The following is a 54,440-nucleotide window of genomic DNA, read 5'->3' on the forward strand; positions in this document are numbered from 1 at the left end:
CACCAGCGAATTCAGCCGCTGATCGCGATAGGCCGTCCACCACTGGGCGGTCGCAACATCACCATTGCTCTTGACCCCGCCTTCACCGAACTTCGCGGGAAGCGGCATCTCCGGGGGGACATGATCCGGACCGCTCACACAGCCGGCCAGTGCGGAAGACATCAGCATGCATGCTGCAACCCGCGCGATTATCGTCTGATGCTTCAACGGCCCTCTCCGTGTTTATATCGACGATGCCTAATTATGGTTAATGGATGGTTGATTTTGCGCGATGCGGCCGAATGAGGCGTCACAGCGCCTTCTCCTCATGACGCCCGGTTCTGCCGTCGAGCTCGAGCGGCGGCTGTGGAGGAACGGCATGCATATCGGCCGACGGGAAGCGTGCTGCCAGCAGATCGGCAAGGCTTTCGGAGGATGCGTAGGCGGCGCATTCGGTCGGCGCCACGCAGCTTTGGCGGACGCGGAATGTCTTTGCTGTCGTCTTTGGAGCGAGGTTGACTGTGCCGGTTGCGGACAGTCTGGTTACCGGGTCGAGCGGCGGCGCGAAAAATGGATAGATGACGAACCCCGTTGCCAGGCTCACCGTTACGCACGCTACGATATAAATCAACACAAACCTCATGAGCCTATAACGTCAGCCGCACCCCACCATATCAACCTGCCAATTAGGATTAGAATCCACTGCCGGATGTAGGTCGCGCGCCTCCGCAGGTGCCAAGCGGGGTAGAAAAGCAGCCGGATTTCGCTGAAAAGCGGTGAGCGCCCGATCTTCGCGAAACTTTTCGCCTGTCCGGGAGTTTCGGTTTTCAGCAGCAATGCCTTGAGACCGGAAACGCAGGAGAGACAGATGCCAGATAGATCACGGCCCGGAGCAGAAGCAACCGAAGCGGACCTTCAGGCGCATCTGGCCGAGATGGAAGCGGAGGCGATGGCCGATGATTTCGTCCGGGACAATCCGGAAGAAGACGCGGCCCTTGAGGCTGATCTTCACCGGCTGCAGGCAGAGCTCGAAGCGCTGCGGGCGCGCCTTTCGGTGATCAAGGAACAGAGTGCGGCCGTGGTGCTCAACAATCTGGAATGGGCCGACAGAAGCGCCCATGACCAGCTCGGTGACTATCCTTGGCTGAAGCTCGCGGGCGCGATGGCCGGAACCTATGTGTTCGGCCGCATGCTGCGCAACGCACCGGTCGCCGCCATCCTGACGGCCGTCGTACCGTTCGTTCTCTCCAAAGCCGAGAAATAGCCGCCATCAGTCCTTGAAGTCGCGCAGGCATTTGACGATTTCGCGCAGGCCGTGGGTCAGGTGCTTGTCGCGGCGCATGACGATGCCGAGCTGGCGGACCAGACGCGGTTTCACCGGCGACGTTGCGAGATAGCCGGCGCGGTCGCGGCGCAGCGCCAGCGACGGCAGCACCGACCAGCCGAGACCGGCCGCCACCAGTTCCTTTATTGCCTCGACGCTGCCGAATTCCATGACCGGCTGGGCACGGATGCCTGCATCGGCAAACCATTTGTCCGTCGCCTGGCGGGTATTACCGCCGTCATAGAGCATCATCACCTTCTGCTGCAGGAAAGCAGCATCGGGGCCGCCTTCTGGCATGTCGCTGCCGCGCGGGGCGACGGCCAGAAGCTCATCCTCGTAGAAGATCTCGACCTCCAGTGATCGCGCCGCGGCGGGCAGGGTGACGACGGCGAGGTCGAGCGCGTTGGATTCCAGATCGCGAAGGATTTCGTCGGTATTGCCGATCTTCACGGTGATCTCGAGGCCCGGCATGCGCTTCTTGGCGGCGGCGATGGCGCGAGGCAGCAGATGGATCGAGGCGGTTCCGCCGCTGCCGATCCTCACACGCCCCGCAGCCCCTTCCTTATAGGGCGCCATGGCATCGAGCGCCGTATCGCATTGCTCTATGATTTTTCGCGCATGGGCGAGGAACTCGACGCCGGCGGCCGAAGGCTGGGCGCGGCGTCCCACACGTTCGATCAGCCGCACGCCCAATCGCTGTTCCAGCAGCTTGATCTGCAGGCTGACGGCCGGCTGCGTGACCCCGGCGCGGTCAGCGGCCGCCGTGAAGCTGCCGAGTTCGGCGACGCTGACGAAGGCGGCCAGCTGATCGAGATTGATCATCAAAGAAGTCCTTATGCATTGTATAACAACGATAAGCTTCTTTCACTGCTCCCGCCAGTCCATCCTCAAGCCTTCAAACGGCAGGAGACTGGCATGACGATCGAGACTGAAGAGAGCGGCGGGCGTTGGGCAGACGCGAGGAGATGGAGGCTGGCGTCCGGCGGGTTGATCGCGGCGTTGAAGCATTGGCTGGAAAAGCGCCGGACGCGCAGAAACCTGCTTGAGCTTTCGGCCAGTGAGCTTAGCGATATCGGCATGACCCGCGAGGCCGCCCGCGCCGAGGTGCGAAAGTCGTGGTTCTGGAACTGACACACTTGCCTCGCGCGAAAACATTCATCCATATGGTTGACTATTGATTCGAGTTTTGTATATTCAACCATACGGGTGAATAAATGGACGACGACGCTCTGTCACGTATTCTGAAGGCCGCGGGTGATACCACGCGGCGGCAGATCCTTACGCTTCTTGTTCAGGAAGGGGCGCTGAGAGTGACTTCGCTTGCCGCTCATTTCGACATGTCCCTGAATGCCGTCTCCAAGCATATCAAGGTCTTGGAGGAGGCGGGACTTGTGACCCGCAGGACTGTCGGCCGTGAGCATTTCATGGCCGCGGAGCTCGAACCGCTAAAGCTGACTGAGGGCTGGTTCGCGCAACTGAAGTCCATCTGGGAACTGCGCCTTTCGGCGCTGGAGACTATTCTCGTTTCGAAGGATGACGGACATGAGTGAACTGGAACTGACAATCAACCGCAGGATCGCTGCACCCCGCCAGACGGTCTTTAACGCCTGGCTCTCGCCGGAAATGCTGGCACGGTTCATGCGCACGCCGACCGGCGGCAGCGATATATCGAAGGTGTCGAACGACCCGGTGAAAGGCGGCCGCTTCTCGATTGTGATGAAGACCGCCGAGCGCGAAATCCCGCATGCCGGAACCTATCTGGAGATCGATCCGCACGCGCGCCTCGCCTTCACCTGGGAGTCGCCTTACTCGCTCGACGACAGCGTGGTGACGATCGATCTCGCCGAGGTCGATGCCAATACCACCGAAATCACCCTGAAGCAGGTGAAATTCCGCAGCGAAGAGGCCCGCGACGGCCACCGCGGCGGCTGGAATGCGATCATCGACAACCTGCAGGGCATTATCGCCTGATGTTCATGGCCGCCGTGCCATTCGGATGCGGCGGCCACCGTCTTTTAGCCTGAGCTCAATCGGCGTGACGCGGACGGCGGCGGACGAGGTCGTCGCCGGCCTGTGGCGGCAGGCGCCAGAAGGTGATGACGCTGGAGGCTGACACAAGGCCGACGACCACGAAGGCGATGTGGAAATCCGACAGCAGCAGGCCGCCGCCATGCAGGCTGCTTGATATATCCAGCGAAGCGCCCGCTACCGCCACGCCCATGGCCATCGAGACGCGCTGAGCCACCGCGTTGATGGCCGTTGCCTGGCCGGTATCGGCCTCGTCGACATCGCCGAAGGACATGGCGCTGATGCCGGAGAAGGCCATCGAGCGCAGGATGCCGCCGATCAGCAGGCAGCCCATGATTAGCCACATCGGCGTGCCCGGATGGAAGAGCGCGTTGATGCCGAGCAGAATGGCGGAGATGAAGGTGGTGACGATCAGGATGCGGCGGAAGCCGAAGAGCGCGAAGGTGCGGGCGGCGCCGAATTTCGAGCTCAGCGATCCCACCGCGGTGATGAAGGTCACCATGCCCGATTGGAAGGGCGTCAGCCCGAAGCCGAGCTGCAGCATCAGCGGCATCAGGAAGGGAAGGGCGCCAAGCCCCATGCGGAAATTCGAGGCGCCGATGATCGAGGCGCGGAAGATCGGATAGCGGAACATGCGCGGGTCGAGCAGCGGGTGCTCGGTGCGCCTGGCATGCCAGAGATAGGCAATGCCCATGAGGATGCCGACCGCGATCGTCGTGTAGCCATAGTACATCGGCAGCGCCGGCAGGCTGATGACGGAAATACCGAAGACGAAGGCGCTGAAGCCGATGCCGGAGAGGAAGAAGCCGGTGAAATCCAGCGGCTTCGGTTCCCGCGCTTCGACCGGCGGCAGCAACTTGGTGACGAGGATGATGCCGGCAATGCCGATCGGCACGTTGATCCAGAAGATCCAGTGCCAGCTGAGATAGGTGGTGAAGAAGCCGCCGACCGGTGGGCCGAGGATCGGACCGACAAGGGCGGGGATTGTGAGCCACGCCAGCGCATCGACCAGCTGATGCTTCGGCGTGCCGCGCACCAGAAGCAGGCGGCTGACGGGCGTCATCATCGAGCCGCCGGCGCCCTGCACCAGCCGCCAGAAGACGAAGGCGCCGATCGAACCCGAGAAGGCGCAGCCGATCGAGCCGATCATGAAGACGCCGATGGCGATGCGGAAGATGTTCAGCGCGCCGAAGCGATCGGCCATCCAGCCGCTGATCGGGATGAAGACGGCAAGGGCGACGAGATAGCTGGTGACGGCCAGCTTCAGGGCGATCGGCGAGGTGCCGATATCGGCGGCGATTGCCGGCAGGCTCGTCGCGATGATCGTCGAATCCATGCGCTCCATGAACAGGGCGATGGCGAGAATGATCGGCGTAAGGCGGGGCAAGGATATGTCCGGTCAATGATGCGCGGCCGTTATAGGACGCATTGCGGCCGCGCACCAGTTCAACTTCTCGCGGTTTATCTGCCCTTCAGCCCGAACAGGGCCTCGGCGTTGCGGAAGCAGATCTTTTCCATGTCTTCCTTGGGAAGATCGAGCGAATTCAGGATCTTCAGCGTGTCGCGGATATAGCCCGGACCCTTTTCCGGATCGAAGGGCGAATCCGAGGCGAAGAGGATGCGGTCGCTGCCGTAGAATTCCAGGCCGCAGATGGTGGCTGCCTTCGAGCCGAAGACGGCGGTGTCGGCGTAGAAATCCTTGAAATAATCGAGCGGGCGCTTCTTCAGTCGCTTCAGCACCAGCGTCAGGTCCTCATCGGTGGTGCGCTTGCCGAGCTGGTCCCAGCCAGGGCCAACGCGTCCCTCGAAATAGGGGACCATGGCGCCCATATGGTGAGCGAGAACCTTGAGATCCGGCAGGCGGTCCATGAAGCCGGAGAAAACAAGGCGGGCCATGGCGGCGCTGGTTTCATAGGGCCAGCCGAAGGTCCACCAGATCTCGTATTTCGACTTGTCCTCGGTGGCGTAGTCGGTCATCGAGGCATTGCGCGAGGGGTGCAGCAGCACCGGCTTGTTGTGCTTGGCGGCGACTTCGAAGATCGGGAAGAAGCGCTCCTCGTCAAGCGGCGCGCCGTTGACGTTGGTGTGGATCTGCAAGCCGTTGGCGCCGAGGTCGGTGAATGCGCGTTCGGCTTCGCGAACGGCAGCGTCGGGCGCATTCATCGGCAGGGCGGCGACGAAGCCGGCGAAGCGCTCCGGATATTTCTCGACGAGTTCGGCCTGGCCGTCATTGGCGATGCGGGCAAATTCGGTGGCGAGTTCCGGACCGCCCATGGCTTCCAGCGGCGGCATGCCGAGCGAGATGATCTGCCGGTAGTCAGGGAACTCGTCCATGACGCGGAAGCGGGTTTCGAGATCGTAGATGCAGGGTACGCCCTGCATGCGGCGGCCTATATCCTTGCCGGCGCCTTCGAGCTTCTGGATGCGCTCCCAGAGCGCCTTCGGGAAAAAATGGTTGAACGCGTCGATATAATACATGGGACTCCTCCTCAGTCGTCTATGTCTGGCCGCCTCAGCCGCGCTTCAGGCGGCGGACGAGATAGGCGAAGGTCGCCTTGAACATCTCGTCGCGGAACATGTGCTTGCGCTTGGCCTTGATATCCTCGGGCTTGCCGAGCGCCTTGGCGCCGCCGGCAGCCTCGACCCACAGCTGCATCATGCAGGCGTTTTCCAGCGATAGCGCCAGATAGATCGCCTGCTCGATGGTGGGGGCGGCGGTCACGATGCCGTGGTTCTGCAAGAGCATGGCGCCATGCTCGCCGAGGCAGGCGGCGACCGCCTTGCCGCGCTCGGCGGTGGTGATCAACTCCGTGGTCTCGGAGAAAACAGGCAGGCCCTCGGCGAAGATCGAGCCCGGGTGGCCGACCGGCTGCAGCGGCTTGGCGAGCGCCGAGAAGGCGGTGGCATAGGGCGCGTGGGTATGGACGATGGCGTTGAGATCCGGCCGGGCGCGCAGCACCTCGGAATGGATATAGACCTCGTTGTGACGGCCGAATTCGCCATCGACCTTCTCGCCGTCGAGATCGACGGTGATGATGTTGTCGAGGGTGATCTCTTCGAGGCCGAACTTGGACGGCTTCATGTAGAAGCGATCGGGCTGATCGGGAACGCGGATCGAGACGTGGCCGCGGGTCCAGTCGCCCTGGCCGGCGGCTTCCAGAATGCGGCCGGCCTCGATCATCCGCTGCTTCAGGTCTTCATGCATCGTCTTGTTCTCCGAGGAATTGTCGCAGCGGATTCCGCTGCCGGACCAGGCCGGTTCGAATGCGGCCCCGCTGTCGCAGGCGCTACACACGGTGCTTGTCGCCGCGTTTGCGGCCCTGCGAGATGTCGAGGAAAAGCTCCGAGGGGGCGACCTTGCGATCGATCAGCCCCTGCTGGTGGGCGTAGCCGATCACGGTTTCCAGCGTCCTGGCGTTCTGCCCTTCAAGGCCGTAGGCCCAGGGATCGTCGCCCATGATCGCCTGCTGTTCCTCCCAGGCCTCGCGATACCAGGCGAGCGGCACGATGCGTGGGTTTTCCATGCGCTTCATGGCGATCTGCTTGGCTTCCTCGAAGGCGATATAGAGATTGATCGGCACCCAGGGATGACGCGCAACGATCTCGGGGCGGATGCCCATCACATGCATGATCGGGAAGATGCCGGTGCGCTCGTAATAGGTGATCTCCTCGGACTTGTAGTCAGGGAACAGGCGCCCGACGCGCGGGTCGCGCTTCTTGATCGGGGCGATCAGGTCAGGATGCAGCAGGGCGTCGATCTCGCCATCGACCAGCATCTGCTCGATCGACTTGTCCTCGCCGATCTTGTGCAACTTCAGGCCTGAGGGAAGCTTGAAATCGACGTCTTCGTCGAGCTCGGAATACCACTCGATCGACTGGTGCGGCACGCCATATTCGCTTTCCAGCAGGCCGCGCAGCCAGAGCGATGCCGTCACCTGATAGCTCTTCACGCCGACCTTGCGGCCGATCAGATCCTTCGGTTCGCGGATGCCTGCGGCAGTATTGGTGAAGATGAAGCCGTGGCGGAAGCGGCGGTGCAGGAAGACCGGGATCGCGTCGAAAGGCAGGCCGCGCGTCTTGGCGGCCATATAGGACGACAGCGAGACCTCGGCGATATCGAATTCGCCGTTGCGCAGGAAGCGCCAGTGGCGGGTGGTGGAATCCATCTCGGTCAGGATCGTCAGCTCGATCCCGTCGGGTTTCACCACTCCTTCCTTCAGCGCGCGGATGATCTCGTAGTCACCGCAAGCGAGCGTCAGCTCCACCTTCTTCGTCACTGAACTCCTCCCAGAGCCGCCCGGCAAAGTCGCCGCGCCATCATTTAAGGCAAGCATGCGCAGAACAGCAATCGCCTGTCCAGTCATTTTTCAATTTTTCCTGCATTATGGGATTTTTTAAGAAATCAATTGACGCTCGTTTGGAACTCGACGTAAATGAAGGCGAATGCTGCCGGGTTGGAGGGCGGCGAAGGGATGGAGCGCATGGAACAGACGGATGTTCTCATTGTCGGTGCGGGCCCGGTCGGGCTGACGCTGGCTATCGACCTCGGGCAGAAGGGCGTGCGCTGCACGCTGATCGAGAAGAAGGAGGCGCCGGAATTCCTGCCGAAGATGGAGCGCTGCAACGCGCGCACCATGGAAATCTTCCGCCGCATGGGCCTTTCCGAGAAGATCCGCAAGGCCGGCCTCGATGCGTCGGTGCCGATGGATGTCTATGTCGTTCTCGCCATGAACGAGCCGCCGCTGCTGCGGCTGCCATATCCCTCCGTCAACGAGGCGCTGGCGGAAATCCGCAAGTCGGAGGATGCCAGCCAGCCGCTCGAAGCCTACCAGCTGATTTCGCAATATACGTTGGAGCCGCTGCTGAAATCGGTGGCCGATGCGCTGCCGACGGTGAACGTGCGCTACGGCACGGAATTCCTGTCGCTGGAGCAAGACGAGGGCGGCGTCACGGCGCGGACCACGACTGAGAACGGCGATGTCACCTATCGCGCCAAATATGTCGTCGGCTGCGATGGCGGGGCGAGCCCGGTGCGCAAGCAGCTGGGTATCAAGCTGCGCGGCGAGGGCAATCTCCTGCATTTGCGCCAGGCGCTCTATTATTCCGAAGAGCTCTATAACCGCATTCCGCTCGGCGACGGTCCCGGCCGCGGGCGGCACTATCATGTTGCCGATGGTCAGGCGACGTTTCTCATCATGCAGGATTCAACCAAGCACTGGACGCTTCATGCCGTCGTCGAGAAGGACGAGGACATGGCCGCCCAGTTCGAAAAGGCGGTCGCTGCGCCCGTCGATTACCAGATGCTCTATGTCGGGCAGTGGAAGCAGAACCTGCTGCTCGCCGACAATTACGGTTCAGGCCGTGTCTTCCTGGCCGGCGATGCCGCGCATCTGGTCATTCCGACCGGCGGTCTCGGCATGAACACGGGCGTCGGCGATGCCGTCGATCTCGGCTGGAAGCTGGCGGCAACGCTTGAGGGCTGGGGTGGGCCGAATCTGCTGCGCTCCTACGAAATCGAAAGGCGCCAGGTCGGCGACCGCAATGTCGGCGCCTCGCGCTACGCCTCGCTCGGCCGCCGCAAGTGGCGGTCTCAATATAGACCCGATATTCGCGACAACACGCCGGCAGGGCAGGCGACGCGCGACAATCTCGCCAGCGTTGCCGATACCGAACAGCGCAAGACCAACGAGATGATCGGCGCCGAGCTAGGCTACCGCTATGTCGGCTCGCCCGTGATCACCGACGAGCCCGGCGGCCCGGAGCATCTGTTCCGCGAATATCACCCGACGACCTGGCCGGGCGCGCGTCTGCCGCATCTCTGGCTCGGCGATAACGATCCGGTGCAGGACCGTATCGGCGCGGGCTACACCATGCTGCGGCTCGGTGGAACGCAGATCGATACGTCAGGGATCGAGGGCGCCTTCAAGGCGAGGGGCGTGCCCTATCAGACGCTCGACATCGCCTCTCAGCGTGCCCGCGACATCTATGGCTATGATCTGGTGCTGGTGCGCCCCGACATGCATGTCGTCTGGCGCGGCAAGGCGGTCCCTGAAGATGCCGAGGCGCTGGCGGCTATGGTCACCGGGCATTGAGAAGGATCAGGTGCGCGCCAGTGTCTTCGAGACGACACCGGCGCAGAACACCACCTGTTCGGCGATATCCTCAAGCGTCTTCGCCTGCATCTGCGTGTCGCGCAGCGTCAGGCTGAGGCTGCCGATGATCTCGGAGCGGCCGTCGAAGACGGGGGCGGCAACGCCTGTGACACCGGGCGTGACGTCGCCGCTGGTGCTGACCCAGCCGCGTTCGCGATGCTGGCGGAACTTCGCCTTCACCTCCGGCAGCGTGGCGCCGAAACCGGCCTTCAGGAACTCGTCCTGGGCGAGGCCGTAATATTTCCTGAGCTGGTGATCGGGAAGGTGATCGAGGATGGCGATCGAGGCGGCGCCATGCAGCAGCGAGCGGCGGCGGCCGCGGTCGTAATTGCTGTGAACGGCCTCGGTGCCGACTTCTTGATGGACGCAAAGAACCTCGAACTTGTAGCGGCGGCAGAGCAGGGCCACCGCCTTGAAGCGGGCGGCGAGCTCTTCCATCATCGGACGGGCGGCGCGGATCAGCACGTCGCCCGTGCGGATCTTGTAGTCGAGCTCGACGATGCGCGGGCCGAGCATGTAGCCGACGCCGGGAAGCGAGGTCAGCAGACCGGCATCCGTCAGGATTTTCAGATAGCGGTAGAGCGTCGAGCGGGTGTAGCCGAGCGTGTCGCAAAGCTCCTCGAAGCGCAGCGCCACCGCATCATCGCCGGCATCGAAGAGGTCCAGCAGGCCGATCAGTTTCTCCGGGCTGCTCAAGCTGGCATCTCCGCAAAAGCGCTCTTTGAAGGGCGCGCTGCGCCAATGGAAAACCAGTCTTTCAGCAAATCGAATCCCGCCCCGGCATCATCCCTCAGTGCTTCAGTATAAAGCGATGATTGGGCGGCAGGCAACGGCAGTGCGGACCGGAGCACGACCCAAGAGCTCCGGTCCGCTGACCCCCCTGATGCTAGGCCGCCGTATTCCAGCCTTCGGGGAACAGGCCGTCGCGGATTGCGCCGCCTGCGTAGTATTTCCAGAGCTTGCGGACGTGGTGGCCGCGGCGGAAGGAATGGGCAAAGGATTCCATCTCCTCCTCGGTCAGCGGCTTGACCTTGCCGAGTGTCGCGGCGCGGTAGGCGGCTTCGGCATTCTCGACCAGATGGACGGCGTCGATGAAGACGCCGCGGACGGTCTCGGCGGTGACGATCTGGCCATGGGCGCGGATCTGCATGGCGTGACAATCGCCGAGCGTCTTGACGATGCCGCGGCCGCGCTCGGGCGTATCGACATGGGCAGGGTCGGAATGTACCGGAATGCCGTTGCGCCAGCGGATTGCGTGATTCTTGACCGGCAGCAGCGGCACGTCCTCGACCAGCGTGAAGACATTGGTGACGTCGTGGTGAAAGTGGGCGACCGAGTTCACATCCGCGCGTGATCGATAAATCTCACAATGAAGGAAAGTTTCGGACGGCGGCTTGGAGCCTTCAGGGCCCGAGATGACCTTGCCATCGAGATCGCAGACGAACAGATCCGACGGCGCGACGTCGGCGCGGCTCTTGTCCTGCGGCTGGATCAGGAACGTGTTGCCGCCGGGCAGGCGGGCGCTCACATGGCCGCTATACTCCAGGATCTTCAGGCTGTTCAGCAGGCGCGTCGCCATCGAGACGTCGTGGCGTAGCGTATTTTCCGACAGATCGGAATGCTGCTCGTCCGCGTGCTTGTGAGATTTCATGACCGGTTCCTCCCGTTTTAATTAATCCCACATTATACGACTTTTTATGATCTTCAAGCCGCGCCGATCAGACTTCGATCATGACGTCGCTGTTTTCGACGACGACCTTGTAGGTCTTGATCGGGACCATGCAGGGCGGGGCGACAACCTCGCCGGTGCGAATGTCGAACTGGCCGTTATGGAAGTCGCATTCGATGTGGTAGCCGTCGAGATAGCCTTCGGCCAGCGAGCCGGGGCCGTGCGTACAGAGGTCGTCGGTCACGTAGAACGTGCCGTTGACGTTGTAGACGGCCAGCGTCAGATCGCCTTGCTCGACGCGGATGGCGCTATCCCAATCCACGTCATCGGTCGAACACAGTCTGATCCGGGAACCCACTTCCGACATTCGCATCTCCTCCCTTGTCTTGCGCAGCGCTTGACGAGCGTGCAATCAGCATGTAGCGTTTAAAACGAAACGATGTTCTGCATAACGGAACACGCGATAAAAATACCCGATCCGGCGTGAAGGTCAACCGCAAATCGATCGGCCGGAGGAAACAGGATTTGGCGCGGCGCTGCGGCTCGCCGTGCGGGCACTCGAGGAGGAGTAGTCATGCTCAGGAAAGAACAGAACGACCTGTTGACGCAGACCGATACCGGCACGCCGATGGGGGATATGTTCCGCTGTTATTGGATCCCGGCGCTGCTGGCCGAAGAGCTGCCGGACAATGACTGTGCGCCTGTCCGTATCAAGCTGCTTGGCGAACGCCTGCTTGCCTTCCGCGACAGCGAGGGGCGCTATGGCCTGATCGACGAGTTCTGCGCCCATCGCGGCGTCTCGCTGTGGTTCGGCCGCAACGAGCAGGGCGGCCTGCGCTGCCCATATCATGGCTGGAAATACGACAATACCGGGCAGTGCATCGAGGTTCCCTCGGAGCCGAAGGAAAGCGGCTACTGCGGCAAGATCAAGCTGAAGTCCTATCCGCTGATCGAGATCGGCGACATCCTCTGGACCTATATGGGCCCTGCCGACAAGGAGCCGCCGCATCCGGAATGGGAATTCGCGCTGGTACCGGCGGAGCAGACCTTCACCTCCAAGCGCTGGCAGGAATGCAACTGGCTGCAGGCGATGGAAGGCGGCATTGATTCCAGCCACGTCTCCTGGCTTCACAGCGGCAGCCTGAATTCCGACCCGCTGTTCAAGGGTGCGCGTGGCAATAAGTACAACATGTCGGATGCCCGCCCATTCTTCGAAGTGACCGACATGGACGGCGGCCTCTATATCGGCGCGCGCCGCAATGCCGAAGAGGGCCATTATTACTGGCGCATCACCCCCTGGGTCATGCCGTCCTTCACCATGGTGCCGCCGCGTGGCGACCATCCGGTGCACGGCCATTTCTGGATCCCGATCGACGATGAAAACTGCTGGGCCTGGAGCTTCGACTACCATCCGGTCCGGGCGCTGACGGCGGGGGAACGCCAGGCGATGAAGGATGGCAAGGGCATCCATGTCGCCTATGTTCCCGGCACCTATCGTCCGGCCGCCAACAAGGACAACGACTACCTGATGGACCGCGAGGCGCAGCGCAAGGGCACGACCTATTCCGGCGTCGAAGGCATCGCCATGCAGGACGCATCGCTGCAGGAAAGCATGGGTCCGATCGTCGACCGTTCCAAGGAGAACCTGGTCTCGACGGACAACGGCATCATCATGGCGCGTCACCGGTTGATGCGGGCGGCGCGCGCGCTGAAGGACAAGGGCATCACGCCCCCCGGCGTCGATCCGGCCCACCATCGTGTCCGCTCGGCGGCAATCGTGCTGCCTGCCGACAAGGCCTACACGGATATCGCCGACGAAGCGCTGACGGTGATCGCGGGCAAGGCGCAGACCAGCGTCTGACAGCAACGTCCTTCAAGGGAGAGATGCCATGCAACTCGGACTGAGCGAAAGCGCCCGCACAACGACGGCGGAAGAGGCCCGTTTCCGGATCAACTATCCGAATTCGAAGCCGCGCAAGTCGCGGATCATCGCCCTCGACCGGACCAGCCATTCGGCGCTGGACCGGCTGGCGGCGGGCTATCAGGGCGGCGATGCCCACTTCCTGCGCTATGTCGAGGCGAAGTTCGCGACGGATACGCTGAACATGCTGCCTGTCGATGCGGTGCTGGAGGAAATCTCCGGGCGGCGCACGACGCTGGCTGAAGAAATCGCCGATGCCGATGTCATCGTCATGCTGACGACGGCGGGTGCTTCGGCGGAGGCGGCCGAGATTATCGGCAATGCCTGCTTCGTGCGCAGCAAGATGACGACGGGTCTGGTCGTCAGTTCGAAGGAGGTTCCAGCGCTCGATCTGGCCCGGACGCTGACGGCGATGCGCCCGTTTGCGGCCATGCTCGTCATCTCGAATGGCGACGAATATGTGGCCGAGATGCTGAGCGCCTTGAGGGTCTGAGAATGGTTGATGGCGTGGCGTGAGTATTTGCAGGAGCTGTGTTATGGACGATCCCTTACTCCTTGCAAAAAGACGGAAAACGCACGCCATGAATGCATCTGTGAAGGAAACGGCACGCACCAAAAAGGCCGCCCCTGCGACCCGCAACCGCCTGTCATCGGTCACCACGGCCATTCGTCTTTTGAAAGCATTTTCGGAGGATGAGGTTGAGATCGGGGTCAGCGCACTGGCGCAGAAACTGAAGGTCGCGAAGAGCACGGTCCATCGTCTGGCCGTGACCCTGGTCGCCGAAGGGCTGCTGGAGCAGAACCCGGAAACCGAGCGCTACCGGCTGGGTATCGGTCTCTTCGGGCTTGGCACGCTGGTGCGCCGCCGCATGAACCTGTCGAACGAGGCGCGTCCTTACCTCTTCGACCTCAGAAAGCATACAGGCGAGACGATCATACTCGGCATCCCCACCGATACCGAAGTGATGCATGTCTACGACTTGGAGAGCCCGCAGGCTGTCGGCATCAAGTCCGATCTCGGTGCCCGCAAGCCGGCCCATTGCACCGCTGTCGGACGGGCGATCTTCGCCTTCGCGCCGGAGGAGACGATCGAGCGGGTGCTTTCGGGTCCGCTCGCCAAGCGCACGTCGCACACGATCACCGATCCCGCGCGGGTGCGCGAGATCCTGGCCGAAGTCCGCCAGCGCGGCTTTGCCATCGAGGATGAGGAAAGCGAGCCCGGTATCCGGGCGATTGCCGCCCCCGTCCGGGATTCTACCGGTGCCGTCGTCGGCGCCGTCGGCGTAGCGGGGCCGTCTCTGCGGCTGTCGCTGGAGGCCATCGAAAAATTTGCGCCACCGCTGTTGGAGACGGTGGCAACGATCTCGTCCCGTCTCGGTCATGGAGCGGGTTACAGACATAGATGATGAGGAGGAACGCATGACCGTGATGACATTGAGCGGGACCGATACCAAATGGTCCTGCGCCGACGGTGACACGATCATGCGATCCGCCATTCGCGCCGGTCTCGGCTTTCCCTATGAATGCAATGTCGGCTCCTGCGGCAATTGCCGTTTCGATCTGCTCGAAGGGGAGATCGAGGAGCTCCGCGCCGACGCGCCGGGTCTGAGCGACCGTGACCGCCAGCGCGGCCGCCGTCTCGGCTGCCAGGCACGGCCGCTGACCGACTGCGTCGTCAAGCTTCGCCTCATGCCGCAATATGAGAGTGCCCATCTGCCGGTGAAGCAGGAAGGCGTACTAACCGGCATCACCGACATCACCCACGATATCCGGGAATTCCGCTTCCGCCTCGATACGCCGACGGCCTTCCTTTCCGGCCAGTATGCGCTGCTGACGCTCGATGGCGTCGAGGGGAGCCGCGCCTATTCGATGGCGAACCGGGGCGATCAGCCGGATGAATGGCATTTCCAGGTTCGCAAGGTACCGAATGGGGCTGCCACCTCGATGCTCTTCAATCGGCTAAAGGTCGGCGAGCGGATCGGCATCGACGGTCCCTATGGCATGGCTTACCTGCGCGAGGATTCGCCGCGCGATATCATCTGTCTCGCCGGCGGTTCCGGCCTTTCGCCGATGATCTCGGTGACGCGGGCGGCGGCGGTCTCGGCCGAACTTGCCGGGCGGCGGATCGACTTCATCTATGGCGGCCGCGAGGCGCGCGATATCTGCGGCCGCGAGATGTTGGAAGAGCTGCCGGGCTTCGGCAGCACGCTGCACTATCATCCGGTTGTTTCAGGCATGCCTGTCGAGGATGACGGCTGGGATGGCTATCGCGGCTTCGTCCACGAGGTCGCCGCCAAGCTCTTTGCCGAGCGCCTGCCCGAATGCGAGATCTATTTCGCCGGTCCGCCGATGATGGGCCAGGCGATCCAGAAAATGCTCATCGACCTCGGCGTCCCGCAGGGCCAGGTCCATTTCGACCAGTTCTACTAAGATGAAGCTCCGTCAGCTCGCATATTTCGTCAAGGTCGTCGAAGTCGGCAACATCACGCGCGCCGCCGAACAGCTGAACCTTGCCCAGACGGCGCTCGGCATCCAGATCCGCAATCTCGAGGATTCGCTGCAAATCCAGCTTCTCGACCGCCATTCGCGCGGCGTCAGCGCCACACCGGCCGGCATGCTGCTCTACGATCGGGCGCGCGAAATCCTGCAGCGGATCGAGGAAACGCGGCGTGACCTGATTTCGCTCGGTGGCGAGAAGGTGCGGGTGCGTCTCGGCGCCACGCCGTCGATCCTGAAACTGATCGGCACCGATCTTCTGGTTGCCGCCAACGAGCAGCTTCCGGGTATCGCGCTTCATGTCGTCGAAGAACTGAGCTTCGTGCTGACTGATGCGCTGGAGCGCGGCGAACTCGACTACGTGCTGGCCTATGATATCGAGGACAGCCCCGGCCTGAGGCGCATCGCGCTGATGGAGGAAGACCTGCTTTTGATCTCCGCACCCGATGGCAAGGATGCGGAGCAGGATGTCTCCTTCCGCCATGCGGTTGCCGGCGATCTGGCGCTGGTCTCCAACCGCGACATCATATGGCGTCGCGTCCACGAGACGGCGTCGCGCCTCTCCGTCGATGTCAAGATCACCTATCAGGTGCAGTCGATGGAGGCGATCAAGGCGCTGATCTCGCATGGCGTCGCGCAGAGCATCATGCCCTACGGCATCGTCTCGGAGGAAATCCGCTCCGGCGAACTGATCGCCCGGCGCATCGAACGGCCGGATGTGAAGCTGACGCTGTTCCTTGCCCATGCCTCCCACAAGGGGCTTGCGGACGAGCGGCTGTTCCATGGCTTCATCTACAATATGGTCGAGCGTCTTGCCGCGGCGATCGGTCCCTACGCCCATCCGATCGATCGCGTGATGGAGGATTGAACAGCGATTTTCGTATGAGCTGGACAATATGATTTATCTTGGACATTTGCCTGACCGGGCCCGATGATCTCTCTCGAATGTGGAAGGGCGTTCACCGGAACTGAGAAATCCGGTGGGTGAGCGGATCGCCGATTGTCTTTGATGATCAGCAGCTTGACAGGAGGATGTCAGGTTTTGATTCACGTCCGGCTGTTGGGGAGTGAGTAATCTGACATCGTCGCTTCGTTTGTCCTTCGGCTGCTGGAATTATGACCGCACGCGCGCGCTGATGGACCGCACGGTCGTGCCTGACGGTATCGATCTCGTCTATCTGAACATGCCTGTCGAAGAGACCTTCTTCCGCATGCTCCGCCACAAGGAGTTCGACATCGCCGAGATGTCGCTGTCCTCCTATGTGCTCTCGCATTTCACCGAAGAGCAGCCTTTTGTCGCCATTCCGGTCTTTCCGTCGCGCTACTTCCGGCATTCGTCGATCTATGTGAATTCGACAGCCGGCATCCGCAATCCCACCGATCTGATCGGCAAGCGGGTCGGCAGTCCTGAATATCAGATGACCGCGCCGGTCTGGATCCGGGGCATTCTCTCGGACGAATACGGTGTGAAGGTCGATGACGTCACCCATTATACCGGTGGCGAAGAGCAGCCGAACCGGCCGGAAAAGCTGCCGCTCAACCTGCCGTCCTATATCAACGTCAAGCGCATCGGGCCGCAGCAGACCCTGTCGGCGATGATCCGCGAAGGCGAGATCGACGCGCTGTTCACGGCCCGCAAGCCATCATCCTATGACGGCTGTCATGTGAAGCGGCTGTTCGAGGATTTCGTCGAGGTAGAGCGCGACTATTTCCGCAAGACCGAAATCTTCCCGATCATGCATACGATCGTCATCCGCCGCGAAATCTACGAGCGGCATCGCTGGATCGCCCAGTCTCTCTACAAGGCGTTTGCCGAGGCGCAGGCGCGCATCTATCGCGATCTCGAGGAGACGGCGGCGCTGAAGGTGATGCTTCCGTGGCTGAATGCCCATGTGGAAGAGGCCCGCCGGATCATGGGCGACGACTACTGGAGCTACGGCTTCAAGCAGAACCGCCGGACGCTCGATACGTTCCTGCGCTATTCGCATGAGCAGGGCCTGTCGAAGCGGCGGCTGCAGCCGGAGGATATCTTCGTGCCGGAGACGATGGAGAATTTCGTCATCTGATCTTTCCCTAGGCAGAACGAGGTTCCGCTATGCGGAATCCGTATGGCTGCTCTGTGTTGCCAGGTCTTTCCGGATTGGTGCTGTCAAGTTATATGCAGCGCACAATAGACGGAGATGATCGAGATGACCGCTACCACTTATCGCAGCACCGGCCGTACGGACTGGGTCCGCAGCGCTTTCGGCGGTCTGTTCGAAACGATGAGCCTTGTCGGCGCCGCGCATGAATGCTCGATGGCCCGCCGCGAGCGCCGCGCGCCGAATACGGCAGCCCTTCACACGCTGGGCATCGACGAGACGGCCTTCAAGCGCACCTACAAGCGTCGCTGATTTCAGGACGCTACGGCAGCATCAAAAAGGGCTGCGATCCCGCGGGGATCGCAGCCCTTTTTCGTTTCAGGTGATGGCTCAGATAAGGCCGGTCAGGATGCCGACGCCGGCAACGGTAGCGAGACCGCCGGCGATGCGCGTTGCCAGGAAGCCGCTGCGCTCGCCGCCGCGGCCGATGGCGAAGCCGAGCGCAAGGCCGGCCATGTGCAGGATGGCGGTCGCCATCATGAAGCCCGCAGCATAGGTGAGGCCGGCAGCGTTTTCAGGCATTTCGGCGCCGTGCGCGTGGCCATGGAAGACGGCGAAGAGGCCGACGACGGCCATTGCTGCAGCAACGGGAGCCTTGATGTTCAAGGCGACAACGGCGCCGAGCACGATCACGGATAGCGCGATGCCGATTTCGACGAAGGGAACGTTGACGCCTGCCATGCCGAGCGCGCCGCCGAAGGCCATGACCAGCACGAAGGTTGCGGGCAGCAGCCATGTGGCACGGCCGCCGAGCTGGAAGGCGAGAACGCCGACCATGACCATTGCGAGGACGTGATCGAGACCGGTCATCGGATGGGCAAATCCGTGGCTGAAGCCTGCGGCCTCTCCAATCGCCGGATGGGCATAGGCAGCAGCCGGAATGGCGGCGGCGATCAAGGCAAGAAGCCCGCTCTTCAGTGATTGTCTCATGTCATTTCCCTCCTGGGTTCGGCGTTGGCGGCGTATTTCGATGGGGCAAGGTCGCCAACATGTGATGATAAAGCAAGGGGTCGTTTGCCGTAGATCCGTCCTCCGCGACGCGAAAAACAACACACCCGCATTAGATCGACGCTATGCCCTGATCGCACTGAAGTAAATTTTAATCTCTTTACACCTGCGTTAAGTTTTTTTATCGTCATTTCCATGAAAAATATAAGCTTTCGTCAGCTGAGGTCGCTTCTTGCCATCGAAACTCATGGCAAGATCGTCGAGGCTGCGAAAGTGCTCGGACTGACCGCGCCGGCCGTCACGCTGCAGCTGAAACAGCTGGAGGCGGAGGCGGGCGTTCAGCTCTTCGAGCGCATGGCCCACGGCATGTATCCGACAGAGGCGGGCAGGGCGGTTCTCTCTGCCGCCCGCGATATCGAAGACCGGCTGCAGCTGCTCGGCGACGAGATCAATGCCTTCAAGGGCGTCAAGCGCGGCCGGATCGCCGTCGGCGCCGTTTCGACCGTGCGCTATTTCGCCAGCGCCATGCAGAACGCCTTTGCCGCCGAATTTCCCGATATCGATCTCGATCTGATCATCGACCGGCGGACGGAGACGATCGAGCGGCTGAAAAGCCGGACGATCGATATCGCCCTGGTCGGCCGTCCGCCACGCGATATCTCGGTGCGTGCGGCGATCTTCGGCGAGCATTCGCTCGTCGTCGTCGCGCCCCCGCACCATCCGCTGGTCGGCCAGCATGGGATTTCCAAGGCCGATATCGCCGGCGAGCATTTCATCGTCCGCGGCTCGGGTTCCAGCACGCGGATCTGGTTCGAGCGCTTCATGGCGGAAATCCCGGGACGGGCGGCAGGGCCGAATACCGAGATGGAGCTCGTCGAGGATATCAAGCGCGCCGTCATGGCCGATACCGGACTTGCCTTCCTGGCGGCCCACAGCGTTGCCGAGGAAGTGCAGGCGGGCAAGATCGCGATCCTCGATGTTGCCGGCCTGCCGATCCGCCGGCAGTGGTTTGCCGTCAGCCGCACCGACCGGGCAATGACCCCTGTGATGACCGCTTTCCAGGAGTTCCTGACCCGTCATAGCGGCCAGTTCCTCCCGGAAGCGCTGCCGGCCTAGGACCTAGGTATCAAGCCTTCAGGAAATCGATCACCCGCGCATTGGTGTTTTCGGCCGTCAGCTGTGGCACCGGGATATCCCAGTAGTCCGAGCCCGGAATGCATTCCTGCAGATAGCGGGCCGCCGATGTCGCGTGCGAGAAGTCGGCGCCGGGGATGATCAGCGTCTTGATGTCGAGACGGACGAGATCTTCAGGTTCGGCTCCCGGCGAGGTGTCGCGGTCGATGAGGCCGCGCGGCATGCCTGCGACGATCGCCTTGTAGGCATCGACATCGAGCTTGGCATAGTGCTTGGCGAATTCCGCGTCATGACGCAGCACCGAGATCCAGGGGCCGCCGCGCGGATCGGCGCCGAAGGCCTTGTTGCTTTCCTTCGACAGCGCAACGACGGCTTCAAGGCCGTTCTGCTGAACGAAGGCCAGATGTTCGGCGAAGCGCTGATGCCCGGTCATGCGGTAGCGGGCGCCGCCAACGGGCCAGAACAGCACCATCTTGTCGACACGCTCGGGCGCCTGCGTCGCCATCGCCATCGCCACGCTGCAGCCCATGCAGCCGCCCATGATATGGGCCTTGTCGATGCCGAGATGGTCGAGCAGGCCGGTGGCCTGCTTCACATAATCACGCCAGGTGACGCGCTCGACGCGGCCACCCGACTGGCCGGTCTCGCGCCGGTCGAAGACGATGCAGGTGAAATGCGAGGGCAGGTGCTCCAGAAACTGGGTCACCACGTAAATGCCCTGCGTGCGCCATTTTTCGACCGTCGCGTCGAAGCCGCCGGGCGAGAACATCAGCAGCGGTGGTCCGTTGCCGATGATCTCGTAGCGCGTGCTGATGCCGTCGATGACTGCGGTTGCCATGAATTCCACCCCCGTTTCTGTCTTACAGGCCTTCGCAGCCGAGCTTGCGCAGGCTTTCGTCGACCCAGAGCTTCGGGTCGAGCTTGCCGGCCATGGTGTTGGCCACGGTTCTGGCTTCCGCTTCGTTCTTGGCCTTGGCCTGGGTGTAGATCTCCGCGGTGATGCCGTAGGGCACGCAGAGCAGGCCGTCGTCATCGCCGATCATCAGGTCGCCGGGATTGATCACCATGCCGCCGAAGGCGATCGGCACGTTGATCTCGCCGGGGCCGTCCTTGTAGGGACCGCGATGGGTGATGCCGGCGGCAAAGACAGGGAAGGTCCCGGCCTTGATCCATCCGTAGTCGCGCACCGCGCCGTTGATGACGACGCCTGTCACGCCGATCTGCATGGCATGCGAAAGCATCATCTCGCCGACAAGCGCATTGGTGAGATCGCCCCCGGCATCGACGACGATGACGTCGCCGGGGCCGGCCATCAGCAGCGCCTTGTGGATCATCAGATTGTCGCCGGGCCGGGTCTTCACCGTGAAGGCGGCGCCCGACATCTGGCCGGAGGCGTGCATCGGGCGAAGGCCGGGGCCACCCGCCGTCATGCGCGACATCACATCGCTGACATTGGCGACCGGGATGGTCCGGAACTTCTCGATGGTGGCTGCATCGACCTTTTGAGTGCGCGGGACGATCCTGAAACCGATGGTCATGAGGCTCTCCTTATTCCCAGGGCATCAGTGATGCGTGGATGACATCGGGCACACCCTTGCCGCCGACCGACTCGATGGCGAGCGCCGCGTCCTTCAGGCCGAACTTGTGGGTGGTGATCTTTTCCAGCGGGAAACGGTTGGAGGCGATCTGCTCCAGCGCCAGCTCGCAGGCCCGGTAGCTATGGCCGCGGGCGCTCTTGATGGTGATCGCCTTGGTCGTGACCTTTTCCAGCGGGAAGTTCGGGAACTCCTTCATCTCGCCCTGGACGAGGATGGTGCCCGCCTTGCGCACCAATGCCTCGACGCCGAGCAGGATCGGGATGGTCCCTGCACCCGCGGTACAGTCGAGCGAGATATCGACACCCTTGCCGCCGGTGATTTCCATGATGCGGGCGAGCGGATCTTCCTTCTGAACGTCGATGACGTAGTCGGCCCCGAGCTGTTTGGCGACTTCGAAGCGGGCCGTGTCCTTGGTTGTACCGGTGACGATGATCAGCGAGGCGCCGGCCTGCTTGCAGATCACCGTCTGCGACAGACCCTGCTGGCCCGGCCCCTGGATGAGGACGGTGGAGTTATAGCCGACATTGCTGTCGAACAGCGACCATTCCACGCCATTCGCCATCGGGGTGACGAGACCGGCAAGTTCCGGTGTGACGCCCTTGGGCACGCGGTGGACGACGGCATTCCAGGGCAGATAGACATATTGCGCGAAGCCGCCCCAGAGATGCGGGGCGCGCTCGGCCGAGGTATAGCCGTAGCGGATGCTTTCGGGGTTGTTGCGCCAGTCGGTATTTTCGCAATGGCGGTACTGGCCCTGATGGCACCACTGGCACTTGCCGCACATGACATAGTGCTCGACGAAGACGAGGTCGCCTTCCTTGAAGCCCTTGCGGCGGGTGAACTCGCGGCCGGCCTTGGCGATATAGCCGATATTCTCATGGCCCATGATCGTCGGGGCATTGTTCGGCGGCGTCTTGAAGAGCTTGACGTCGGTGCCGCAGATGCCGGCCACTTCCATCTTCAGAAGGGCGGCGTCCTCGGGGATGTCAGGCATCGGAAATTCGCGGAAATCCATGATGCTCGGTCCGGTGCGGACCGCGGCGAGAACCTTCTCAGTCATGCTTCACTCCCTTGGATCGGACGATCGACCGGCGGCTCAGATGCCGCGCCGATGGTCCGCAGTTTCGACAAACCATTTTGACAACCGGCGCCGGCGCGCCCTATGTTGCGTTCAGAAAGGCGCCCGTTCGGCGCCGCAAAACCCAGCCGGAAACCATGCTGAAGACCGCAAGCCGCAACGCCGGAAAGATCGATGCCGTCCGCCGCATCAAGGACTGGACGCGCGAGCGTTTCAGCCTCGGCGACGACGTCGCGGTGATGGTTGCGGAAGTCGCCTGCGGCCTGCCGGGCTGTCCGCCGATCGAAACGATCGTCACCTTCTGGACGGCGCCGGAGACCCGGCATGCCTTCAAGGCGTTCAAGCCGGTTGCCGACGTGACGATCGAAGACCTGCCGCCCTACTGGATGAAGAATGCCATCATCACCGAAAGCGGCGATCTCTCCTGCTGCTGAGCTTGCCGCCGTCATAGCGGCAGGCCCGGACGGCCGCGGCGCGACAGCTGCGCGTCGAGACGCGGATAGACGTGGCGGGCGTTGCCCTCGAAAATCTTGTAGCGGCTCATTTCGTCGAGCTCGCCGAGCTGGTCGATATAGCGCTTGGTATCGTCGTAGTGATGGCCGGTTTCCGGATCGATGCCCTTGACGGCGCCGAGCATCTCGGAGGCGAAGAGGATGTTGTCGACCGGGATCACCTTCGACATCAGCTCGATCCCCGGATAGTGATAGACGCAGGTATCGAAGAACACGTTCTTCAGCAGATGCTCCGTCAGCAACGGCTTCTTCATTTCCTGCGCCAGACCGCGATAGCGGCCCCAGTGGAAGGGCACGGCGCCGCCGCCATGCGGGATGACGAATTTCAGTGTCGGGAAATCCTTGAACAGATCGCCCTGCAGCAGCTGCATGAAGGCCGTCGTGTCGCCATTGATGTAATGCGCGCCGGTGTGATGGAAACAGGCGTTGCAGGACGAGGAGACGTGGATCATGGCGGGCACGTCGAGATCGCAGAGCGTCTCGTAGAGCGGATACCACTGCTTGTTGGTCAATGGCGGGTCGGTCCAGTAGCCACCCGATGGATCCGGGTTGAGGTTGACGCCGACGAAATCGAGTTCCTCGACGATGCGCTTCAGCTCGGGAATGCAGTTCTTCGGCGGGGCGCCGGGATGCTGTGGCAGCTGGCCGACGGCGGCGAAATTGTCGGGAAGCAGCTTGCAGATGCGGTGGATCAGGTCGTTGGACATCGATGACCACTGCTGGCTCACCGCCTCGGTGCCGACATGATGGGCCATGCCGGCGGCGCGCGGCGAAAAGATCGTCAGGTCGCTGCCGCGTTCCTGCTGGAACTTCAGCTGCGGGGCGACGGATTCACGCAGCATGTCATCGGAGATGCCGAGATCGGTGCTTTGCGGGCGGCGCATGGCGTCGGCGAGACCGGCAAGCTGCTTGTCGCGGAACTGGTGGAGCGCCTGCGGCTCGGTGGTGTAATGTCCGTGAATGTCGATGATCATGGGGCAATCCTCCTTGCGCCAGGGGCGATGATCCGGCGTCCTCAGATGCGGACGAACAGTTCATCGACCTCGTAGCGCCGTGGCGTGATCCGCTGGTCGGCGGAGTAGTCGAAAGCAAGCTGCAGCGAGCGGCGGTTTTCTTCGAGGCCGTAGGCCGGCGGTGGTGTCGCGCCATCCTCGGCGATCGAGACGCGCCTGGCCTCCTCGAACAATTCCATCAGTTCTCCCGCCAGCCATGTGTGTTCGGCGAGCAGATCGTTGCGGACGGTCAGGACGTGATTGATCGGCACGATGCCGGTGCGGGCGATCCAGGCTTCGGCCGCCTTGTCGCCATCGGGAACGACGGTGCGGATGCCGGAGGGATCGACGGTGCGTTCGCCCATGATGGCCGAGAGTTCGCCTGATAGCATCAGGTCGCGCAGGCCTGTCGGCTTGGTGTTGCGCACGGTATTCCCGGGGTCGGTATATTCGCTGAGATGGGCGTCTTCCATCGTCAGCCAGGTGATGCTGTTCAGATCGACGCCGTAGTCGTCCTTGACGATGCCGCGCACCCACACGCCCGAGGTTTGGGCATAGGCGCGCACGCCGACCGTCGTGCCGTTGAGATCCTTCGGCTCGCGGATGCTGGAACCGGTGGGACAGACGAGGTTGGCGTGGGGCAGGCGGCTCCAGAGCGGAATGGCGATGCCGGTCAGCGGCTTGCGGTAATGGTGCGCCAGAAGATGGGTGACGACAGCCAGTTCCGAGACGTCGAGCTCGTCGCCGCGGACCATGGCGCGGAAGCCCTTGGGCAGGGGCTCGTAGTCGCGGAAATCGAAATCGATGCGCGTTGACGAGACGCGGCCATCGACGAGCGGTTTGACGTGAGCATGTTTTCCCAGCGCCGTGCGCAGCTGAAGCTTTTCCGGCATCGAACCCTCCCGGATCGATTGTTCCTTTATATGGAACGATGTTCTGATTTAAAATAATACCGTGAAATGCCCGCCGGTCAATTCCGGTTCGGGCGATTTTTCAGATGGGTGGTTTCAGGCGTAGCCGCCGAGGCTCAGCAGGTAGTAGCCGGCTGCCGCTGTGGCGAGGATCGGGTAGGGGCCGATCTTGGTGAAGAGCAGCAGGGCGATCGCGGTTGCGACGGTGCCTGCTTCGATCCAGTTCAGATGCGCCGATTGGGCGACGGTGTAGCCGCCGGCGAAGATCAGCCCGGCGGCAACCGGTGCCAGGCCGCGTTCGGCGGCGATGATCCAGGGCGAGGCGCGATGCTTGTGCCAGATGCTGCCGCAGATGCAGACGAGCAGCGAGGAGGGCAGGAAGATCGCCAGCGTCGCGACCAGCGCGCCGGTGAGGCCGTCGAGATGCCAGCCGATCAGGGCGAGAATCAGGGTGCCGGGTCCAGGGGCGGCGCGGGAGATGGCGTAGAAATCGGTGAAGGCGCGCGGGGTTAGCATGCCGAGCACGTCGACCGTCTGGTGCTGCAGTCCGGCGATGATCGACTGGCCACCGCCGAAGGAGACGAGCGACAAGGGTATGCAGAGCAGCACGAGATTGAGGAGCTTGGCGTCATCCATTTTTCTTCTCCTTGACGAAGAAGGCGGCGACGATGCTCAGGGGAATGCTGACGGCAACGACAGGCACCAGCGGCCAGCGCAGCACGCCGACGGTGACGAAGACCGCGACGGCGATGAGGATCGGCACGGCATGGCGGCGCAACCGCTTGCCGGTCTTGATGCCCATGGTCAGCGACGAGGCGATGCCGACGCAGGCAAGACCGCGCAGCACGGTATGGGCCGCCTCGTAGCCGTTTATCTGTTCATAGAAGAAGCTCATGATCAGGATGACGGTGAAGGCGGGCGCCAGCATGCCGGTGAAGGCGAGTACCGCCCCCGTCCAGCCGCGCAGCTTCAGGCCGATATAGACGGCGAGATTGACCGGATTGGCGCCGGGCAGGATCTGGGCGATGGTCAGCGTCTTCAGGAAATTGTCCTCATCGAGCCAGCCGCGCCGCTCGACGATCTCCCGGTGGGTCCAGCCCGATACGCCGCCGCCGAAGGACGAGGCGCCCAAGCGCAGGAACGAGATCAGCAGATCGGAGAGCGGCACCTTCTCCTGTTCGCGCAGATGAGCTTCTACCGGCTTGTCCAAATCGGCCTCCCTTGAATGGCTGCCCTGTCCGGAATCCCGGGTGGCGGCAGTCAAGGATGCGCCGTGCCATCGGGCGAAGTCCACGCCATTTCGGCTTAGCCGCACAGTAAGGAAAACTTACCGTCAGCGGCGTTCGCCTGTGGTTTTCACAGCAGGATGAGGCTTTTAGGCTGGCAAAAAGATGCGGTATCCGCGGCTGGTGCCGCTCAGTGGAAAATCGCTACACGAAGCCTTTTGTTGCCGTTGCAATATGTGAAAATCGGCCATACTTTGGAATAAAACCGTTTTTAAACAATGGCTTAAATTGCGTTCCGCTAAACGGAACGCTGTACCCCTCTACGGAATGCCTATTGCCAGCCCGCAAGAAAAGTGATGGACTAAGCATAAATTTTTGCTTTGGACAAAGTTTCGGCCAGGGGTCCTAATGATCCTCAGAGGCCGGGTCTTTAAGGCGCCGGGTGAGGATAAACCGCACTCTGGGGGAGTGTGCGGCGGAGCAGCGGAGATCTTTCGGTCGCCGCTGACGGGAGGAGTAAAACTGCAATGATTGAGACTATGTTCGGGGCGCTGTTCAACCTCGTTAGCTCGCCCCATATCATGGGCCTGATGCTGATTGCCGTGGTCTTCGGACTGCTGGTCGGCGTCACCCCCGGGATCGGCGGCAAGCTGTCGATCGCGATGGCCATCCCCTTCGTCTACGGCATGGATATGGTGGCGGGCGCGGTGTTCCTGCTGACCATGCATGCCGTCAACGGCACCAGCGGCCAGATATCAAGCATCATGTTCGGTATCCCCGGCGACGGCGATGATGCGGCAACGACGCTGGACGGCTATCCCCTTGCAAAACAGGGGCAGGCGGCGAGGGCACTCGGCGCCAGTATCACGGCATCCGGCGTCGGCGGCATCATCGGCGCCGTGGTCTTCGCGATCATGATCCCGATCCTCGAGCCCGTCATCCTGATGTTCAGCCCGGCGGAATTCTTCCTGATCGCGCTGCTCGGCATCAGCTTCATCGCCTTCCTTTCGAGTGGCAGCCGCATCGTCAAGGGCCTGATCGTCGGCTTTTACGGCCTGATGCTGTCGACTGTCGGCATGGACCCGATCACCGGCACGCCACGCTATTCCGGCGACTTCCTTTTCCTCTGGGACGGCGTCAGCCTGGTGACCGCCGTGCTTGCGATGTTCGCCGTGCCGGAAATGATCTCGCTCAGCACCAAGGGCGGCTCGATCTCGGCGGTGCCGATGGATACGGGCTTCTCCTATCGCCAGCTGCTGTCCGGCGTTCGCGAGGTACCCCGCCACTGGTGGCTGGTGCTCAGAACGTCGGTCATCGGCGCGATCATCGGCATGATCCCCGGTCTCGGCGGCTCGACGGCGGCCTGGCTCTGCTACGGTCACGCCGTCCAGAGCTCCAAGCATCCGGAACGTTTCGGCAAGGGTGCGATTGAAGGCGTCATTGCGCCGGAGACCGCCAGCAACGGCAAGGAAGGCGGCTCGCTGCTTCCGACCCTGTTCTTCGGCATCCCCGGTTCCTCCGGCATGGCCGTCCTGCTCGGCGCCTTCCTGATCCTCGGCATCCAGCCGGGTGCGCTGATGGTGACCAAGCATCTCGACCTCGTCTGGACGCTGATCTGGGCTCTGGTCGTCGGCAACCTCATCGCCGTGGCGATCCTGCTCGTCATCTGTCGCTGGGTCGCGGTTCTGACCTTCGTCAACGGCCGCATGCTCGTGCCGTTCATCCTGGTCTTCGTGACGCTCGGCTGCTTCGTCAGCGACTTCCAGTGGCAGAACCTGATCGTCCTCGTGGTGTTCAGTGCCATCGGTTACGGGTTCCTGCGTGCCGACTGGCCGCGTGCGCCCTTCGTCATCGGCCTTGTGCTCGGCGGCAAGGCGGAAGCCTCGCTCAATCAGGCACTGCAGCTTTGGGGCTACAGCTTCTTCCTGCGGCCGCTGTCGCTGGTGCTGATCGCGATGATCGTCTCGCTGATGGCCTACGCCTTCTACCGCAACTTCCGCCCGGCGGCCCGCCGGCGCAACCTGGAGGTCAGCCCATGACCTTGAAGACCATCAGCTTCAGCACTGCGCTGACCTTCGTGATGCTCGCGATCTTTACCACCATGGTGGCGCTGTCGTTCGATTACCCGGCAAAGGCACGCTTCATGCCGCTGGTCGTCGGCATCCCCGGGATTCTGCTCTGTCTGGTACAGCTCGGCCTCGATCTCTTCCGCTCCCCCTCGGCACCGGCCGCGGCCTCGGTCGGACAGCAGATCGCTGCGGCCAGCGCCCCTGAGAGCGGTCAGCAGGAAGAGGAACTGCCGGAGTTCGGCCCGCACACGGCGAAGCAGGAAGCCATCATGTGGGTTTACCTCGTCAGCTTCGTCACCGGTATCATCCTGTTCGGCTTCTACGTCAGCGTCCCGATCATGCTGCTGACCTTCCTGCGCAGGCAGGGCGAGGCAAGCTGGAAGTTCGCGCTGGCACTGGCGATCGCCGCAACGCTCGCTCTCTACCTGATGTTCGGACGCCTGCTCGGCATCGAGCTGCATCCGGGCTTCGTGACCCGCTGGGCAATGCACGCTTTCGGATTTGGCGCGGTCTAGCAGGGTCCGGATCGCGGGGATTTTGAGAATGCGACCGGCAAGGCCGTTCGCGCACGAGGAAGACATGCCGGGCCGCGATTGCCGAGGAGATGGGTCGCCAACGGTTCAGACACAGCACGCATCAACGACGTCATAACGCTCACTGGGAGGGAAGCATATGAACATCAACTCAATCCGCATGGCAGCGATTGGCCTGGGCGCCGGCCTGGCGCTGGTCACGGGATCGGCCTTCGCACAGGAAGGCCCTGACTTCTTCAACGGCAAGACGGTCAACTATATCGTCGCCACCGCGCCTGGCGGCGGCTACGATACCAACGGCCGCCTGGTCGCGCAGTTCATGCAGAAGCATCTGCCGGGCTCGACCTTCGTGGTCCAGAACATGCCGGGTGCAGGCCATCTGATCGGCGCCAACTTCATCTATGCGTCCGACCCTGACGGCCTGACCTTCGGTACCTTCAATACCGGCCTGATCTACGGCCAGCTCGCCGGTAACCCGGGCATCAAGTTCGACCTCGCCCAGATGTCCTGGATCGGCAAGGTATCGTCGGACCCGCGCGTCATCGTCGTCTCCAAGGACTCAGGCATCAACAGTTACGAGGATCTCGCCAATCTGAAGGAGCCGATCAAGTTCGCTTCCGCAGGCGTCGGCTCGGCCTCGACGATCGAGACGACCATGCTGGTCAAGGCGCTTGGCCTGAAGATCGAAGTCGTCTCCGGTTATAACGGCAGTGACGACCAGCTCGCCATGCGGCGCGGCGAAGTGCAGGGCATCATCGGCTCGCGCTCGACATTCCAGCCCTTCGTCGATGCCGGTAACGGCAAGCTGATCGCCCAGATCGGTGGTTCGGAAACCGACATCCCGCAGCTCGCCTCGCTCGTCAACAATGACGATGCCAAGCGCGTTATCGCGCTGGTGGAATCGCAGAGCGACATCTCCCGCCTCACCGCAGGTCCGTCCGACATTCCGGCCGACCGGCTGAAGGCGCTGCGCGATGCCTATCAGGCTGCCACGTCCGATCCGGAATTCCTCGCCAAGGCCAAGGAGATCGGCGTTCCCGTCGATCCGAAGATCGGTGACGACGTCGGCAGCCTCGTCAAGGGCGCCATGAACCAGACGCCTGAAGTCGTCAGCTTCCTGAAGGAGTCGCTCAAGGAGGACTGATCGTCTCTTGAGCGAATGGCCGGGCGGCAGTTCCGCCGCCCGCCTCTTTTCAATGCGGTCTCGGGAAGGCAGGCACAGCATGGATAACAAGGTGACGAACGCCGCGCTGGACAAGGCGGCGCAGAAGGAAGGCGTACCCTCTGCATGGCAGTCGGATGTCATTGCTGATCTGATCAAGCAATACGGCTTTCCGTTTATCACGCTCAATCCGGGCGCCAGCTATCGCGGCCTGCATGACTCGCTGGTCAATCACAACGGCAACAATCCGCCGATGCTGATCTGCCAGCACGAGAAGATCGCCGTGCAGATCGCCCACGGCTATGCCAAGGTGACCGGCGAGCCGCTGGCCGTCATCGTCCACAATGTCGTCGGCTTGCTGCATTCCACCATGGGCGTCTATTACGCCTATACCGACCGCGCGCCGGTCTTCCTGATCGGTGCCACCGGCCCGATGGACGAGGGCAAGCGCCGTCCGCGCGTCGACTGGGCGCATACGGCCAATGTGCAGGGCAACCAGGTCCGCGATTACGTGAAATGGGACTATCAGCCGGGTGGCATCGACGGGGTCGTCGACAGCTTCGCCCGCGCCTATTCGATCATGATGACCGAGCCGCGCGGCCCGATCTACATGTGTTACGACGCCGGGCTGCAGGAAGCGCCGCTGGAGGAGCCGATCGCGCTGCCTTCGCCGAAATCCGCCAAGGTGCCGAGCCGCATCGCGCCCGATCCGAAGGCGCTGGAGGAAGCCGCCGATCGTCTGGTTTCCGCCGATTGGCCTGTCCTCGTGCCGCAGTTCGTCGGCCGCGACAAGAATGGCTACAGCGACATGGTCGGCCTCGCCGAAGCGCTCGGGGCACCTGTCGTTGATACGCAGTGGCGCCTGAATTTCCCGACCGAGCATCCGCTCGACATGCGCATGAGCAAGGACGTCTTCAAACAGGCGGACCTGATCACGCTGCTCGACTGCCGCGACTGGGAGCGCCCGACCCATGTCAACGACCGCATCAACCGCACGCTGAAGCCGCTGTTCCCGAAGGGTTGCGACTGGCTGGATATCGGCTTTGCCGACATCGAGATTTCCAAGTGGGCGACGGATTACCAGCGCTTCCCGGAAACGGCGCAGCGCGTGCTTGCCGATACGGCGCTCGCCATTCCGGCGCTGACGACGCTGATCAAGGATCGCGTCAAGGATAATGGCGCACTTGCAAAGCGGATCGCCGAGCGCGCCGCTGCCGTCGGCGAGATGCACAAGGCGCAGCGCGCCAAGTGGCGCGAAGAGTCGCGCGACGGCTGGGATTCCAAGCCCGTTTCGCTCGGCCGTCTAGCGACCGAAGTCTGGGACAAAATCCAGCATGAAGACTGGGTGCTGACCACCAATGCCTTCGAAGACTGGGCGCTGAAGCTCTGGGATTTCGATAAGCCCTACCGCTGGCCGGGCAAGGCGCTCGGCACCGGCACGCAGATCGGCATGGCGACCGGGATTGCGCTGGCCCACAAGGGCACCGGCCGTCTCGTCGTCGATTGCCAGACGGATGGCGACCTGATGTTCGATGTCGGGGCGCTGTGGTTTGCGGCCAAGCACAAGGTGCCGTTCCTCTGCGTCATGCACAACAACCGCGCCTACTACAATGACTGGGATCACCAGATCACCGTGGCCCGCCAGCGCGGCACGCCGGTCGAGCGCGCCCATATCGGCATGGACCTCTTCGATCCGGCGCCCGATTTCGCAACGCTCGCCCGCGGTCTTGGCTGGTATGCCGAGGGACCGATCGAGGACGCCGATGATATCGGTGCCGCGCTGGAGCGGGCGATCGCCCAGGTCAAGAACGGCATTCCGGCGCTGATCGACGTCGTGACGCAGCACGAAGGATAAGCGCTTCGGCGCAGCAGGCATTTGGGAGACAGGCATGAAGGTAGCAGTGGTCGGTACGGGAGAGATGGGACTTGCGATGGCAGGTCATATGCTCGATGGCGGGCATGAGGTTTCCGGCTTCGACGTCAATGCCGAACGGCTTGCTGCGGCCGCCGGAAAGGGCATCAAACCGGCTGGCGATCTCGCGGAGCTCTCCGAAGCCGAGGTGTTCATCCTCGTCGTTGCCACCGATCAGCAGGTCATCGATGTCTGCGAAACGCTGTCGGGAATTGCCGCGAAGGGGTCGATCATCGCCGTTGCCGCAACGATCAGCCCGGAGACGATGCAGAAGCTTGGTCCCAAGCTGAGAGAAAAGGGCATCGGCCTTGTCGATGCGCCCGTCGTCTATGGGGCATCGGGTGCGCGCTCGGGCACGCTGCTTTCGCTCTGCGGCGGCAGCGAGGAGGATGTCGAGCGCATCCGCCCGGTGATGATGTGCTACAGCCGCGAGGTTGTCCGCGTCGGGCCGCTTGGCTCCGGCCAGATCGCCAAGTCCTGCAACAATCTGCTGCACTGGGTCCATTGCGTTGCCAATTACGAGACGCTGCTGATCGCCAAGCGCTACGGCATCGACGCCCAGCGCATGCGCGAAATCCTGCTGCTCTGCCCCGGTACCAATGGCACGCTCGCCCGCTGGGATTCGACGCGCTTCACCTGGCAAGAGAAGGACATGGATGTGACGCTGGAGCTCGCCCAGAAGGCGGGGCTGATGCTGCCGCTCGCCGGTCAGGTGGACCAGATCATCAAGTCGCTGAAAGCCGATGACGTGAAGGGCCTGCTTTATGGCGAGGAGGCGAGCTACCTCGGCAAGACCGTGCGGCCGATGACACAAGCCGAAGGGGGCGTTGCCTGACGCCTGCCGTCCATGAATTCGCGCCCGCGCATGCGCCCGGAGCCCCCTCCGCAAATGCGCTGAACCGCCGCTCCGTCATCTGACGGCTCCAGTGGTGAAACCGAAACAAGACATCGAGAGTGAGATTATGTCCGTCAGTGAAAATCCAGCCGTCGCCGATCCCGTTGCTGTCAAGGATCCCGGCAATTCGAAATTCCTGGTCGATCCCTATGGCGACTGGTCGAAGGGCGAGGGGATCCCGATCCATTTCGATCTCGGCCACGACCTCTTGGCGCTCGAGACCGGCACCTGGGACCGCTACGACGCCCGCGGCTGCTTCGCGCATACCCAGGGCATGGGCGACTTCATGGCGAATTACGTCATCGAGGTTCTGCCGGGCAAGAAGACGCGGCCGGTGAAGCACCTATACGAGGCCTTCTTCTATGTGCTCTCAGGCTATGGTTCGACCACCGTCTGGCTGCCGAATGGCGAGACACGGACCTTCGAATGGGGTCCGAAGGCGCTGTTTGCGATACCGCTGAACTGCCAGTACCAGTTCCACAACGGCTCCGGCCAGGAAACGGTGCGGCTGTCCTGCACCAACCATGCGCCGCTGACGATCAACCTCTACCACAATCTGAAATTCGTCTTCGAAAACGACTTCGATTTCGACGACCGCATCGGCGGCGCCAAGCATTTCGAGGGCGAGGGGGTGCTCTACAGCTACGGCGCCGAGTCCGCCCGCAAGGTGCAGAACGTCTGGGAAACCAACTTCGTCCACGACCTGACGAGCTTCAAGCTTTACGAGTTCGACGGCCGCGGCAAGGGTTCGCTCAACGTCAACTTCGTTCTGGCCGATGGAACCATGCACTCGCATGTCTCGCAGATGCCGGTCGGACGCTACAAGAAGGCGCATCGTCATGCGGCGGGCACCCACGTCCATGCCGTCGATGGCGAGGGCTATTCGCTGATGTGGTATGAAGGGGAATCCGAGTTCAAGGAAATCCCGTGGCGCCACGGCTACATGTACACGCCGCCCTTCTGGATGTACCACCAGCACTTCAACACCTGTGACCAGCCGGCGCGCTATGTCGCCTGCTCGCTCGGCAGCCGCCGATATCCCTTCATCTCGCTGCGCCGCAAGAGCGCGGAAGGTGGCGGTGCCACCTCGGTCAAGGATGGCGGCCGCCAGATCGAGTACGAGGATCAGGATCCGCGCGTTCATCGCAAGTTCCTTGAGGAACTGCAGAAGACCGGCGTACCCTCGGCCATGGGTGACATCTTCGACGAGGCGGCTATCATGGCGCTCGACAAGGACAGCCTCACCGGCGTCATCAAGACCCCGATCCTCGCCGGTCCGGCCAGCTGATCAGAGGCGCGCCGGCGGCAGGTCCGCCGGCCTCCTCGCGCAGGCATGCACAGGGAATAGAGTGAAGTGCACGATCTCGATTTCGATCACGAACATGGCGATCTCTCGGAAGGCGAGCGCCGGGCGATTTCCGACTGGCTGTGGCAGCAGGAAACCGTCGAGCTTCTGACCGTCGGCATCGATATCGGCAGCTCGACCTCGCATCTTCTGTTTGCCCGCGTCGTCATGCGCCGCGAGACGGAAGAGCTCTCCAGCCGCTTCCAAGTGATCGATCGCCAGGTGGTCTGGCGCTCGCCGATCCTGCTGACGCCGTTCCTGCCTGACGGCACGATTGACGCGGCCGAGCTCAGGCATTTCTTCGCCCATTGCTACGAGGATGCCGGATACAAGCGCAGCCATATCGATACCGGCGCGGTGATCCTCACCGGCGAGGCGATCAAGCGGAAGAATGCCCGGGCGATCGACGAGATCTTCGCCAGCGAATCCGGCCGCTTCGTCTGTGCGACCGCGGGCCACAAGCTCGAATGCATGCTGGCTGCCCATGGCTCCGGTGCCACGGAACTCTCGAAGAAGCGCAATGCCTGCGGGCTACATGTCGATATCGGCGGCGGCACCACCAAGCTGGCGCTGATCAGCAAGGGCGAGATCATCGATGTCGCAGCCTTTGCCGTCGGCGGGCGTCTGATAGCGCAGGACAAGACGGGCGCCTGGACCCGTGTCGATGAATCGGCGTCGATCGTTGCGGCCGAACTCGGGCTTGCGACCGATCCGGAGACGCTGGCAAACCCGGAGGTGCGCCAGGCGATCGCCCGGCGGCTGGCGGCAGCTGCCGTCGACCAGATCCTCGGCGCGCCGCTCGATGCGCTCGGCGAAAAACTGCTGCTGACCGAGCCGCTGGACCGCAGCTTCCGGCCCGATTACGTCACCTTCTCGGGAGGCGTCTCGGAATATATCTTCGAATACGAGACCGCCGATCACGGCGATATCGCCCAGATGCTCGCCAAGGAAATCATTGCGCAGCTGACGCCGCGGATCGATATGCCGATCGTCGATGCCGGTCAGCGGATCCGCGCCACGGTGATCGGCGCCTCGCAGTTTACCGTGCAGGTCAGCGGCAAGACGATGTATCGCACCGGCGATCGCGGCCTGCCGTCGCATAACATCCCGGTCGTGCATCTCGGCCATGCGGTGCCCGAGCATGTCGATGCCGAAGCGATCGCCAGGGCTTTTGCCGCAGGGGCGGAGCGGCGGGACAGCATGATTGCCGCGCCGCTGGCGCTGGCCTTCACCTTCACCGGTCTGCCCGATTATCCGCGGCTCCTGGAGCTCGCCAAGGCGATCAGGATGTTTGCGGCGCCGGATGGCCACCGCGACGAATTGCTGGTGCTCGTCATCGACGGCGATATCGGCCAGACGCTCGGCCGCATCCTCGACCGCGAGCTGAAGATCGGGCCGCATCTGATCTCGATCGATGGCGTGCAGCTGAAGGAACTCGATTTCGTCGATCTCGGCGAATTCATCAATCCGCCGGGCGTCGTGCCCGTCGTGATCAAGTCGCTGTTGTTTTCGTAACGGTTCGTCCGACGGCCTTGATTTGAGGGGCGGGCGGATGTACGTTGAGTTTAAATTGGAACGATGTTCTGTATAAAGGAACATCTGATTGGGAGGAGAAACCCATGCATCAGGATCCCCTTGGCGGCGGCACAGGCACGCACTGGCACGAGCCGGCCGGCACGAAGAAGGCGGGCTTCGGCGAGTTCAAGAAGCAGCCGACGCCCTATGACCAGTTCATGGAAGAGGAAGGCATTCCTGTCTTCCGCGACCTCGGCATTTCCAACGTCAAGAACCTGCCGCTGAAGCCCTGGAAGCGCACCGGCGGCCGCGGCAGCTATATCCAGCTTTACGGCACCGAGACCAAGTGGGGCTGTCACCTCGTCGAAGTGCCCGCCGCCGGCGAGCTCAATCCGGAAAAGCACATGTACGAGGAAATCTACCTCGTCGTGGAGGGCCGCGGCTCGACCGAAGTTTGGCTCGAAGGCGAGGGCAAGAAGCATGTGTTCGAATGGCAGGAAGGATCGATGTTCTCGATCCCGATGAATGCCTGGCATCGTATCGTCAACGCTACCAACAGCCCGGCGCTGCTGCTCGGTGGCACGACGGCGCCTGTCGTCGTCAACGCCATCCAGAATTTCGACGCGGTCTATAACAACCCCTTCGTCTTCCGCGACCGCTTCTCGGGCGCCGACGACTTCTACAAGTATCGCGAGGAGATCGAGCCGGATCCGGTGCGCGGCCTTGCGATGCGCCGCACCAACTTCCTGCCCGATGCCGTCAATTGCGACCTGCCGCTCGATAACCGCCGCTCGGTCGGCTATCGCCGCGTCGAGCCGTTCATGACCAACAACAATTTCTACTACTGGATCGGCCAGCATGAGAATGGCCGCTATTCCAAGGCACATGCCCACACCTCGGCGGCAATCCTGATCTGCCTCAAGGGCGAGGGCTACACCTATACCTGGCCGGAAGAGTGCGGCGTCAATCCGTGGGAGAACGGCCATGCCGACCGCGTCCGCCGTCTCGACTACGGCCAGTACGGCATGGTGACGGCGGCTCCGGGTGGCGCACGCTGGTACCACCAGCATTTCAGCGTCTCGAAGGATGATTTCCGCCTGACGGCGTGGTTCGGCCCGCACAATCCGGGCCGTGATCCCGGTGCGCCGGGCGAGAAGCACATCGACTACACCGCGATCGACGTCAACGAAGGCGGCACTGCCATTCCGTACTGGATGGAAGACCCGTATATCCGCAAGGAATATGAGGCGCTTCTGAAGAAGAACGGTGTGGAGGTTCGCATGAAGCCGGAATGGTATGAAAAGCCGGCCGACACGACGACGAAGAAGTCGACCGTCGTCTGATCATGTCTGACGACGAAGAAGAACAGGGCGGCCGGATATTCTTTTCGAATGTCGGCCGCAGCATGGAGCTCGAAGACGAGATCGTGCTGGTCAGCGTCGGTATCGATATCGGCTCCTCGACCTCGCATCTCGCCTTTTCCCGCATCGTGCTCGAGCGCCTCGACACCCGGTATATGGTGGTCGAGCGCACGCTGCTGCATCAGTCGGACGTGCTGCTGACACCCTATAGCGGTGACGACGAGATCGATGCCGATGCGCTCGGCGCCTTCTTTGCCGAACAGTACAGGCAGGCGGGCATCACCCCTGATGACATCGACACCGGCGCGCTGATCCTGACCGGCGTCGCCGTCCGGCGCAGCAATGCCCGGGCAATCGGCACGCTGTTTTCCGAGGAGACCGGCAAGTTCGTCGTCGTCAGCGCAGGCGACGGTCTGGAGACGACGCTCGCCGCTTTCGGCTCGGGCGCGGTGGCGCTGTCGGGGCGGACAGGCGAGAGCGTTCTGAATGTCGATATCGGCGGCGGTACCTCGAAGCTCGCCTTCTGCAGTGCAGGAACGATCCGGCATATCGCGGCGATCGATATCGGCGCCCGCATCGTCGCCTTCGACGAGAACCGCAGGATCACCCGCGTCGAGGAGGCCGGGCGCTATTTCGGCCACAAGGCGGGTGTCGCGGTCGAACTCGGCGCGACGCTCAGCGAATCCGATGCGCGCAAGCTGGCATCGGCGATGGTTGAGCAGCTGTTCGAGGCGATGCAGGGTGGGGAGATGAGCGGGGAAACGGTTGGGCTGCATCGCCTGCCGCCGCTGCCATCCGTCCTGCCTGATGTCGTCACGGTATCCGGTGGTGTCTCGGAATTCCTCTATGCCGAAAAGCCGGAGAGTTTTAGTGACCTCGGCCCGCTGTTGGCCGAAATCCTGCGCGAAAGGCTGGAAAGCTGGTCGCCGCGGCTGGAGAAGCCGGAGCAGGGCATCCGCGCAACCGTCGTCGGCGCCTCGCAATACACGGTGCAGGTCAGCGGCAGCACGATCTTCGTCCATCCGCTGTCACTGCTTCCCGTGCGCAATATCCCGGTTATCAAGCCGGCGATCGCATTCGGCGACAAGATCGAGCCTGCCGATGTCGCAGCTCGCGTCACGGAATCGCTTGGTCGTCTCGATCTCGGCAGCGGCGAGAGCCCGGTCGCGATCTGCTACGATTGGGAGGGGTCGGCCAGCTACCGCCGCCTCGACGGCTTCTGCCGCGGGGTCATCGAAGGGCTGGCGCCGGTGCTTTCCAAGGGACACCCGCTCATCCTCGTCGGCAACGGCGATGTCGGCGGCCTTGTCGGCATGCATTGCAAGCTGGAGGCCGGGATTTCCTCGCTGGTGTCGATCGACGGTATCAAGCTCGACGAATTCGACTTTATCGATATCGGCGCCATGCTGGAAACGTCCGGTGCCGTCCCCGTTGTCATCAAGTCGCTGGTGTTTCCGGACAAGAAGCTCGGCAGCGGCTAGGAACCCGGCACATCCCGCCTCGGGGCGGGATGTGTCGAGACAAAGGCTTCGGCCTCGGCCCGCAACCACTCGCAGAAGATAACGGATTTGCGGTTCCGCCTCGCGCGGCGCAGCGCCACATATTCGTGGCCGCTGTCGAGGAAGCCGAAGGGGGCCGCCAGCCTCGCGTCGCGGATGTCGTCCGTGACATAGGGCCAGGGCGCGACGCAGACGCCGAGCCCTGCGCCTGCCGCTTCCAGCATGAAATAAAAGTGTTCGTATTCGACGCGCGGTCCGCTCTCGATGTTTAAACCCGAGCGCGCCAGCCAGTCGCCCCAGGCGCGGAGCCGGGTCTTGGTGTGCAGCTGCGGCAGGCCGCCGATCTGCGCCGACAGGGCCGGAGAGACCACCGGTCCGGTCTGTTCGGGAAAGAGCGGGATGACATCGGCGCCCTCAGGCCAGGGTGCGGTGCCGACACGGATCGCCACGTCGAAGCCGTCGCGGGCAAAATCGACCGGCCGGGAGGAGGCCGTCAGACGCACGTCGATACTGGGATGTTCGGCCTGGAAGCGATAAAGCCGCGGGATCAGCCAGCGCATCGTGAAGGTGCCGGGGCAGGAGACATCGAGCGGGCCATCGCCGGTATCGGCAACGGCGCGCACCGACATGTCGATCTGATCGAAGGCAGCGACCAGCCCCGGCAGCAGCGTCTGCCCGGCCTCCGTCAGTCGCATCCTGTTCTTCGGTCCTTCGAACAACGCTACGCCGAGAACCTCCTCCAGATGCTGAATCTGGCGGCTGATGGCGCTGTGCGTCACGTTCAGCTCTTCGGCGGCCAGCGTCATGCGGCCGTGGCGGCCTGCGGCTTCGAAGGCACGGAGCGCATTGAGGGAGTGCAGGCGTCTTGCCATGTGCGTTTTAGGAACAATCTGTGTTCGAGCTTATCGGTTTTCATCCTGGAGAATATGATGTTTTCTCCAGTTGCAACACTAAGGCAAAGCTACTGAACGCACAACAGGTGCTGGATGCCCAGGCATTCGGCAGGGCGAAGCTTTGCCTGCCAAAGGATGGAAGCCATGAACAGCAGACATGTAGACGGAAGTGCCGGCGACGCCAATTACGGCGTGATCGGCACCAATTATACCCGGTACCGGCAGCCCGATCCCCATATCGCCGCCTTCATCTGGCGCGCGCTCGGCGATGCCAGAACGGTGCTCAATGTCGGCGCGGGCGCCGGTTCCTACGAGCCAACCGATCGCACGGTGACCGCCGTCGAGCCTTCGGCCTCGATGCGTGCCCAGCGTCCGGCGCATCTGCCGGTAGCGATCGATGCGGTGGCGGAAAAGCTGCCCTTCGCCGATGACAGCTTCGATGCCAGCATGACGACCTTCTCTGTTCACCAATGGTCTGATCTCAAGGCCGGGCTTGCCGCGATGCGCCGGGTGACGCGCGGGCCGGTCGCCGTGCTGAGTTGCGATCCGGACGAGCTGCATCGCTCATGGCTGCAGGCCTACGCCCCTGAAATGATCTCCGTCGAGGCCAGCCGTTATCCGCCGCTTGCGGCCATCTCCGGCGCCTTGGGCGGGACGATCGAGATCAAGCCTGTGCCGATTCCGCTTCACTGCACCGACGGCTTCGGCGAAGGCTATTACGGCCGCCCCGAGCGGCTGCTCGATCCCGGCGCACGGCTTGCCAACTCGGCCTGGAGCTTCGTCGACGCTTCCGTTGGCGAGCGCTTCGCCGAAGAGCTCGGCCGCGATCTGAAAGATGGCAGCTGGGACAGACGCTATGGCGAACTTCGCTCGCAGCCGTTCTTCGAGGGATCGCTGCGGCTGATCGTTTCGACGCCGTGAACGGATAGCGGCTTACCGCTCACAGCTTTCAGGCAGCCCCGTCGCCTATGCGGCGAAGGGGCTGCCTTGCCGGATGACGATAAAACCGATAGAAGTTTCTTTCGGCTTTCGGATTTTATCGGAAACGAAATTCAACGAAATCAGCAAACTGCGGGATAAAATTTTAAAACCGGCGAAGTTTCTTGCCGTTGCCCGTTGCTAAATTTCAAATTGATCCTATATTGGGTTCATCGACCATTGCTTGTGACGTCGCTCAAGAGCGCTTTTGCCTCTTCAGATTTCCTTCCAAATAATCGATCTAGGTCCGCAAAGTATCGCGGAAAAAACAACGGTTGCTTTGAAAGGAGATCGTTATGAATACAGGTACAGTCAAGTGGTTCAACGCCACCAAGGGTTTCGGCTTTATCCAGGCTGACAACGGCGGCGCAGACGTTTTCGTCCACATTTCTGCAGTTGAACGCGCAGGCCTGCGCTCGCTCGCAGACGGACAGAAGATCCGTTTCGACATCGTGCAGGACCGCAAGTCCGGCAAGAACTCGGCGGACAACCTGCAGGCTGAATGAATTTGTCACGGCTCGCGCGACCACGGATGTACTGGCGCGCTGAGACGATGACGGAGGAAGGTCGGGATTAGTCCCGGCCTTTTGTTTTTTCATCTGATACGGAGAACGGCATGACGAACCGCCACTACCGGCCGGGCGATAGCATCGTTCTGAAGCCGGGAATTCTAGGAAGCGTCCAGCCAGGCGGCGCCGGCCGCGTCGTGTCGGTCATGCCGGCAGCACAGGGCTTCGTCCATTACCGCGTCAGATTCCAGAACGAGAATTGCGAGCGAAGCGTCCGCCAGGACGATATCGACGTTCTGGCATCGTCAGGCCGCCCCGCCGCCGAGGTCAAGGTGACGGAAAGCCCGAAATCGAGCTGGATCAATTCGAACACGATCCGCATCAAGAAATAACGGCCGTTGGCCGATTAAGGAGACGTCTTGCAGGTACTCGTCCGGGATAACAACGTCGATCAGGCTCTTCGCGTCTTGAAGAAGAAGATGCAGCGCGAGGGTGTGTTTCGCGAAATGAAGGCGCGCAGCGCCTATGAAAAGCCTTCTGAAAAGCGCGCCCGCGAAAAGGGCGAAGCGATCCGCCGCGCCCGCAAGCTTGCTCGCAAGCAGGCTCAGCGCGAAGGCCTCCTGCCGGCTCCGAAGAAGAAGATCCCGGCGCGCGCCCGCTAACCGACCGTCATACCGGGACAGGCACTCCTGAAGGAGGAAAGCATGACCAAGACGAAAGACAATCTCTTCAAGCCCGAAAAGCTTTCGGCGCAGGCGAAGGCGGAAAACACCGCCTCGATGGCCAAAGAGATCATGGCCGGCGAGCTCATCGAGCGGCAGAAGAAGACCGAGAGACTGCGGGCGCTGCGTTTGGCGCAGCCCGTAGCCGAGCCGCCCGCGAAGAAAACACGCGCGGCCAGCAAGAAATCCTGAGTTCATTCTCATCTTGGGAACGCCGCCGCCAGGCGGCGTTTTCGCGTCTGGGCATATCAGCCCGGGGCTGTTGTTTCCGGCCGGCGAATGCGCGCCTCAATGGCGCGGGCCGATTGACCACGCAGCGTCTGCAGCGTCGTCATCGGGAAGGTGATCTCTGCCAAGGCGCGGATGAAGGCGCTCTCCTCAGGCTTCGAAAAACGCACGAAGACGCTGCCTTCCTGCTGCCGGATCTGCGCGCAGGTGATGAAAATTTCCGATGTTCCGAGACAGAGATAGAAGTGCGCTGTCAGCTGCTCGATGCCGCGCGCCTGCAATATGGCGCCGGTCTCGCTGATGCTGACGATGCGCACCTGCCGGGCCGTGAAGGACTTCACGCCCTTGACTGGGCAGAGCGCCCGGGCAACCAGATTGACCCGATGATAGGCAGGCTCGGCGCTATCGCCCGCAAAGGCAAGCCGCGACAGATAGTTGCGGTGGGTGTTCGAATTCAACATGAAATGACTGCGAAAAAGACATTAAAGAATTTTTAACCATGTAGCCGCCGCAAGCCGGAAAGGCAACGCGCATTGCGTGTGCCCCGACGCAAAGATGTTGATGATTTCCTGCCCCGGAGAGCTGCCGGCCGCGGGCAGGGTGAGTCGGGCAGCGGTTCGCCCGAACGCGGCCGCGGCGGGTCGCCGGCGATGGGCGCTGGCCATACCTGGACAGGCATTCTGTATCGAAACGGCAAGGCCGCCGCCTCGCCGCTGTGGACCGTAACCCTTCGTTAAGGTTGATCGCCTGGCAATTGGAATTTCCGGCCCGTGCCAGGGCTCAAGCACCCTAAAATGGCTGGGCGGCTTTTGGCCGATCCTGATGATTTTCCTTAAGATGGTGTTTTATGTCTAATATTTCCGATGACCTGGCGCCTATCGGACCAGATAGCGCCGGTGACGGCGCGGCCAGAACCGGAGCTGCCTGGCAACGGTTGCGTCAGCATGAGGCAGATCTGCTGTTCTCCGCCGTGCCGCCGGAAGTTGTGGAGGCGCAGCGTCCGGAGCTGCGCAAAAAGGTCAACGACATTCCTGTCGAAATCGAGGTGGTGATCGGGCGGGCGCGTGTTTCGGTTGCTGAGTTGATGCGGGTCGATCCGGGTCACAGCTTCCGGCTGGATAGCCGTTTCGGCGAACCGGTCGAGCTGCTGGTCAATGGCCGGCTGATCGGCCACGGCGAAATCGTTGCCGATGCCGACGACAATGTCGTCGGCGTGCGGATCGTTCGTCTCGCAGGTTGAGAGCGTTTTCATTGGGGGCAAGTGCATGGGCCATCAGGCCCGCAACGGCGCCGGTCAGGATCGCGGGGGCATCCGGCACAAAGGAAACTGCAAGGAGGACATCATGACGATGCGAGCCTGCATAATGACCGAGAGCCATCTGAAGACTGTGCTCGAAATGTTGCGCGACAAGCCGGAGCTGGGTGCTGCGCGATCGCTGGTGGAAGCGGCGCTCACGGAGGTCGAAACTGTACGGCAGAGCCATGCCGCGGCCTTTCAGCAGGCCGGCCGGCGGAGGGCGAGGTGAGGGTGGCGGCGGGGAACCTGGGGACTTGCCCGCTCAACTCCCCAGCAGCAATGCGGCGAGTGCCACCTGCGAATTGACGCCGAGTTTGGAGTAGATATTCCGAAGATGCGTCCGGACCGTCTCGTAGCTGATCTGATAGGCTGTCGCGACTTCCCGTGGCGTGTTTCCCGAGGCGACGCTGAGAGCGACCTTGATTTCGGTCACCGTCAGTTTCGAGGTTTCCATGAGGGCGTTCTGCCGGTCTTTCAACGGGGCGGCCACCATCGGTTCGGCAATGACAGCAATAGTCGGCCCTTCCAGAAATTCCGTGAATGCGCTCGACTGAAGCCTGACGATGGTCAGGCGATAGCTGCCTTCCTTTCCGTCGCCCTGGACGATGGCGGTATAGGGACCTCTCTGTCCGTCGTGGCGGGATGCGAGCCACTCGAAGGCCGCCGCCGACTTCTGGCATCGAATGCTGATCCGCCCATCGGCAGCGACGCGAAATGGAAACCCGTCGGCGATGATGTTTTCAGCCGTGCGATTCGACCAGCGCACCTTGCGCTTGTCCGACACGTAGATGAGGCCGGCACCGATGCTGTCGAACAACGTTCGCAGCGCCTGATTGTCAGGCGCAAGCAGGTCGCGCTTGCGGATGAAATCGAACGCGCGCTTCAGGTGAGGGGCAAGCAGGGTGTAGCGCTCGGCGGCCTTCCTGTTGCGCTCGGGATCGGAGGAGGAGGTCGCTGTCGAAAGAATGAAGGTGCGGGCTTCTTCACGGATGATGGAGACGCCGATACTGGTTTCGCAGCCCGCCTGCCGCTTCAGCCAGTCATTGTAGAATTCGGTCTTGACGAGGTTCTTTCGGGCAAAGATATCCTCGCCGCACAACCCGCGGCCGACCGGCACCAGGCCCATGCGCGGGATCCACGGATTGACCGACGCGAAGTGATTGCTGAACTGATCGACCTCGTCCTTGGTGAAGCCTGAAATATAGGGAACGTGGGCAACCGGCGAGGCAAGATCGTGGTAGTGCAGGGCAGCCTTGCCGTCGGGAGAAGTCTTGGCGACGGCATCCAGAAAGCCCTGCCAGCTGCATTCGCCGAACAGGCTTCCGTAAATCATGTCGATCAGATGAATGGCGGCATCGGCAGGCTGCGGCATTTCTCAGGCTCGCAAAACACAAGAACACGTCTTGGTTGTCGCAAATCGGCACGGGATTGACCAGCCCTTCAAAAGAAGATGTTCACATGGCCGTCCGGTCATCGGATGGCCGCACGGCGCCAGGCGCGCCGCCCATACTCCAGGTGGAGCATGCCCTGCACGCAAAGGCGCTGTAGACCGACAAACGGGCGGGGTTTGCGAACGGACGGGTCTGTCCGGGCGCTTCCCTTGCGCCCGTCTATCAAGGGGAAGGGGATACAATGAAACTCAGATATTCGCTCGCCGTTCTGATCGCTTTCGGACTGGCCGGATGCCAATCGATCCTGAAGGAAGAGCCCGCAAAGGGAACGCTACCGACCGGAAAGAAAGTCCTTGTCGATGACGGCACCTGCCCGCCCGGAGAGGTGAAACAGGTGACCGGCGCCACAGCCGGAAATCCGCGTATCAAAGAATGCGTGCCAATGCCGAAGGGGTAAGGGGCCGTCTACATTTTCGCCGGGGTGTTGCGGAGAGGTTCGGTTACTGATCTCTCCGCATCTTCGGGATGCAGATGCAGCATTACCAAAGATTATCGGGCTTTGATGCGGCGGGCGTCTGCGAGACGTCACGTTTTCTTTGGATGGCGGCGATTGCGACTAGGGCCACCAGTCCCAACAATGGCAGGATACGGTGGTGATAACGGTCCGCCGGACCGGAGATAACAGCAAACAGCAGATCGTTTCCGAGGCAGAGCGACAGCAGCAGGATGATCCAGATCGTTTCATCACGCGTCAGCCTTCGCCGGCCACAGACGAGCGCCGATGCGGTTGCCAGGTAAAGCGCGTAGCGCAGAGCCGTGCAGAGATTGCGAACCACTTCGCTTTGCCACAAGCTCTGTGGCTGTGCGGACTGATAAAATCGGCTTGGCATCGGTTCGGTAAGGACTGGAATGAAATCGAGCGCGGTCTGCGGTGCATAAAAGCTCAGGAAATCGCGAGCAACGACGATCGCCGTTTCCATTGGCCGGTACGTCAGACCGTCGACTATGATTGCGCGTGCGTGCTGCTGTTCGAAACGGTCGAGCGGAAACGCGTTTGGGAACTGGCGTGCAATATCCCAGAAGAAGTCACGGCGTTCCGCATTGGCGGGATCGGCCTTCAGCTGAACCACGTAATCGGCCGCATCACACAGCGCCCTGTCACCTGATCTCTCGCATTGGCGGGTGAGCAGCGCCGGGTGAATTGAGAAGAAGCGGGAGGCGAGGAAGGTTTGCGCGAGTCTTGGGACATCAGGAAAATATTTGCGCTCAAGACCAGTGTTGACGAGCAGCAGCGTTGCGAGCGCCAGCGCAGGCATGGCGAGAAGCCGCGCATTGCGAAACATTAGTGCGGCGAGCAGCGAAAAGGGCATCACAAGCAGCAAGCCGCTCGCATGACCGGAGAGCAGGACGCCCGAAAGCATGGCCAGGAACGGGCTCTGCCAGCGAATTGCAACGATCAGCAGCACGACAGCAGAAAAGAACCAGCTGTCAACGAGCACAGCGCTCACATACAGCGGCTGCAGACTTAAAAGCGAGAGAGGCAAAGCAAGCACGAATAGGTGTGGCAAGGAGAAACTGCGGCAGAAAAGTAGCCAGGCGGTCGCGGCAAGGGCTGTATTGAACAGCGGCAAGGCCCAATACCCAATCAGACGGTATGGCCAGGCAATCAGAACGGCGGCCGTATTCGAGCGGATCCAGCCGACGCCTTGACCGGAATAAGCGATGGAGTCGTCCATCACCAAGGGAAAGCCGTTGACCAGCATGGGCGCCAGCAACATCACCGCCAGCAACAGAAATAGCCCGGCCTGCCGCCAAAAAACGGGTTCACGTGCTGTCCACGGAAAGGCCATGTCTTCTCCAGGTGTGCGGCACCCGAACCGCATATCGCGAATCAAACGCCATCGTCACATTGAAGAGGGCAAGCTCGACAATGGAAAGGGCGCAGAGATTTTTTGAACGCAAATGGCGCACCCGACAGGATTCGAACCTGTGACCTTTGGAATCGGAATCCAACACTCTATCCAGCTGAGCTACGGGTGCATGCCGTGGCGGTTTGAATCGCCTGTCCGATGTGGTGGTTCTTAGCCTAGCTTTCGGCGCTCTTCAATCGCCAAATGGCGAAATCGGTGGAATGGCTGGCGGTGTCACCGGAATTCTAAGGAAAAGCCCGCCGGGCTTTGGCGCGGCGGGCTTTCTGTTGTCCTGATGTCTCAGACCTGCATGGCGCCGGGGCCGGGGATGGCCTTGGGCGGGACCTTGCCGAGGATGATCATACCGAGGACTTCGTCCTTGGTGACGTCTTCGGTGCGGGCGTGGCCGACGACCTGGCCGTTCTTCATCACCGAGACGCGGTCGGCGAGGTCGAAGACGTCGTGGATGTCGTGGCTGATCAGGAAGATGCCGATGCCTTCCTTCTTCAGCTGCTTGATCAGCTCGCCGACCTGCGCCGTTTCCTGGGGGCCGAGCGCTGCCGTCGGCTCGTCCATGATCAGGATGCGGGCGTTGAAGAGGATCGCGCGGGCGATCGCCACCGATTGCCGCTGGCCGCCCGAAAGCGCTTTCACCGGCTCCTTGAAGCGGCGGAAGTTGGGGTTCAGGCGTCCCATCACCTCGCGGGCCGAGGCTTCCATGGCGACGTCGTCGAGCGTGCCCCACTTGGTGCGGATTTCGCGGCCGAGATAGAGGTTGGCGGCGGCATCGACATTATCGGCGACGGCAAGTGTCTGGTAGATCGTCTCGATGCCGTATTTCTTGGCATCGCGCGGATTGCGGATATCGGCCGGTTCTCCATTGATCAGGATATCGCCCGAGTCGCGCTTGTAGGCGCCTGAAAGGATCTTGATCAGCGTCGACTTGCCGGCGCCGTTATGGCCGAGCAGGGCGACGACTTCGCCAGGGTAGAGATCGACCGAGGCGTTGTCGACGGCGTGGATACCGCCGAAGGAGATCGAGATATTCTTCAGTTCCACAAGGGGAGTGCGTTGTTCAGTCATTACTCGTACTCCTCTTACTTCGCACGCGAGCGGTAGACCGTGTCGAGCCAGACGGCAACGACGAGGACGGCACCGACCACAACGTTCTGGATGGGGGTATCCACATTTGCGAGACCCATGCCCGACTGCAGCGACTGCATGACGAGCGCGCCGAGCATGGCGCCGGCGACCGTGCCGGTGCCGCCTGCGAGCGACGTGCCGCCGATGACGGCCGCGGCAATGGTATAGAGTTCGTAGGTCGTGCCCTGCGAGTTCGCCGCCGCGTTGAGGCGGGCGGTCGAGATCGCCGCGGCGACGGCTGCGAGGAAGCCCATCAGCGCGAAGATCTTGACGGTGACCCAGCGGGTCTTGATGCCAGCGAGTTCGGCCGCTTCAGGGTTGCCGCCGATGGCGAAGACATAGCGGCCGAAGCGCAGGCGGGTGGCGATGAAGGTCATGACGATGCCGACGAGAACGGCGATCAGCACCGGCACGGCGATGCCGTAGGAGATGAACAGGCCGGTCTCAGGCCAGGCGATGGCGTTGGCTTCGGCATATTTCTTGGCGATGGCCACGGGCCAGTAATAAATGGTCGAGACCCAGATGGCGCCGAGCACCAGCGCGCAGCCGAGAACGGCCAGGAAATACTCCGCCCAGAGCGGGCGGCGCGGGAAGTTGAAGCGCTTGCGCTGGTGGCGCGAGCCGATGATGCCGATGACGATCAGCAGGCAGGCGATAAGCCCGATGATCCAGCTCCAGGTGGCGCCGACGGCACCTTCTGCACCGCCGCCCATGATGCGGAAAGTGGTGTCGAGGGGCGCAACCGTCTGGCCCGACGTGACATACCAGGCAAGGCCGCGCCAGGCGAGGAAGCCGCCGAGCGTGACGATGAAGGAGGGCACGCCCATGAAGGCGATGATGACGCCCTGGAAGAGGCCGATCAGCGTGCCGGCGATGAGGCCCGCGGCCAGCGTGATCACCCAGGTCCAGGAATTGTCGAAGCCCAGATATTGCGGCAGGAATTTCGCCTGAACGACGCCCATGATCATGGCGACGAGGCCGAGCATGGAGCCGATCGACAGGTCGATGTTGCGGGTGACGATCACAAGCACCATGCCGGTCGCAAGAACGGCGATTTCCGTCGTCTGGACCGAGAGGTTCCAGAGGTTGCGGGGGGTGAGGAAAAGCCCGTCGGTATAGAGATGGAAGCCGATCCAGATGACCAGCAGTGCCGCGACCATGCCGAGCAGGCGCGTGTCGATCTCGGTGGCGCGCAGGAAGCGCGTGATGGGGTTTGCGTCCGCGGTGCGCGGATGACCCGGTGAGGATTGCGTGATGTCTGCCATGGGTTTGCCGTTCCCCCATTGTTTGGGCCCTGGCCGGGTGCCCGAAAAGCCCAGCCTGAGATGCCCTGTTCTTCGAAATGACCACCGGGATGCTTCCGGAATAGCCGCGTCGGTGACGGCGTTATTCTGGCAGGGAATTAAAGCGTTCGCGGGGCGTTGCGAGGCGGGGAGGCTTCTGAAAGATGCCTGCATCCGCATCCGGCGCCGCAGCGGAAACGCTGCGGCGCCGGTCTGTTGATCAGCTTACGAGGATTAGTCGCAGGCCTTGACGCTGCCGGCCTTGACGCCCTGGCAGGCTTCAGCCTTGGAGATCCAGCCGGCGTCGATGACGACGTTCAGGTTGTCCTTGGTGATGGCCTGCGGCTTCAGGAAGATCGACTGCATCTTCACCTTCTTCGGGCCGCCGTCGAAGGTGGTAACGCCCTGGATCTTGTCCATGGTCGTGCCGCCAGCGAGGTCGAGCGCGATTTCAGCAGCGCGCTTGCCGAGTTCGCGGCTATCCTTCCAGACGGAAACCGTCTGGGTGCCGAGCGCGATGCGGTTCAGAGCGGCCTTGTCGGCGTCCTGACCGGAAACCGGTACGGTGCCAGCCATGCCCTGTGCGTCGAGAGCGGCAACGGCGCCACCGGCAGTGCCGTCGTTCGAAGCAACAACGGCGTCAACCTTGTTGTTGTTCGCGGTCAGGAACTGTTCCATGTTGCGCTGTGCGTTCTGCGGCAGCCAGCCGTCGGTATAGGCTTCGCCGACGTTCTTGATCTTGCCGGCGTCAACCGCAGCCTTCAGAACTTCCATCTGGCCGGCGAACAGGAAGTCCGCGTTCGGGTCCGACGAAGAGCCCTTGATGAAGACGTAGTTGCCTTCAGGCTTGACCTTGAAGACGCCTTCAGCCTGCAGGCGGCCGACTTCCTTGTTGTCGAAGGTGATGTAGAAAGCAGCCGGATTTTCGATCAGGCGGTCGTAACCGACAACCGGAATGCCTTCGGCAGCAGCCTTTTCGATGGCCGGTCCGATTGCGTCGGAGTCCTGAGCCAGAACGATGAGGGCGTTGGCGCCCTGCGAGATCAGCGATTCGACGTCGGTCAGCTGCTTGGCAGCGGAAGACTGCGCGTCAGCGGAAATGTACTTCGCGCCCTTGGCTTCCAGCGCCTTCTTGATGGCTGCTTCGTCGGTCTTCCAGCGCTCTTCCTGGAAGTTCGACCAGGAAACGCCAACGACGAGATCGGCCGCCATGGCAGCCGTGTGCACGGAAACGAGGATGGCGGCACCCGCCATCAGCTTCATAATAGACTTCATAAATTATCCTCCCGAGTGATAAGCGGCCAGCCCCAGCCAGTGGTTCCTCCAGCCGCCGCGGATCACTGTCGAGCAACAATGCATTATTTTCTCGACAGTCGAGAAATTAAGTGTCAGAGATTTTTTCAACTGTCAACAGGCCACTACCGGCAGAATCATCCATCACGCATAAGTTGTTGGAGATGGCCTGTGAAACGAGGGCGGAAGCGGGGGAAGGGCGGCTTTATGCTGACCAAATCGAGCACGGAGTCGGTCCGGCAAAGGAATAGCGGGCTGGTTCTCGCTGCCCTGCGCCGCCACGGCGCGCTCGCGCATACCGAGATATCTGACTTCACCAAGCTGTCGTCGGCGACCGTTTCGGCGATCACGGCGGATCTCGAGAAGTCGGAGATCATCGAGCGCTCGGAGCAGCAGGCGGCGAGCGGCCGCGGGCGGCCGCGCGTGCTGTTCAGGCCGCGGCGCGATTGCGGCTATCTGATCGTCGTCATCATCTCATCCGATGCCGTGCAGTTCTCGCTGGTGGATTACGCCGGCAAGCTGATCGACCGTTTCAGCGAGGGGCGCTCGCATGATCCGGCCGGGGCTGCGGTTTTTGCTGAAGCCGTCAAGGAAGGTCTTGCCCGCATCCTCGAGCGGTCGCGGATTGCCCAGGAGCGGGTGCTCTTGATCTCGATCAGCAGCAAGGGGCTCGTCAACGCCGCCGAACCGGTGCTGCTGTGGTCGCCTATCTTCGGCACCGACCAGATCGATTTCGAGACGCTGCTGCGGCCGGAATGGCGGGCGCGGGTGATCCTCGACAACGAGACCCTGCTGGTTGCCGCTGCCCTTGGCGCGCATGAGGAGAATGTGAAGGGGGCGGATTTCCGTTCGCTCGCAGCTCTCTCCCTCGGCCACAGCATCGGCCTCGGAATAGTCCGGCGCGGCGCCGATGGCGGGCAAGAAATCTCGGCGCCGAATTTCGGCCATATGCTGCATCTGGCGAATGGCGGGCTCTGCCGCTGCGGGTCCAAGGGCTGTATCGAGGCGCATGCGGGCTTCTACGCCATCCTGCGCACCGCCTTCGAAGTGCCGCTCGATACCATTCCCGCCAAGTTCGTGCCGGTCGGGGAACTCGACAAGATTGCCGCCCGCGCCCGCCAGGGCCACCGCATGTCGGCCTTTGCCTTCCGGCAGGCCGGACTGGCGCTCGGCAATGGCCTGTCGCGGATGCTCAGCCTCACCGAGCGCATGCCGGTGGCGATCACCGGGCCCGGGACACGCTACTACGATCTGTTGCGCCAGGGCATCGAGGAAGGGCTGGGGCAATCGCATGTGGTGCGCATGGAGGGGATGCCCGAACTGCGCGTCGTTGCCGACGAGACCAACCTGGTTTTCGAGGGGCATCTCGGCCGTGCGCTGGCGCTTCTCGACGAGGATATTCTGGGTGGTGTCAGCCAGGTGGGATTGGAGCGGTCGGCTTAGGGCCACCTTTCCCTTTCCTGCTGCTGCCGAGAATTGAATCGGGTTCTCGACCGTAAAATCATCAATTGCTTATATTTTGTGCCGGCGGTGGCGATTGAAACTTTCGCGCATCACGCCATCCTTCTCTAAATGCCCAGTTTTTCGGCGCTTTTCGGGGTTTCAGACGATTTTACGAATCTTGCCCGCGAACTGAGCATGGTTCTTGCATTGCCATTTGCGTTGTATTCAAATGAACAAAAAAGGGGAGCCACACCTTTGGCATTTGATGAAATGATTACCGGGGACGAAAGTCCGCGTCAGCCATATGAGAAATACTTCGAGTGGTACAATGCCCAGGACAGGGCGCATCTGATTGCCAAATCCCGCGATGCGGAAAACATCTTCCGGAAAACCGGCATCACCTTCGCAGTCTACGGACATGCAGACTCCTCCGAAAAGCTCATCCCCTTCGACATCATCCCCCGCATCATCTCAGGAAGAGAGTGGCGCAAGCTCGCTCAGGGCATCGAGCAGCGCGTCATCGCGCTGAATGCCTTCCTCGACGATATCTATCACAAGCAGGAGATCATCCGCGCCGGGCGCATTCCGCGTGAGCTGATCGAGAACAACGTCACCTTCCTGCCTGAAATGATCGGTTTCCGGCCGCCGGGCGGTGTCTATACGCATATTGTCGGCACCGACATCGTGCGCACCGGCGAAGACCAGTTCTACGTGCTCGAGGACAATGCGCGTACGCCTTCCGGTGTCAGCTACATGCTGGAGAACCGGGAGACGATGATGCAGATGTTCCCGGAGTTGTTCCACGAGAACAAGGTGCAGCGCGTCGAGGACTATCCCTATCTGCTGCGCCAGAGCCTGGCATCGCTCGCGCCTCCCGGCTGCAAGGGCAGGCCGCGTGTGGCGGTGCTGACGCCGGGCATCTACAACTCGGCCTATTACGAGCACTCGTTCCTTGCCGATACGATGGGCGTCGAGCTCGTGGAGGGTTCGGACCTGCGCGTCATCGACGGCAAGGTGAAGATGCGCACGACGCGCGGCTACGAGGCGATCGACGTTCTCTACCGCCGCGTCGATGACGATTTCCTCGATCCGCTGACCTTCCGCAGCGATTCCGCGCTCGGCATTCCGGGCATCATGGACGTCTACCGCTCCGGCAACATCACCATCGCCAACGCGCCTGGCACCGGCATCTGCGACGACAAGGCGATCTATTCCTACATGCCCGAGATCGTCGAGTTCTATACCGGGCGAAAGTCGATCCTCGAGAACGTGCCGACCTGGCGCTGTTCGGAACCATCGAGCCTGAAATATGTGCTGGAGCATATCGAGGAACTGGTCATCAAGGAGGTTCACGGCTCCGGCGGCTACGGCATGCTGGTGGGTCCGACGGCCTCGAAGAAGGAGCGGGCGGATTTTGCCGAGAAACTGAAGGCGCGGCCGAACAACTATATCGCCCAGCCGACGCTGTCGCTGTCGACGGTGCCGATCCTGGTCAACAAGGGGATCGCGCCGCGTCACGTCGACCTGCGTCCCTATGTGCTGGTCTCCGACAAGGTCCAGATCATTCCGGGCGGGCTGACCCGCGTGGCGCTGAAGCAGGGTTCGCTGGTGGTCAATTCCAGCCAGGGCGGCGGCACCAAAGACACCTGGGTACTGGAGGACTGATGCTCGGAAGAACTGCAAACGGCCTCTACTGGATGTTCCGTTACATCGAGCGCGCCGAAAATATCGCGCGTCTCGTCGATGCCGGCCTGCGCATGTCGCTGACGCGTAGCGGGACGGGTGATGACAATTGGGATGGCGTGCTGCAAAGCGCGGGCGTTCGCGAGGCCTATGACGAGGGCCATACGAAGCTGACGAGCGCCGATGCGATCGATTATCTGTTGCGCGACCTTTCCAATCCGTCGAGCGTCATGGCCTGCATCGACAGCGGCCGGAACAATGCCCGCATGGTGCGCACGGCGCTGACGCGCGAGACCTGGGAAGCGACCAACGAATGCTGGATCGAGCTGAAAACGCTGCTTTCGAAGCGGCTGAAGGCGGCGGAGCTGCCTGAAGTCATCGATGTCATCAAGCGGCGTGCAGGGCTGATCCGCGGTGCGTTCCACGGCTCGATGCTGCGCAACGAGCTCTACAACTTCGCCCGCATCGGCACCTTCATCGAGCGCGCCGACAACACGGCGCGTATTCTCGACGTGAAATATTACGTGCTGCTGCCTTCTGTTTCGCAGGTGGGCTCGTCGGTCGATAACGTGCAGTGGGAATCGATCCTGCGCTCGGTCTCGGCGCATCGCTCCTACAGCTGGGCCTATGACGACGAATATCGGGCGGCGAATATCGCCGACTTCCTGATCCTCAACGGGCAGATGCCGCGGTCTCTCGCCTATTGTTACGAGAAGGTGGTCAGCAATCTCGGCTATATCTCGCGCAGTTATGGCGGCGAGCGGCTGAGGGCGCATGATACCGCGGATGCTATCCGCGCCTCGCTGCATTCGCGGGCGATCAAGGACGTGATCGATCAGGGGCTACACGAATTCCTCGAGGAGTTCGTCAACCGCAACAATTCGCTCAACGTCGAGATCACCAACGGCTACCGGTTTTATGTTTAGGCGGTGAAGAGATGAGACTGAAGATTAGCCACGTCACCGAATACCGCTATGATGAACCGGCGCAATTCTCGTTGCAGCGGCTGCGGCTGACACCGCCGAGCGCTTTCGGGCAGAAGGTAATCAACTGGTCGCTTGATGTCGAGGGCGCCACACCCGAGGTCGAGTATGACGATCAGTTCGGCAATCATGTGAACCTGGTGTCGCTCGAAGGCGCGCAGAAGGTGACGCGGATCGTTGCCGAAGGCGAGGTCGAGACCGATGACCGCAATGGAGTCTCCGGTCCGCATACCGGCTTCTGCCCGCTCTGGCTGTTTCTGCGCGATACGCCGCGCACGAAGCCC

At 62.1% G+C, this 54,440-nt stretch carries 59 protein-coding genes, 1 tRNA gene and 1 pseudogene (1 of these 61 running past the window's edge); 35 read left to right on the top strand and 26 right to left on the bottom strand.

The window, feature by feature from the left end:
- Positions 1–168: pseudogene (locus AC1DIJ_RS25975) on the bottom strand (efflux transporter outer membrane subunit); the annotation flags it as partial.
- 121 nt (positions 169–289) lie between these two features.
- Positions 290–610: a hypothetical protein gene (locus AC1DIJ_RS25980; RefSeq protein WP_148194284.1), complete on the bottom strand. Its 321-nt coding sequence runs from the start codon at positions 608–610 to the stop codon at positions 290–292.
- A 237-nt stretch (positions 611–847) separates the two neighbouring features.
- Between AC1DIJ_RS25980 and AC1DIJ_RS25985 the strand changes: the two genes are divergently transcribed.
- Complete coding sequence (locus AC1DIJ_RS25985; protein WP_112390186.1) at positions 848–1,243, top strand: hypothetical protein; 396 nt, start codon at positions 848–850, stop codon at positions 1,241–1,243.
- A gap of 6 nt (positions 1,244–1,249) precedes the next feature.
- On the opposite strand, the gene AC1DIJ_RS25990 is transcribed toward AC1DIJ_RS25985, so the two are convergent.
- Positions 1,250–2,125, bottom strand: a complete 876-nt coding sequence (locus AC1DIJ_RS25990; protein WP_477831669.1) for a LysR family transcriptional regulator — start codon at positions 2,123–2,125, stop codon at positions 1,250–1,252.
- A 93-nt stretch (positions 2,126–2,218) separates the two neighbouring features.
- Here AC1DIJ_RS25990 and AC1DIJ_RS25995 point away from each other — a divergent pair, with 93 nt between their 5' ends.
- The 3 genes from AC1DIJ_RS25995 (at position 2,219) to AC1DIJ_RS26005 (ending at position 3,274) form a co-directional block, all read left to right on the top strand.
- Positions 2,219–2,434: a YjiS-like domain-containing protein gene (locus AC1DIJ_RS25995; protein ID WP_112390188.1), complete on the top strand. Its 216-nt coding sequence runs from the start codon at positions 2,219–2,221 to the stop codon at positions 2,432–2,434.
- A gap of 83 nt (positions 2,435–2,517) precedes the next feature.
- On the top strand, positions 2,518–2,853 hold the full coding sequence (locus AC1DIJ_RS26000; RefSeq protein ID WP_112390189.1) for a metalloregulator ArsR/SmtB family transcription factor: 336 nt from the start codon (positions 2,518–2,520) through the stop codon (positions 2,851–2,853).
- Complete coding sequence (locus AC1DIJ_RS26005; protein ID WP_112390190.1) at positions 2,846–3,274, top strand: SRPBCC family protein; 429 nt, start codon at positions 2,846–2,848, stop codon at positions 3,272–3,274. The genes AC1DIJ_RS26000 and AC1DIJ_RS26005 overlap by 8 nt, the downstream gene beginning before the upstream one ends.
- A 55-nt stretch (positions 3,275–3,329) precedes the next feature.
- Here AC1DIJ_RS26005 and AC1DIJ_RS26010 read toward each other — a convergent pair whose 3' ends face one another.
- From AC1DIJ_RS26010 to AC1DIJ_RS26025, 4 genes are all read right to left on the bottom strand, one after another.
- Positions 3,330–4,700 carry an MFS transporter gene (locus tag AC1DIJ_RS26010; protein WP_112390304.1) on the bottom strand — a complete coding sequence of 457 codons (1,371 nt, stop codon included), beginning with the start codon at positions 4,698–4,700 and terminating at the stop codon, positions 3,330–3,332.
- Positions 4,701–4,792: 92 nt separating this feature from the next.
- Positions 4,793–5,809, bottom strand: coding sequence for an amidohydrolase family protein (locus AC1DIJ_RS26015; RefSeq protein ID WP_112390191.1), 1,017 nt, complete (start codon positions 5,807–5,809; stop codon positions 4,793–4,795).
- 34 nt (positions 5,810–5,843) lie between these two features.
- Positions 5,844–6,536 carry a class II aldolase/adducin family protein gene (locus AC1DIJ_RS26020; protein WP_148194283.1) on the bottom strand — a complete coding sequence of 231 codons (693 nt, stop codon included), beginning with the start codon at positions 6,534–6,536 and terminating at the stop codon, positions 5,844–5,846.
- 82 nt (positions 6,537–6,618) lie between these two features.
- Entirely contained in the window at positions 6,619–7,608 is a 990-nt protein-coding gene (locus AC1DIJ_RS26025) for an ABC transporter substrate-binding protein (protein WP_162706074.1), read from the bottom strand.
- 156 nt (positions 7,609–7,764) lie between these two features.
- On the opposite strand from AC1DIJ_RS26025, the gene AC1DIJ_RS26030 reads away from it, so the two are divergent.
- The gene (locus AC1DIJ_RS26030) at positions 7,765–9,423 is read left to right on the top strand and encodes an FAD-dependent monooxygenase (RefSeq protein ID WP_477831670.1); all 1,659 of its coding nucleotides are present in this window, start codon (positions 7,765–7,767) and stop codon (positions 9,421–9,423) included.
- Positions 9,424–9,429: 6 nt separating this feature from the next.
- Here AC1DIJ_RS26030 and AC1DIJ_RS26035 read toward each other — a convergent pair whose 3' ends face one another.
- From AC1DIJ_RS26035 to AC1DIJ_RS26045, 3 genes are all read right to left on the bottom strand, one after another.
- Positions 9,430–10,179: an IclR family transcriptional regulator gene (locus tag AC1DIJ_RS26035; RefSeq protein ID WP_112390194.1), complete on the bottom strand. Its 750-nt coding sequence runs from the start codon at positions 10,177–10,179 to the stop codon at positions 9,430–9,432.
- 190 nt (positions 10,180–10,369) lie between these two features.
- The gene (locus AC1DIJ_RS26040) at positions 10,370–11,134 is read right to left on the bottom strand and encodes a class II aldolase/adducin family protein (RefSeq protein WP_112390195.1); all 765 of its coding nucleotides are present in this window, start codon (positions 11,132–11,134) and stop codon (positions 10,370–10,372) included.
- A gap of 67 nt (positions 11,135–11,201) precedes the next feature.
- Complete coding sequence (locus tag AC1DIJ_RS26045; protein ID WP_112390196.1) at positions 11,202–11,519, bottom strand: non-heme iron oxygenase ferredoxin subunit; 318 nt, start codon at positions 11,517–11,519, stop codon at positions 11,202–11,204.
- Between the two features lie 207 nt (positions 11,520–11,726).
- Between AC1DIJ_RS26045 and AC1DIJ_RS26050 the strand changes: the two genes are divergently transcribed.
- The 7 genes from AC1DIJ_RS26050 (at position 11,727) to AC1DIJ_RS26080 (ending at position 17,962) form a co-directional block, all read left to right on the top strand.
- Positions 11,727–13,013 carry an aromatic ring-hydroxylating dioxygenase subunit alpha gene (locus tag AC1DIJ_RS26050; RefSeq protein WP_112390197.1) on the top strand — a complete coding sequence of 429 codons (1,287 nt, stop codon included), beginning with the start codon at positions 11,727–11,729 and terminating at the stop codon, positions 13,011–13,013.
- Positions 13,014–13,041: 28 nt separating this feature from the next.
- Positions 13,042–13,566, top strand: a complete 525-nt coding sequence (locus tag AC1DIJ_RS26055) for a hypothetical protein (protein ID WP_112390198.1) — start codon at positions 13,042–13,044, stop codon at positions 13,564–13,566.
- A gap of 88 nt (positions 13,567–13,654) precedes the next feature.
- Positions 13,655–14,479, top strand: a complete 825-nt coding sequence (locus AC1DIJ_RS26060) for an IclR family transcriptional regulator (protein ID WP_442207789.1) — start codon at positions 13,655–13,657, stop codon at positions 14,477–14,479.
- 13 nt (positions 14,480–14,492) lie between these two features.
- Complete coding sequence (locus AC1DIJ_RS26065; protein ID WP_112390199.1) at positions 14,493–15,503, top strand: FAD-binding oxidoreductase; 1,011 nt, start codon at positions 14,493–14,495, stop codon at positions 15,501–15,503.
- A gap of 1 nt (position 15,504) precedes the next feature.
- Positions 15,505–16,437: a LysR substrate-binding domain-containing protein gene (locus tag AC1DIJ_RS26070; RefSeq protein ID WP_112390200.1), complete on the top strand. Its 933-nt coding sequence runs from the start codon at positions 15,505–15,507 to the stop codon at positions 16,435–16,437.
- 199 nt (positions 16,438–16,636) lie between these two features.
- A complete protein-coding gene (locus tag AC1DIJ_RS26075) occupies positions 16,637–17,635 on the top strand; it encodes a substrate-binding domain-containing protein (RefSeq protein WP_477831671.1) in 999 nt (332 codons plus the stop codon).
- 123 nt (positions 17,636–17,758) lie between these two features.
- Positions 17,759–17,962: a hypothetical protein gene (locus AC1DIJ_RS26080; RefSeq protein WP_162706075.1), complete on the top strand. Its 204-nt coding sequence runs from the start codon at positions 17,759–17,761 to the stop codon at positions 17,960–17,962.
- A gap of 78 nt (positions 17,963–18,040) precedes the next feature.
- Here the strand turns inward: AC1DIJ_RS26080 and AC1DIJ_RS26085 are convergent, their stop codons facing one another.
- Positions 18,041–18,640 carry a HupE/UreJ family protein gene (locus tag AC1DIJ_RS26085; protein ID WP_112390202.1) on the bottom strand — a complete coding sequence of 200 codons (600 nt, stop codon included), beginning with the start codon at positions 18,638–18,640 and terminating at the stop codon, positions 18,041–18,043.
- 213 nt (positions 18,641–18,853) lie between these two features.
- Between AC1DIJ_RS26085 and AC1DIJ_RS26090 the strand changes: the two genes are divergently transcribed.
- Positions 18,854–19,774: a LysR family transcriptional regulator gene (locus tag AC1DIJ_RS26090; protein ID WP_112390203.1), complete on the top strand. Its 921-nt coding sequence runs from the start codon at positions 18,854–18,856 to the stop codon at positions 19,772–19,774.
- Between the two features lie 10 nt (positions 19,775–19,784).
- Here AC1DIJ_RS26090 and AC1DIJ_RS26095 read toward each other — a convergent pair whose 3' ends face one another.
- From AC1DIJ_RS26095 to AC1DIJ_RS26105, 3 genes are read right to left on the bottom strand one after another with little or no spacing between them, the layout of a single operon-like run.
- Positions 19,785–20,630, bottom strand: coding sequence for an alpha/beta fold hydrolase (locus tag AC1DIJ_RS26095; protein ID WP_112390204.1), 846 nt, complete (start codon positions 20,628–20,630; stop codon positions 19,785–19,787).
- 22 nt (positions 20,631–20,652) lie between these two features.
- Positions 20,653–21,330, bottom strand: coding sequence for an RraA family protein (locus AC1DIJ_RS26100; RefSeq protein WP_112390205.1), 678 nt, complete (start codon positions 21,328–21,330; stop codon positions 20,653–20,655).
- Between the two features lie 10 nt (positions 21,331–21,340).
- Positions 21,341–22,450 carry a zinc-dependent alcohol dehydrogenase gene (locus tag AC1DIJ_RS26105; protein ID WP_477831672.1) on the bottom strand — a complete coding sequence of 370 codons (1,110 nt, stop codon included), beginning with the start codon at positions 22,448–22,450 and terminating at the stop codon, positions 21,341–21,343.
- 155 nt (positions 22,451–22,605) lie between these two features.
- Here AC1DIJ_RS26105 and AC1DIJ_RS26110 point away from each other — a divergent pair, with 155 nt between their 5' ends.
- Entirely contained in the window at positions 22,606–22,902 is a 297-nt protein-coding gene (locus tag AC1DIJ_RS26110) for a hypothetical protein (RefSeq protein ID WP_112390308.1), read from the top strand.
- A gap of 11 nt (positions 22,903–22,913) precedes the next feature.
- Here the strand turns inward: AC1DIJ_RS26110 and AC1DIJ_RS26115 are convergent, their stop codons facing one another.
- The 4 genes from AC1DIJ_RS26115 to AC1DIJ_RS26130 form a co-directional block, all read right to left on the bottom strand.
- On the bottom strand, positions 22,914–23,954 hold the full coding sequence (locus AC1DIJ_RS26115) for an amidohydrolase family protein (RefSeq protein ID WP_112390207.1): 1,041 nt from the start codon (positions 23,952–23,954) through the stop codon (positions 22,914–22,916).
- Between the two features lie 41 nt (positions 23,955–23,995).
- Complete coding sequence (locus tag AC1DIJ_RS26120; protein WP_112390208.1) at positions 23,996–24,865, bottom strand: phosphate ABC transporter substrate-binding protein; 870 nt, start codon at positions 24,863–24,865, stop codon at positions 23,996–23,998.
- A 114-nt stretch (positions 24,866–24,979) separates the two neighbouring features.
- The gene (locus AC1DIJ_RS26125; protein WP_112390209.1) at positions 24,980–25,519 is read right to left on the bottom strand and encodes a chromate transporter; all 540 of its coding nucleotides are present in this window, start codon (positions 25,517–25,519) and stop codon (positions 24,980–24,982) included.
- Entirely contained in the window at positions 25,512–26,093 is a 582-nt protein-coding gene (locus AC1DIJ_RS26130) for a chromate transporter (RefSeq protein ID WP_162706076.1), read from the bottom strand. Before AC1DIJ_RS26130 ends, AC1DIJ_RS26125 begins: the two co-directional genes overlap by 8 nt.
- A gap of 543 nt (positions 26,094–26,636) precedes the next feature.
- Here AC1DIJ_RS26130 and AC1DIJ_RS26135 point away from each other — a divergent pair.
- The 9 genes from AC1DIJ_RS26135 to AC1DIJ_RS26175 all read left to right on the top strand — a co-directional run bounded on the left by AC1DIJ_RS26135 (position 26,637) and on the right by AC1DIJ_RS26175 (position 38,382).
- Complete coding sequence (locus tag AC1DIJ_RS26135) at positions 26,637–28,148, top strand: tripartite tricarboxylate transporter permease (protein ID WP_112390211.1); 1,512 nt, start codon at positions 26,637–26,639, stop codon at positions 28,146–28,148.
- Complete coding sequence (locus tag AC1DIJ_RS26140) at positions 28,145–28,693, top strand: tripartite tricarboxylate transporter TctB family protein (protein ID WP_112390212.1); 549 nt, start codon at positions 28,145–28,147, stop codon at positions 28,691–28,693. Before AC1DIJ_RS26135 ends, AC1DIJ_RS26140 begins: the two co-directional genes overlap by 4 nt.
- A 157-nt stretch (positions 28,694–28,850) precedes the next feature.
- Entirely contained in the window at positions 28,851–29,855 is a 1,005-nt protein-coding gene (locus AC1DIJ_RS26145; protein WP_112390213.1) for a Bug family tripartite tricarboxylate transporter substrate binding protein, read from the top strand.
- A 79-nt stretch (positions 29,856–29,934) separates the two neighbouring features.
- Positions 29,935–31,728 (top strand): thiamine pyrophosphate-binding protein, encoded by a 1,794-nt coding sequence (locus AC1DIJ_RS26150; RefSeq protein WP_112390214.1) that lies wholly within the window; start codon positions 29,935–29,937, stop codon positions 31,726–31,728.
- 34 nt (positions 31,729–31,762) lie between these two features.
- Entirely contained in the window at positions 31,763–32,620 is an 858-nt protein-coding gene (locus AC1DIJ_RS26155; protein ID WP_112390215.1) for an NAD(P)-dependent oxidoreductase, read from the top strand.
- A 127-nt stretch (positions 32,621–32,747) separates the two neighbouring features.
- On the top strand, positions 32,748–33,968 hold the full coding sequence (locus AC1DIJ_RS26160) for a cupin domain-containing protein (protein WP_442207791.1): 1,221 nt from the start codon (positions 32,748–32,750) through the stop codon (positions 33,966–33,968).
- Between the two features lie 66 nt (positions 33,969–34,034).
- A complete protein-coding gene (locus AC1DIJ_RS26165; protein WP_112390216.1) occupies positions 34,035–35,540 on the top strand; it encodes an ethanolamine ammonia-lyase reactivating factor EutA in 1,506 nt (501 codons plus the stop codon).
- Between the two features lie 104 nt (positions 35,541–35,644).
- Positions 35,645–36,883 (top strand): cupin domain-containing protein, encoded by a 1,239-nt coding sequence (locus tag AC1DIJ_RS26170; protein WP_112390217.1) that lies wholly within the window; start codon positions 35,645–35,647, stop codon positions 36,881–36,883.
- A 2-nt stretch (positions 36,884–36,885) separates the two neighbouring features.
- Complete coding sequence (locus tag AC1DIJ_RS26175) at positions 36,886–38,382, top strand: ethanolamine ammonia-lyase reactivating factor EutA (RefSeq protein WP_112390218.1); 1,497 nt, start codon at positions 36,886–36,888, stop codon at positions 38,380–38,382.
- Here AC1DIJ_RS26175 and AC1DIJ_RS26180 read toward each other — a convergent pair.
- Positions 38,379–39,272 (bottom strand): LysR family transcriptional regulator, encoded by an 894-nt coding sequence (locus AC1DIJ_RS26180; protein ID WP_112390219.1) that lies wholly within the window; start codon positions 39,270–39,272, stop codon positions 38,379–38,381. The two genes, AC1DIJ_RS26175 and AC1DIJ_RS26180, sit on opposite strands and share 4 nt — an antisense overlap.
- 165 nt (positions 39,273–39,437) lie before the next feature.
- Here AC1DIJ_RS26180 and AC1DIJ_RS26185 point away from each other — a divergent pair, with 165 nt between their 5' ends.
- The 5 genes from AC1DIJ_RS26185 to AC1DIJ_RS26205 all read left to right on the top strand — a co-directional run bounded on the left by AC1DIJ_RS26185 (position 39,438) and on the right by AC1DIJ_RS26205 (position 41,694).
- Entirely contained in the window at positions 39,438–40,214 is a 777-nt protein-coding gene (locus tag AC1DIJ_RS26185) for a class I SAM-dependent methyltransferase (RefSeq protein WP_112390310.1), read from the top strand.
- Positions 40,215–40,567: 353 nt separating this feature from the next.
- Positions 40,568–40,777 carry a cold-shock protein gene (locus AC1DIJ_RS26190; protein WP_112390220.1) on the top strand — a complete coding sequence of 70 codons (210 nt, stop codon included), beginning with the start codon at positions 40,568–40,570 and terminating at the stop codon, positions 40,775–40,777.
- Between the two features lie 110 nt (positions 40,778–40,887).
- Positions 40,888–41,172 (top strand): cold-shock protein, encoded by a 285-nt coding sequence (locus AC1DIJ_RS26195; RefSeq protein ID WP_112390221.1) that lies wholly within the window; start codon positions 40,888–40,890, stop codon positions 41,170–41,172.
- A 27-nt stretch (positions 41,173–41,199) separates the two neighbouring features.
- Positions 41,200–41,442: a 30S ribosomal protein S21 gene (rpsU, locus tag AC1DIJ_RS26200; protein ID WP_112390222.1), complete on the top strand. Its 243-nt coding sequence runs from the start codon at positions 41,200–41,202 to the stop codon at positions 41,440–41,442.
- Positions 41,443–41,484: 42 nt separating this feature from the next.
- The gene (locus AC1DIJ_RS26205; RefSeq protein ID WP_112390223.1) at positions 41,485–41,694 is read left to right on the top strand and encodes a hypothetical protein; all 210 of its coding nucleotides are present in this window, start codon (positions 41,485–41,487) and stop codon (positions 41,692–41,694) included.
- A 56-nt stretch (positions 41,695–41,750) separates the two neighbouring features.
- On the opposite strand, the gene AC1DIJ_RS26210 is transcribed toward AC1DIJ_RS26205, so the two are convergent.
- Positions 41,751–42,191 (bottom strand): hypothetical protein, encoded by a 441-nt coding sequence (locus AC1DIJ_RS26210; protein ID WP_112390224.1) that lies wholly within the window; start codon positions 42,189–42,191, stop codon positions 41,751–41,753.
- Positions 42,192–42,577: 386 nt separating this feature from the next.
- On the opposite strand from AC1DIJ_RS26210, the gene AC1DIJ_RS26215 reads away from it, so the two are divergent.
- Together AC1DIJ_RS26215 and AC1DIJ_RS26220 are read left to right on the top strand one after the other, a co-directional pair.
- Complete coding sequence (locus AC1DIJ_RS26215) at positions 42,578–42,970, top strand: FliM/FliN family flagellar motor switch protein (protein ID WP_112390225.1); 393 nt, start codon at positions 42,578–42,580, stop codon at positions 42,968–42,970.
- 103 nt (positions 42,971–43,073) lie between these two features.
- Positions 43,074–43,256, top strand: coding sequence for a hypothetical protein (locus AC1DIJ_RS26220; RefSeq protein WP_148194282.1), 183 nt, complete (start codon positions 43,074–43,076; stop codon positions 43,254–43,256).
- 33 nt (positions 43,257–43,289) lie between these two features.
- On the opposite strand, the gene AC1DIJ_RS26225 is transcribed toward AC1DIJ_RS26220, so the two are convergent.
- The gene (locus AC1DIJ_RS26225; RefSeq protein ID WP_112390227.1) at positions 43,290–44,399 is read right to left on the bottom strand and encodes a helix-turn-helix transcriptional regulator; all 1,110 of its coding nucleotides are present in this window, start codon (positions 44,397–44,399) and stop codon (positions 43,290–43,292) included.
- A gap of 260 nt (positions 44,400–44,659) precedes the next feature.
- On the opposite strand from AC1DIJ_RS26225, the gene AC1DIJ_RS26230 reads away from it, so the two are divergent.
- Positions 44,660–44,875: a DUF6719 family protein gene (locus AC1DIJ_RS26230; RefSeq protein ID WP_112390228.1), complete on the top strand. Its 216-nt coding sequence runs from the start codon at positions 44,660–44,662 to the stop codon at positions 44,873–44,875.
- A gap of 82 nt (positions 44,876–44,957) precedes the next feature.
- Here AC1DIJ_RS26230 and AC1DIJ_RS26235 read toward each other — a convergent pair whose 3' ends face one another.
- The 5 genes from AC1DIJ_RS26235 to xylF form a co-directional block, all read right to left on the bottom strand.
- Positions 44,958–46,268 (bottom strand): hypothetical protein, encoded by a 1,311-nt coding sequence (locus tag AC1DIJ_RS26235; RefSeq protein ID WP_112390229.1) that lies wholly within the window; start codon positions 46,266–46,268, stop codon positions 44,958–44,960.
- Positions 46,269–46,381: 113 nt separating this feature from the next.
- Positions 46,382–46,458, bottom strand: a tRNA-Arg gene (locus AC1DIJ_RS26240).
- Positions 46,459–46,628: 170 nt separating this feature from the next.
- Complete coding sequence (locus AC1DIJ_RS26245) at positions 46,629–47,411, bottom strand: ATP-binding cassette domain-containing protein (RefSeq protein WP_112390230.1); 783 nt, start codon at positions 47,409–47,411, stop codon at positions 46,629–46,631.
- A 14-nt stretch (positions 47,412–47,425) separates the two neighbouring features.
- Positions 47,426–48,736, bottom strand: a complete 1,311-nt coding sequence (locus AC1DIJ_RS26250) for a sugar ABC transporter permease (RefSeq protein ID WP_112390231.1) — start codon at positions 48,734–48,736, stop codon at positions 47,426–47,428.
- A gap of 252 nt (positions 48,737–48,988) precedes the next feature.
- Entirely contained in the window at positions 48,989–50,029 is a 1,041-nt protein-coding gene (gene xylF / locus AC1DIJ_RS26255; RefSeq protein WP_112390232.1) for a D-xylose ABC transporter substrate-binding protein, read from the bottom strand.
- A 225-nt stretch (positions 50,030–50,254) separates the two neighbouring features.
- On the opposite strand from xylF, the gene AC1DIJ_RS26260 reads away from it, so the two are divergent.
- The 4 genes from AC1DIJ_RS26260 to AC1DIJ_RS26275 form a co-directional block, all read left to right on the top strand.
- Positions 50,255–51,490 carry an ROK family transcriptional regulator gene (locus AC1DIJ_RS26260; protein WP_112390233.1) on the top strand — a complete coding sequence of 412 codons (1,236 nt, stop codon included), beginning with the start codon at positions 50,255–50,257 and terminating at the stop codon, positions 51,488–51,490.
- Positions 51,491–51,745: 255 nt separating this feature from the next.
- Positions 51,746–53,155, top strand: a complete 1,410-nt coding sequence (locus tag AC1DIJ_RS26265) for a circularly permuted type 2 ATP-grasp protein (protein ID WP_112390234.1) — start codon at positions 51,746–51,748, stop codon at positions 53,153–53,155.
- A complete protein-coding gene (locus AC1DIJ_RS26270; RefSeq protein ID WP_112390235.1) occupies positions 53,155–54,099 on the top strand; it encodes an alpha-E domain-containing protein in 945 nt (314 codons plus the stop codon). The genes AC1DIJ_RS26265 and AC1DIJ_RS26270 overlap by 1 nt, the downstream gene beginning before the upstream one ends.
- 11 nt (positions 54,100–54,110) lie before the next feature.
- Positions 54,111–54,440: the 5' end (the start) of a transglutaminase-like domain-containing protein gene (locus tag AC1DIJ_RS26275; protein ID WP_112390236.1), read on the top strand. 495 nt of this gene lie beyond the right edge of the window; the window shows 330 of its 825 coding nt (coding positions 1–330); it begins with the start codon at positions 54,111–54,113; its stop codon lies off the right edge, out of view.

The organism is Rhizobium sp. 10N427, assembly GCF_056394605.1.

Coding starts and splice junctions, on each gene's coding strand:
- AC1DIJ_RS25985 (WP_112390186.1), top strand. CDS start 848: ATGCCAGATAGATCACGGCCCGGAGCAGAAGCAACCGAAGCGGACCTT.
- AC1DIJ_RS25990 (WP_477831669.1), bottom strand. CDS start 2,125: ATGATCAATCTCGATCAGCTGGCCGCCTTCGTCAGCGTCGCCGAACTC.
- AC1DIJ_RS25995 (WP_112390188.1), top strand. CDS start 2,219: ATGACGATCGAGACTGAAGAGAGCGGCGGGCGTTGGGCAGACGCGAGG.
- AC1DIJ_RS26000 (WP_112390189.1), top strand. CDS start 2,518: ATGGACGACGACGCTCTGTCACGTATTCTGAAGGCCGCGGGTGATACC.
- AC1DIJ_RS26005 (WP_112390190.1), top strand. CDS start 2,846: ATGAGTGAACTGGAACTGACAATCAACCGCAGGATCGCTGCACCCCGC.
- AC1DIJ_RS26015 (WP_112390191.1), bottom strand. CDS start 5,809: ATGTATTATATCGACGCGTTCAACCATTTTTTCCCGAAGGCGCTCTGG.
- AC1DIJ_RS26020 (WP_148194283.1), bottom strand. CDS start 6,536: ATGCATGAAGACCTGAAGCAGCGGATGATCGAGGCCGGCCGCATTCTG.
- AC1DIJ_RS26030 (WP_477831670.1), top strand. CDS start 7,765: ATGAAGGCGAATGCTGCCGGGTTGGAGGGCGGCGAAGGGATGGAGCGC.
- AC1DIJ_RS26040 (WP_112390195.1), bottom strand. CDS start 11,134: ATGAAATCTCACAAGCACGCGGACGAGCAGCATTCCGATCTGTCGGAA.
- AC1DIJ_RS26045 (WP_112390196.1), bottom strand. CDS start 11,519: ATGTCGGAAGTGGGTTCCCGGATCAGACTGTGTTCGACCGATGACGTG.
- AC1DIJ_RS26050 (WP_112390197.1), top strand. CDS start 11,727: ATGCTCAGGAAAGAACAGAACGACCTGTTGACGCAGACCGATACCGGC.
- AC1DIJ_RS26055 (WP_112390198.1), top strand. CDS start 13,042: ATGCAACTCGGACTGAGCGAAAGCGCCCGCACAACGACGGCGGAAGAG.
- AC1DIJ_RS26060 (WP_442207789.1), top strand. CDS start 13,655: ATGAATGCATCTGTGAAGGAAACGGCACGCACCAAAAAGGCCGCCCCT.
- AC1DIJ_RS26065 (WP_112390199.1), top strand. CDS start 14,493: ATGACCGTGATGACATTGAGCGGGACCGATACCAAATGGTCCTGCGCC.
- AC1DIJ_RS26070 (WP_112390200.1), top strand. CDS start 15,505: ATGAAGCTCCGTCAGCTCGCATATTTCGTCAAGGTCGTCGAAGTCGGC.
- AC1DIJ_RS26080 (WP_162706075.1), top strand. CDS start 17,759: ATGACCGCTACCACTTATCGCAGCACCGGCCGTACGGACTGGGTCCGC.
- AC1DIJ_RS26085 (WP_112390202.1), bottom strand. CDS start 18,640: ATGAGACAATCACTGAAGAGCGGGCTTCTTGCCTTGATCGCCGCCGCC.
- AC1DIJ_RS26090 (WP_112390203.1), top strand. CDS start 18,854: ATGAAAAATATAAGCTTTCGTCAGCTGAGGTCGCTTCTTGCCATCGAA.
- AC1DIJ_RS26095 (WP_112390204.1), bottom strand. CDS start 20,630: ATGGCAACCGCAGTCATCGACGGCATCAGCACGCGCTACGAGATCATC.
- AC1DIJ_RS26100 (WP_112390205.1), bottom strand. CDS start 21,330: ATGACCATCGGTTTCAGGATCGTCCCGCGCACTCAAAAGGTCGATGCA.
- AC1DIJ_RS26105 (WP_477831672.1), bottom strand. CDS start 22,450: ATGACTGAGAAGGTTCTCGCCGCGGTCCGCACCGGACCGAGCATCATG.
- AC1DIJ_RS26110 (WP_112390308.1), top strand. CDS start 22,606: ATGCTGAAGACCGCAAGCCGCAACGCCGGAAAGATCGATGCCGTCCGC.
- AC1DIJ_RS26115 (WP_112390207.1), bottom strand. CDS start 23,954: ATGATCATCGACATTCACGGACATTACACCACCGAGCCGCAGGCGCTC.
- AC1DIJ_RS26120 (WP_112390208.1), bottom strand. CDS start 24,865: ATGCCGGAAAAGCTTCAGCTGCGCACGGCGCTGGGAAAACATGCTCAC.
- AC1DIJ_RS26125 (WP_112390209.1), bottom strand. CDS start 25,519: ATGGATGACGCCAAGCTCCTCAATCTCGTGCTGCTCTGCATACCCTTG.
- AC1DIJ_RS26135 (WP_112390211.1), top strand. CDS start 26,637: ATGATTGAGACTATGTTCGGGGCGCTGTTCAACCTCGTTAGCTCGCCC.
- AC1DIJ_RS26140 (WP_112390212.1), top strand. CDS start 28,145: ATGACCTTGAAGACCATCAGCTTCAGCACTGCGCTGACCTTCGTGATG.
- AC1DIJ_RS26145 (WP_112390213.1), top strand. CDS start 28,851: ATGAACATCAACTCAATCCGCATGGCAGCGATTGGCCTGGGCGCCGGC.
- AC1DIJ_RS26150 (WP_112390214.1), top strand. CDS start 29,935: ATGGATAACAAGGTGACGAACGCCGCGCTGGACAAGGCGGCGCAGAAG.
- AC1DIJ_RS26155 (WP_112390215.1), top strand. CDS start 31,763: ATGAAGGTAGCAGTGGTCGGTACGGGAGAGATGGGACTTGCGATGGCA.
- AC1DIJ_RS26160 (WP_442207791.1), top strand. CDS start 32,748: ATGTCCGTCAGTGAAAATCCAGCCGTCGCCGATCCCGTTGCTGTCAAG.
- AC1DIJ_RS26170 (WP_112390217.1), top strand. CDS start 35,645: ATGCATCAGGATCCCCTTGGCGGCGGCACAGGCACGCACTGGCACGAG.
- AC1DIJ_RS26175 (WP_112390218.1), top strand. CDS start 36,886: ATGTCTGACGACGAAGAAGAACAGGGCGGCCGGATATTCTTTTCGAAT.
- AC1DIJ_RS26180 (WP_112390219.1), bottom strand. CDS start 39,272: ATGGCAAGACGCCTGCACTCCCTCAATGCGCTCCGTGCCTTCGAAGCC.
- AC1DIJ_RS26185 (WP_112390310.1), top strand. CDS start 39,438: ATGAACAGCAGACATGTAGACGGAAGTGCCGGCGACGCCAATTACGGC.
- AC1DIJ_RS26190 (WP_112390220.1), top strand. CDS start 40,568: ATGAATACAGGTACAGTCAAGTGGTTCAACGCCACCAAGGGTTTCGGC.
- AC1DIJ_RS26195 (WP_112390221.1), top strand. CDS start 40,888: ATGACGAACCGCCACTACCGGCCGGGCGATAGCATCGTTCTGAAGCCG.
- AC1DIJ_RS26205 (WP_112390223.1), top strand. CDS start 41,485: ATGACCAAGACGAAAGACAATCTCTTCAAGCCCGAAAAGCTTTCGGCG.
- AC1DIJ_RS26210 (WP_112390224.1), bottom strand. CDS start 42,191: ATGTTGAATTCGAACACCCACCGCAACTATCTGTCGCGGCTTGCCTTT.
- AC1DIJ_RS26215 (WP_112390225.1), top strand. CDS start 42,578: ATGTCTAATATTTCCGATGACCTGGCGCCTATCGGACCAGATAGCGCC.
- AC1DIJ_RS26220 (WP_148194282.1), top strand. CDS start 43,074: ATGACGATGCGAGCCTGCATAATGACCGAGAGCCATCTGAAGACTGTG.
- AC1DIJ_RS26225 (WP_112390227.1), bottom strand. CDS start 44,399: ATGCCGCAGCCTGCCGATGCCGCCATTCATCTGATCGACATGATTTAC.
- AC1DIJ_RS26230 (WP_112390228.1), top strand. CDS start 44,660: ATGAAACTCAGATATTCGCTCGCCGTTCTGATCGCTTTCGGACTGGCC.
- AC1DIJ_RS26235 (WP_112390229.1), bottom strand. CDS start 46,268: ATGGCCTTTCCGTGGACAGCACGTGAACCCGTTTTTTGGCGGCAGGCC.
- AC1DIJ_RS26245 (WP_112390230.1), bottom strand. CDS start 47,411: ATGACTGAACAACGCACTCCCCTTGTGGAACTGAAGAATATCTCGATC.
- AC1DIJ_RS26250 (WP_112390231.1), bottom strand. CDS start 48,736: ATGGCAGACATCACGCAATCCTCACCGGGTCATCCGCGCACCGCGGAC.
- xylF (WP_112390232.1), bottom strand. CDS start 50,029: ATGAAGTCTATTATGAAGCTGATGGCGGGTGCCGCCATCCTCGTTTCC.
- AC1DIJ_RS26260 (WP_112390233.1), top strand. CDS start 50,255: ATGCTGACCAAATCGAGCACGGAGTCGGTCCGGCAAAGGAATAGCGGG.
- AC1DIJ_RS26270 (WP_112390235.1), top strand. CDS start 53,155: ATGCTCGGAAGAACTGCAAACGGCCTCTACTGGATGTTCCGTTACATC.